Origin of the sequence: Streptacidiphilus carbonis, from assembly GCF_000787775.1 — a bacterium.
Taxonomy (GTDB): domain Bacteria; phylum Actinomycetota; class Actinomycetes; order Streptomycetales; family Streptomycetaceae; genus Streptacidiphilus; species Streptacidiphilus carbonis.
The window spans coordinates 140,060-190,662 of the sequence record NZ_BBPM01000006.1; the positions used below are offsets into that span (position 1 = coordinate 140,060).

At 72.1% G+C, this 50,603-nt stretch carries 49 protein-coding genes and 3 pseudogenes; 35 read left to right on the plus strand and 17 right to left on the minus strand.

Annotation, left to right across the window (positions count from 1 at the left end):
- Window positions 1–32 precede the first annotated feature (32 nt).
- Window positions 33–197: a hypothetical protein gene (locus TR46_RS42105; RefSeq protein WP_161790093.1), complete on the minus strand. Its 165-nt coding sequence runs from the start codon at window positions 195–197 to the stop codon at window positions 33–35.
- A gap of 137 nt (window positions 198–334) precedes the next feature.
- Complete coding sequence (locus tag TR46_RS06835; RefSeq protein ID WP_042395239.1) at window positions 335–1,093, minus strand: DeoR/GlpR family DNA-binding transcription regulator; 759 nt, start codon at window positions 1,091–1,093, stop codon at window positions 335–337.
- Between the two features lie 49 nt (window positions 1,094–1,142).
- On the opposite strand from TR46_RS06835, the gene TR46_RS06840 reads away from it, so the two are divergent.
- The 3 genes from TR46_RS06840 to TR46_RS06850 all read left to right on the plus strand — a co-directional run bounded on the left by TR46_RS06840 (window position 1,143) and on the right by TR46_RS06850 (window position 3,188).
- Window positions 1,143–1,526: a hypothetical protein gene (locus tag TR46_RS06840; RefSeq protein ID WP_042395242.1), complete on the plus strand. Its 384-nt coding sequence runs from the start codon at window positions 1,143–1,145 to the stop codon at window positions 1,524–1,526.
- Window positions 1,523–2,239, plus strand: a complete 717-nt coding sequence (locus TR46_RS06845) for an NUDIX domain-containing protein (protein WP_042395245.1) — start codon at window positions 1,523–1,525, stop codon at window positions 2,237–2,239. Before TR46_RS06840 ends, TR46_RS06845 begins: the two co-directional genes overlap by 4 nt.
- A 67-nt stretch (window positions 2,240–2,306) precedes the next feature.
- Window positions 2,307–3,188: a hypothetical protein gene (locus TR46_RS06850; protein WP_236655232.1), complete on the plus strand. Its 882-nt coding sequence runs from the start codon at window positions 2,307–2,309 to the stop codon at window positions 3,186–3,188.
- A 41-nt stretch (window positions 3,189–3,229) separates the two neighbouring features.
- Here the strand turns inward: TR46_RS06850 and TR46_RS06855 are convergent, their stop codons facing one another.
- Window positions 3,230–4,006 carry an isocitrate lyase/PEP mutase family protein gene (locus TR46_RS06855; protein WP_042395248.1) on the minus strand — a complete coding sequence of 259 codons (777 nt, stop codon included), beginning with the start codon at window positions 4,004–4,006 and terminating at the stop codon, window positions 3,230–3,232.
- A gap of 113 nt (window positions 4,007–4,119) precedes the next feature.
- Between TR46_RS06855 and TR46_RS06860 the strand changes: the two genes are divergently transcribed.
- Together TR46_RS06860 and TR46_RS06865 are read left to right on the plus strand one after the other, a co-directional pair.
- Window positions 4,120–4,473, plus strand: coding sequence for a YciI family protein (locus TR46_RS06860; RefSeq protein ID WP_042395249.1), 354 nt, complete (start codon window positions 4,120–4,122; stop codon window positions 4,471–4,473).
- Window positions 4,473–5,705 carry an RNA polymerase sigma factor gene (locus TR46_RS06865; protein ID WP_042395252.1) on the plus strand — a complete coding sequence of 411 codons (1,233 nt, stop codon included), beginning with the start codon at window positions 4,473–4,475 and terminating at the stop codon, window positions 5,703–5,705. The genes TR46_RS06860 and TR46_RS06865 overlap by 1 nt, the downstream gene beginning before the upstream one ends.
- Before the next feature lie 178 nt (window positions 5,706–5,883).
- Here the strand turns inward: TR46_RS06865 and TR46_RS39170 are convergent.
- Together TR46_RS39170 and TR46_RS44035 are read right to left on the minus strand one after the other, a co-directional pair.
- Window positions 5,884–6,292, minus strand: a pseudogene (locus tag TR46_RS39170) (discoidin domain-containing protein); the annotation flags it as partial.
- A 54-nt stretch (window positions 6,293–6,346) separates the two neighbouring features.
- Window positions 6,347–7,912: pseudogene (locus TR46_RS44035) on the minus strand (ricin-type beta-trefoil lectin domain protein); the annotation flags it as partial.
- A 304-nt stretch (window positions 7,913–8,216) separates the two neighbouring features.
- Here TR46_RS44035 and TR46_RS06875 point away from each other — a divergent pair.
- Both TR46_RS06875 and TR46_RS06880 read left to right on the plus strand, forming a co-directional pair.
- Window positions 8,217–8,471 carry a hypothetical protein gene (locus tag TR46_RS06875; protein WP_042395255.1) on the plus strand — a complete coding sequence of 85 codons (255 nt, stop codon included), beginning with the start codon at window positions 8,217–8,219 and terminating at the stop codon, window positions 8,469–8,471.
- A 77-nt stretch (window positions 8,472–8,548) separates the two neighbouring features.
- Window positions 8,549–9,172: a VOC family protein gene (locus tag TR46_RS06880; RefSeq protein ID WP_042395625.1), complete on the plus strand. Its 624-nt coding sequence runs from the start codon at window positions 8,549–8,551 to the stop codon at window positions 9,170–9,172.
- 39 nt (window positions 9,173–9,211) lie between these two features.
- On the opposite strand, the gene TR46_RS06885 is transcribed toward TR46_RS06880, so the two are convergent.
- Window positions 9,212–9,823: a hypothetical protein gene (locus TR46_RS06885; RefSeq protein WP_042395257.1), complete on the minus strand. Its 612-nt coding sequence runs from the start codon at window positions 9,821–9,823 to the stop codon at window positions 9,212–9,214.
- A gap of 126 nt (window positions 9,824–9,949) precedes the next feature.
- Between TR46_RS06885 and TR46_RS06890 the strand changes: the two genes are divergently transcribed.
- A complete protein-coding gene (locus tag TR46_RS06890) occupies window positions 9,950–10,675 on the plus strand; it encodes a Mut7-C RNAse domain-containing protein (protein ID WP_042395271.1) in 726 nt (241 codons plus the stop codon).
- Window positions 10,676–10,825: 150 nt separating this feature from the next.
- On the opposite strand, the gene TR46_RS06895 is transcribed toward TR46_RS06890, so the two are convergent.
- Entirely contained in the window at window positions 10,826–11,749 is a 924-nt protein-coding gene (locus tag TR46_RS06895) for an SDR family oxidoreductase (RefSeq protein WP_042395273.1), read from the minus strand.
- Window positions 11,750–11,877: 128 nt separating this feature from the next.
- On the opposite strand from TR46_RS06895, the gene TR46_RS06900 reads away from it, so the two are divergent.
- The gene (locus TR46_RS06900) at window positions 11,878–12,444 is read left to right on the plus strand and encodes a TetR family transcriptional regulator (protein WP_042395277.1); all 567 of its coding nucleotides are present in this window, start codon (window positions 11,878–11,880) and stop codon (window positions 12,442–12,444) included.
- A gap of 7 nt (window positions 12,445–12,451) precedes the next feature.
- On the opposite strand, the gene TR46_RS06905 is transcribed toward TR46_RS06900, so the two are convergent.
- A complete protein-coding gene (locus tag TR46_RS06905) occupies window positions 12,452–13,258 on the minus strand; it encodes a helix-turn-helix transcriptional regulator (protein WP_042395279.1) in 807 nt (268 codons plus the stop codon).
- 154 nt (window positions 13,259–13,412) lie between these two features.
- On the opposite strand from TR46_RS06905, the gene folE reads away from it, so the two are divergent.
- The 4 genes from folE (at window position 13,413) to TR46_RS06925 (ending at window position 16,299) form a co-directional block, all read left to right on the plus strand.
- On the plus strand, window positions 13,413–14,066 hold the full coding sequence (folE, locus tag TR46_RS06910) for a GTP cyclohydrolase I FolE (RefSeq protein ID WP_152626330.1): 654 nt from the start codon (window positions 13,413–13,415) through the stop codon (window positions 14,064–14,066).
- Window positions 14,067–14,083: 17 nt separating this feature from the next.
- Window positions 14,084–14,449 (plus strand): arsenate reductase family protein, encoded by a 366-nt coding sequence (locus TR46_RS06915; RefSeq protein ID WP_042395283.1) that lies wholly within the window; start codon window positions 14,084–14,086, stop codon window positions 14,447–14,449.
- Between the two features lie 48 nt (window positions 14,450–14,497).
- On the plus strand, window positions 14,498–15,733 hold the full coding sequence (locus tag TR46_RS06920) for an NAD(P)/FAD-dependent oxidoreductase (protein WP_042395285.1): 1,236 nt from the start codon (window positions 14,498–14,500) through the stop codon (window positions 15,731–15,733).
- Window positions 15,734–15,840: 107 nt separating this feature from the next.
- On the plus strand, window positions 15,841–16,299 hold the full coding sequence (locus TR46_RS06925) for a cupin domain-containing protein (protein WP_042395289.1): 459 nt from the start codon (window positions 15,841–15,843) through the stop codon (window positions 16,297–16,299).
- Between the two features lie 7 nt (window positions 16,300–16,306).
- Here TR46_RS06925 and TR46_RS06930 read toward each other — a convergent pair whose 3' ends face one another.
- Window positions 16,307–18,361: a S53 family peptidase gene (locus TR46_RS06930; RefSeq protein WP_084718031.1), complete on the minus strand. Its 2,055-nt coding sequence runs from the start codon at window positions 18,359–18,361 to the stop codon at window positions 16,307–16,309.
- 261 nt (window positions 18,362–18,622) lie between these two features.
- Here TR46_RS06930 and TR46_RS06935 point away from each other — a divergent pair, with 261 nt between their 5' ends.
- The 5 genes from TR46_RS06935 to TR46_RS06955 all read left to right on the plus strand — a co-directional run bounded on the left by TR46_RS06935 (window position 18,623) and on the right by TR46_RS06955 (window position 26,327).
- A complete protein-coding gene (locus TR46_RS06935; RefSeq protein ID WP_084718033.1) occupies window positions 18,623–19,132 on the plus strand; it encodes a hypothetical protein in 510 nt (169 codons plus the stop codon).
- A complete protein-coding gene (locus TR46_RS06940; protein ID WP_042395297.1) occupies window positions 19,102–20,517 on the plus strand; it encodes a hypothetical protein in 1,416 nt (471 codons plus the stop codon). Before TR46_RS06935 ends, TR46_RS06940 begins: the two co-directional genes overlap by 31 nt.
- A 346-nt stretch (window positions 20,518–20,863) precedes the next feature.
- A complete protein-coding gene (locus tag TR46_RS06945; RefSeq protein WP_042395300.1) occupies window positions 20,864–22,303 on the plus strand; it encodes a vWA domain-containing protein in 1,440 nt (479 codons plus the stop codon).
- Window positions 22,304–22,317: 14 nt separating this feature from the next.
- A complete protein-coding gene (locus TR46_RS06950; RefSeq protein WP_042395304.1) occupies window positions 22,318–23,430 on the plus strand; it encodes an ATP-binding protein in 1,113 nt (370 codons plus the stop codon).
- A gap of 86 nt (window positions 23,431–23,516) precedes the next feature.
- Complete coding sequence (locus TR46_RS06955) at window positions 23,517–26,327, plus strand: DUF5682 family protein (protein ID WP_042395631.1); 2,811 nt, start codon at window positions 23,517–23,519, stop codon at window positions 26,325–26,327.
- On the opposite strand, the gene TR46_RS06960 is transcribed toward TR46_RS06955, so the two are convergent.
- Window positions 26,313–27,557, minus strand: a complete 1,245-nt coding sequence (locus TR46_RS06960; RefSeq protein WP_063770537.1) for an MFS transporter — start codon at window positions 27,555–27,557, stop codon at window positions 26,313–26,315. The genes TR46_RS06955 and TR46_RS06960 overlap by 15 nt on opposite strands.
- A gap of 73 nt (window positions 27,558–27,630) precedes the next feature.
- On the opposite strand from TR46_RS06960, the gene TR46_RS06965 reads away from it, so the two are divergent.
- Both TR46_RS06965 and TR46_RS06970 read left to right on the plus strand, forming a co-directional pair.
- A complete protein-coding gene (locus TR46_RS06965; protein WP_042395306.1) occupies window positions 27,631–28,392 on the plus strand; it encodes a DeoR/GlpR family DNA-binding transcription regulator in 762 nt (253 codons plus the stop codon).
- 31 nt (window positions 28,393–28,423) lie between these two features.
- A complete protein-coding gene (locus tag TR46_RS06970) occupies window positions 28,424–28,804 on the plus strand; it encodes a VOC family protein (RefSeq protein WP_042395311.1) in 381 nt (126 codons plus the stop codon).
- A gap of 43 nt (window positions 28,805–28,847) precedes the next feature.
- Here the strand turns inward: TR46_RS06970 and TR46_RS45525 are convergent.
- A pseudogene (locus TR46_RS45525) lies at window positions 28,848–29,015 on the minus strand (DUF2201 family putative metallopeptidase); the annotation flags it as partial.
- Window positions 29,016–29,204: 189 nt separating this feature from the next.
- Between TR46_RS45525 and TR46_RS06975 the strand changes: the two are divergent.
- A complete protein-coding gene (locus TR46_RS06975) occupies window positions 29,205–29,585 on the plus strand; it encodes a ClpX C4-type zinc finger protein (RefSeq protein ID WP_042395314.1) in 381 nt (126 codons plus the stop codon).
- Window positions 29,586–29,647: 62 nt separating this feature from the next.
- Complete coding sequence (locus TR46_RS06980) at window positions 29,648–30,340, plus strand: PhzF family phenazine biosynthesis protein (protein ID WP_042395316.1); 693 nt, start codon at window positions 29,648–29,650, stop codon at window positions 30,338–30,340.
- On the opposite strand, the gene TR46_RS06985 is transcribed toward TR46_RS06980, so the two are convergent.
- Entirely contained in the window at window positions 30,331–31,029 is a 699-nt protein-coding gene (locus TR46_RS06985) for an IMP cyclohydrolase (RefSeq protein ID WP_236655234.1), read from the minus strand. The genes TR46_RS06980 and TR46_RS06985 overlap by 10 nt on opposite strands.
- 140 nt (window positions 31,030–31,169) lie before the next feature.
- Between TR46_RS06985 and TR46_RS06990 the strand changes: the two genes are divergently transcribed.
- The 5 genes from TR46_RS06990 (at window position 31,170) to TR46_RS07010 (ending at window position 34,805) form a co-directional block, all read left to right on the plus strand.
- The gene (locus TR46_RS06990; RefSeq protein ID WP_042395319.1) at window positions 31,170–31,499 is read left to right on the plus strand and encodes an STAS domain-containing protein; all 330 of its coding nucleotides are present in this window, start codon (window positions 31,170–31,172) and stop codon (window positions 31,497–31,499) included.
- A 168-nt stretch (window positions 31,500–31,667) separates the two neighbouring features.
- Window positions 31,668–33,308 carry an APC family permease gene (locus TR46_RS06995; protein ID WP_042395322.1) on the plus strand — a complete coding sequence of 547 codons (1,641 nt, stop codon included), beginning with the start codon at window positions 31,668–31,670 and terminating at the stop codon, window positions 33,306–33,308.
- A 97-nt stretch (window positions 33,309–33,405) separates the two neighbouring features.
- Complete coding sequence (locus TR46_RS07000) at window positions 33,406–33,879, plus strand: carboxymuconolactone decarboxylase family protein (protein ID WP_042395325.1); 474 nt, start codon at window positions 33,406–33,408, stop codon at window positions 33,877–33,879.
- Window positions 33,880–33,979: 100 nt separating this feature from the next.
- Window positions 33,980–34,327: an ArsR/SmtB family transcription factor gene (locus TR46_RS07005; RefSeq protein WP_042395327.1), complete on the plus strand. Its 348-nt coding sequence runs from the start codon at window positions 33,980–33,982 to the stop codon at window positions 34,325–34,327.
- Window positions 34,328–34,331: 4 nt separating this feature from the next.
- Window positions 34,332–34,805 (plus strand): SRPBCC family protein, encoded by a 474-nt coding sequence (locus tag TR46_RS07010; RefSeq protein WP_042395328.1) that lies wholly within the window; start codon window positions 34,332–34,334, stop codon window positions 34,803–34,805.
- A gap of 155 nt (window positions 34,806–34,960) precedes the next feature.
- Here TR46_RS07010 and TR46_RS07015 read toward each other — a convergent pair whose 3' ends face one another.
- Both TR46_RS07015 and TR46_RS07020 read right to left on the minus strand, forming a co-directional pair.
- A complete protein-coding gene (locus TR46_RS07015) occupies window positions 34,961–35,617 on the minus strand; it encodes an MBL fold metallo-hydrolase (protein WP_042395330.1) in 657 nt (218 codons plus the stop codon).
- Window positions 35,617–36,702, minus strand: a complete 1,086-nt coding sequence (locus TR46_RS07020; protein WP_042395331.1) for an S-(hydroxymethyl)mycothiol dehydrogenase — start codon at window positions 36,700–36,702, stop codon at window positions 35,617–35,619. The genes TR46_RS07015 and TR46_RS07020 overlap by 1 nt, the downstream gene beginning before the upstream one ends.
- Before the next feature lie 202 nt (window positions 36,703–36,904).
- Here TR46_RS07020 and TR46_RS07025 point away from each other — a divergent pair, with 202 nt between their 5' ends.
- The 3 genes from TR46_RS07025 to sigJ all read left to right on the plus strand — a co-directional run bounded on the left by TR46_RS07025 (window position 36,905) and on the right by sigJ (window position 41,525).
- Window positions 36,905–37,924 (plus strand): alpha/beta hydrolase, encoded by a 1,020-nt coding sequence (locus TR46_RS07025; RefSeq protein ID WP_042395333.1) that lies wholly within the window; start codon window positions 36,905–36,907, stop codon window positions 37,922–37,924.
- Between the two features lie 94 nt (window positions 37,925–38,018).
- Window positions 38,019–40,412, plus strand: coding sequence for an ATP-binding cassette domain-containing protein (locus tag TR46_RS07030; protein ID WP_042395336.1), 2,394 nt, complete (start codon window positions 38,019–38,021; stop codon window positions 40,410–40,412).
- 174 nt (window positions 40,413–40,586) lie between these two features.
- Window positions 40,587–41,525 (plus strand): RNA polymerase sigma factor SigJ, encoded by a 939-nt coding sequence (gene sigJ, locus TR46_RS07035; RefSeq protein ID WP_042395638.1) that lies wholly within the window; start codon window positions 40,587–40,589, stop codon window positions 41,523–41,525.
- A gap of 30 nt (window positions 41,526–41,555) precedes the next feature.
- Here the strand turns inward: sigJ and TR46_RS07040 are convergent, their stop codons facing one another.
- The gene (locus tag TR46_RS07040; protein WP_042395338.1) at window positions 41,556–41,909 is read right to left on the minus strand and encodes a VOC family protein; all 354 of its coding nucleotides are present in this window, start codon (window positions 41,907–41,909) and stop codon (window positions 41,556–41,558) included.
- 12 nt (window positions 41,910–41,921) lie between these two features.
- A complete protein-coding gene (locus TR46_RS07045; protein WP_042395340.1) occupies window positions 41,922–42,617 on the minus strand; it encodes a type 1 glutamine amidotransferase domain-containing protein in 696 nt (231 codons plus the stop codon).
- 239 nt (window positions 42,618–42,856) lie between these two features.
- Here TR46_RS07045 and TR46_RS07050 point away from each other — a divergent pair, with 239 nt between their 5' ends.
- Window positions 42,857–44,686, plus strand: a complete 1,830-nt coding sequence (locus TR46_RS07050; RefSeq protein WP_084718035.1) for an ABC transporter ATP-binding protein — start codon at window positions 42,857–42,859, stop codon at window positions 44,684–44,686.
- 55 nt (window positions 44,687–44,741) lie between these two features.
- Here the strand turns inward: TR46_RS07050 and TR46_RS07055 are convergent, their stop codons facing one another.
- Window positions 44,742–45,116: a DUF6355 family natural product biosynthesis protein gene (locus tag TR46_RS07055; protein WP_042395347.1), complete on the minus strand. Its 375-nt coding sequence runs from the start codon at window positions 45,114–45,116 to the stop codon at window positions 44,742–44,744.
- 322 nt (window positions 45,117–45,438) lie between these two features.
- Between TR46_RS07055 and TR46_RS07060 the strand changes: the two genes are divergently transcribed.
- The 4 genes from TR46_RS07060 (at window position 45,439) to TR46_RS07075 (ending at window position 50,529) form a co-directional block, all read left to right on the plus strand.
- Complete coding sequence (locus TR46_RS07060) at window positions 45,439–46,203, plus strand: IclR family transcriptional regulator (protein WP_042395350.1); 765 nt, start codon at window positions 45,439–45,441, stop codon at window positions 46,201–46,203.
- 237 nt (window positions 46,204–46,440) lie between these two features.
- Window positions 46,441–47,151, plus strand: a complete 711-nt coding sequence (locus TR46_RS07065) for an MIP/aquaporin family protein (RefSeq protein WP_042395353.1) — start codon at window positions 46,441–46,443, stop codon at window positions 47,149–47,151.
- Window positions 47,152–47,254: 103 nt separating this feature from the next.
- The gene (gene glpK, locus TR46_RS07070; protein ID WP_042395356.1) at window positions 47,255–48,790 is read left to right on the plus strand and encodes a glycerol kinase GlpK; all 1,536 of its coding nucleotides are present in this window, start codon (window positions 47,255–47,257) and stop codon (window positions 48,788–48,790) included.
- A 137-nt stretch (window positions 48,791–48,927) separates the two neighbouring features.
- Window positions 48,928–50,529, plus strand: a complete 1,602-nt coding sequence (locus TR46_RS07075) for a glycerol-3-phosphate dehydrogenase/oxidase (RefSeq protein ID WP_042395360.1) — start codon at window positions 48,928–48,930, stop codon at window positions 50,527–50,529.
- The last annotated feature ends 74 nt before the right edge of the window (window positions 50,530–50,603 follow it).

A 50,603-nucleotide genomic window follows, 5' to 3' on the forward strand; every position in this document is an offset into this window, starting at 1 on the left:
GGAGCGTACTGCTCCGGCCCCGCCGCCGCAGGTCACTCCGGCCTCCCCCGACCGTTCTCGTTGCCCTCCTCCTGATCGCCGTCGGCCTTCTCGCGGACCTCCGGCGGCGTGGGTGTGGTGATGTTCCGCTCCTCCGCGGAGCGCTCCCATTCCTCCGGGTCGAGCGGCCGGGTGTCCTTGTCGTCGGGGGTGGACATGGCATGGTCCTTTCGCCGGTTTCGGGTTGTTTGTACGCACTCGCCTACCCGGGATCCCCGGCATTCCTCCCTCAACCGCGAACATGATCCGCGACGGCCCCGTCCGTGCCGGGCGGCGACCCGCGGGAAGCGGTCCGTCAGTCGGCCGCCAGGACCTCGACGCCGCGCGCCCTGAGCTGCTCGACCACCGGATCGTGCGGTGCGGCGTCGGTGATCAGGCCGCTGATCCCCTCCCAGGGCAGCACGGTGAACCGCGAGGCGGTGCCGATCTTCTCCGAGGAGGCCAGGACGTACGTGTCGGCGGCCCGCGCGGCCAGGGCGCGCTTCATCGCGGCCTCCTCGGCGTCGCCGGTGGTCAGCCCCGCCTCCGGGTGCACACCCGTGACGCCCAGCAGGAACAGGTCGGCCGAGACCTGCTGCGCCGCCTCGACCGCGGCGGCGCCGCAGGCGACCGCCGAGTGCTTGAAGACGCGGCCGCCGAGCAGGAACACCTCCGCCCCTGGATGGTCCAGCAGCGCGGCGGCGACGGTCGGGCTGTGGGTGACCACGGTGCAGGCCAGCTCCGGCGGGAGCGCGCGCGCGACGGCCAGGGCCGTGGTGCCGCCGTCCAGGATCACCACACCCCCGGGACGCACCAGCCCGGCGGCCACCGCGGCGACCCTGCGCTTGCCGTCCGGCGCCACGGTCTGCCGGGCGCGGTAGTCCACCACGGCCGGCGAGACCGGCAGCGCCCCGCCGTAGACCCGCTGGCACCGCCCCTCGGCCGCGAGCTCGCGCAGGTCCCGCCGCACGCTGTCCTCGGAGATCCCCAGCTCGGCGGCGACATCCTTGGCGACGATCTTGCCCTCCCGGGCCAGCAGATCCAGCAGGTGGTCACGCCGTTCAGCAGCCAGCATCCGCACTCTCTCCTGTTCTTGCACGTTTCTGCATGTATCGTAGCGCCCCATGACCGACAAGCCCATGCTCATCCTCATCGCCGGGCCCTACCGCTCCGGCACAGACGGGGACCCGCGCGCCATGGCCGCCAACCTGGCCCGTCTCGAAGCCGCCGCCTGGCCCGTCTTCGCAACCGGCCACCTCCCCGTGATCGGGGAGTGGATCGCACTGCCCGTGCTTCACTCCGCCGGCGCCGGCCCCACCGACCCGCTCGCCGACGAGGTGCTCTACCCCACCGCCGAGCGCCTGCTGGCCCGCTGCGACGCCGTACTGCGCCTGCCCGGCGACTCCACCGGAGCCGACCAGGACGTCGCCACAGCCCACCGCCGCGGCCTGCCCGTGTACCACGACGTCGCCGAGATCCCGCCGGTCACCTCCCAGGAGAACGCATGACCCCGCGTCCCGGCGTCGACACCCCGGACCACCGCGGGCGCACCGGACTCGACCGCGCCGGCCGCGGACTGGACCGCAACCCCGACGTCGTGGTCCGCGAGGTCGAGCTCACCTCGCAGGGGTGGCACGTACTGCGGCGCTCCACCTTCGACTACCGGCGCAGGGACGGCCGTTGGACCACCGAGCAGCGGGAGACCTACGACCGCGGCAACGGCGCGGTGGTCCTGCCCTACGACGTCACGCGCCGCACGGTCCTGCTGACCCGTCAGTTCCGCTACCCGGCCTATGTCAACGACCACCCCGACGGCATGCTCGTCGAAGCCGCCGCCGGACTGCTGGACGCGGACGACGCTCCCACCGCGGTCCGCCGCGAGAGCTCCGAGGAGCTCGGCGTCACGCTGGGCACTCTCACCCATGTGCTCGACGCCTATATGAGCCCCGGCTCGGTGACCGAGAGGCTGCACTTCTTCGCCGCCCCCTACACGGCGGCCGACCGGACCGGCCCCGGCGGCGGACTGGAGGAGGACGGCGAGGACATCGAGGTCCTCGAACTCCCCTTCGCCGAGGCTCTCGCGATGACCAGGGACGGACGCATCAGCGACGGCAAGACCATCCTGCTGCTGCAATGGGCGGCCCTGGACGGCCCGTTCGCCCCGGCCCGGACGGCGGGAGATCTCGGCGGGTGTTCAACTCCGGTCCACCGGCACGCCTAGGCATGCACATGCCGGATGATAAGAATGGTGCGGCCGTCGGAGCCACCCACCTGAGGGAGCGTCACCCATGCGTGCACCGAACCGGACCAAGGCGACCCGCCGGTCAGCCGTCGTAGCCGCAGCCACCTGCGGTCTGCTGGCCCTCGCGCCCGCGCTCGCCGCCCACGCGGCGGGATCCGGCTGGACCGTGACCGGCAGCACCCAGCACAGCACCCTGACCGCCGGGGAGGGCGTCGCCACGGTGCACTCGGGCTCCAGCGACACGGTGCTGTACCGGGGTGCCGGATCGATCCCGCTGTCCGTGCTGGTCCAGGGCTGGAGCCACATCGGCGACCCGGACTCGGCGAACGGCTATGTCTTCGACGCCTACCAGAGCGGCGCCTCCACCCCCACCAGCAAGATGTTCCGGGTCACCACCCCGTCGGGCGCCGCCTACGAGTACACCCACGCGCTGGTCTCGGGAGAGCTGTACAACAACTCCTTCGACGCGGTCTCCCCCGACACCCAGTGGATGGTCGCCGGCGAGTGGGGCACCATGGACCACCTGCAGATCTACCCGACCCCGGTGCTCAACCCGGCCACCTCGCCCACCGGCGGCACCCTCGCGCTGTCCGGTGAGATCCAGTTGGACCACGCGGTCAACGACATCCAGGCCTGCGACTTCACCAGCGCCACCCAACTGGTCTGCGTCTCCGACGACTCCAGCCGCAGCCTGTTCGCCGACGACAAGCCGCTGCTGCAGGTGGACCTGGCGCACGCCCTGAACGGCGCGACCGTCACCGGCCATGTCACCGACCTCGGCCCGATCCCGCAGAAGAGCATCTGCTCGGGCGGCTTCGAGGCCGAGGGCGACGACTACGACCCCGCCACCGGCATCCTGCGGGTCGAGATGATCCAGCCCAGCATCTGCGGCGCCGCCACCACCGTCTACACCTACACCCGCGGCTGACACGCCCTCAGCACGACGCGACGCGGCCCCGCCGGCCCAGGTCAGTTCCGGCGGGCCGCGTCGTAGTCACTCAGCCGCTTCTGCATGACGGGGTAGGGGGTGGCGGCGGGGACCGGCTGTCCGTCGCGGACGCCGATCGCGACCTGGACGGCCGCGTCGACGGCGGCGCGGTAGGGCAGCGAGCCGGTGCTGACGCGGCGCACGCCCAGGCGGGCGAGTTCGGTCAGCGGCAGGTCGGGGACGGCGAGCACGTTCAGCGGCACCGGGACGGCGGCGGCCAGTGCGGCGATGTCGTCCGGACTGCTCGCCCCGGGGACGAAGATCCCGTCGGCGCCGGCCCGCACGTACTGCCCGGCGCGGGCCAGTGTCGTCGGCAGGTCGGCGTCCTGGCCGAGCCAGTAGGTGTCGACCCTGGCGTTGACGAACACCCCGGGGCTGCGCCGCTTGACGGCGGCGATCTTCGCGGCCTGGGCGGCCGGGTCGATCAGCCGCCCGTCGGTACTGTCCTCGATGTTCACCCCGTCGGCGCCCAGCCCGGCGACATGGGCGGCCACCCGTTCCGGGTCGTCGTCGTATCCGTCCTCGACGTCGGCGCTGACGAAGACCGGCAGCCCGGCGAGGGCGCGTACCAGGGCCGCGGTCGCCTCACGGCTGGCGCGCGATCCGTCCGGGCGCCCGGACGCGGCGGCGACGCCGAAGCTGGTGGTGCCCACCGCGGGGAAGCCGGCGTCCGCGAAGGCCAGGGCCGAGGGCACGTCCCAGGCGTTGGGCAGCAGGAACGGCACCTCCCCGGCACGGTGCAGGTCGGAGAACGTCATCGCAGATCTCTTTCTCGCGGTGTCGATTCGGGGGGCTGCTGTTCGTATAGAAGGTGAGGAAGCCGGCCAGGGCCGGCCCGACCACAACGCGCGACCAGCACAGGAGGACCGCCATGAAGCAGTATCTGCTCAGTGTGATGCAGCCGCAGGGAGAACCGCCCGCCCCCGAGGTCCTGGCCGAGATCGGCCGGAACCTGGACACCTTCCACCAGGAGCTGCGGGCCGCCGGAGCCTGGGTCTTCGCCGGCGGGCTCCACGCCCCGAGCACGGCCACCGTGGTGCGGTCCCAGGACGGTGAGGTGCTCCTCACCGACGGGCCCTACGCCGAGGGCAAGGAGTACCTGGGCGGCCTGTGCATCGTCAAGGCGCCGGATCTGGACGCCGCACTCGACTGGGGCCGCAAGGCCGCCCGGGCGACCACCCTGCCCATCGAGGTCCGCCCGTTCATGGGCGAGGCCGAGAGCTGATGCCCGACACGCCGGCCGTCTCCGACGCGGAGATCGAACGCGTCTTCCGCGCGGAGTACGGCCGCGCGGTGGCCGTCCTGGTCCGCGTCCTCGGCGACATCGACACCGCCGAGGACGCGGTGCAGGACGCCTTCACCGCGGCGGTGCAGCGCTGGACGGCCGACGGGCTGCCGCCGAGCCCGGCGGGCTGGCTGATCACCACGGCCCGCAACCGGGCGATCGACCGGCTGCGGCGCGAGGCGTCCCGCGAGGACCGGCAGGCGCAGTCCGCCCTGCTGCACGAACATGACGAACCGGCCGAGGAGGGCGCGGTGCACGACGACCGGCTCCGTCTGATCTTCACCTGCTGCCACCCGGCCCTGGCCACCGGCGCCCAGGTCGCCCTGACGCTGCGGCTGCTGGGCGGGCTGACCACCGCGGAGATCGCGCACGCCTTCCTGGTGCCCGAGACGACCATGGCCCAGCGCCTGGTCCGGGCCAAGGGCAAGATCCGCGACGCCGGGATCCCATACCGGGTCCCCTGCGAGGCGGACCTCCCGGACCGGCTGCGGTCCGTGCTGGCCGTCGTCTACCTGGTCTTCAACGAGGGCTACACGGCGAGTTCGGGCGACCGGCTGGTCCGCGAGGACCTCTGCGCGGAGGCCGTCCGGCTGGGACGGCTGCTGGTCGCGCTGATGCCCGACGAACCGGAGGCCAGGGGGCTGCTCGCGCTGATGCTGCTGACCGAGTCGCGGCGGGAGGCGCGGACCGGCCGCAGCGGCGAACTCGTACCCCTGGCCGAGCAGGACCGCGGCCGCTGGAACCGTGAACTGGTCGCCGAAGGTCAGGCCCTGGTCCGGCAGTGCCTGCGGCGCAACCGTCCCGGCCAGTACCAGATCCAGGCGGCGGTCAGCGCCGTGCACAGCGATGCGCCGTCCGCCGCCGACACCGACTGGCCGCAGATCGTCCGGCTGTACGACCAGTTGCTGCAGTTCGGCCCGACCCCGGTCGCGGCGCTGAACCGTGCCGTGGCCGTGGCCGAGGTCGAGGGGCCGGCCGCGGCACTCGCCCTGGTCGACGACCTCGACCTCGACGGCTACCACGTGTTCCACGCCGTCCGGGCCGACCTGCTCCGCCGTCTGGGCCGCGACGCCGAGGCCGCACTGGCGTACCGGGCGGCGACGGCCTGCAGCGGCAATACGGCCGAGCGCGCGTTCCTGCAGCGCCGGCTCGAAGCACTCGGCGAGGGCTGACGTGCGTCGGGGCCGGACCGGTCAGCCGGCGGAGGTGCCGATCAGGCGGCCGGTGCCGTAGGTGACCGCTGCCGCGAGGACCCCGAGCAGCAGTTGGCGCGCGCCGCCGAGACCTGCCTCCGCGCGGCGGGGCCGCGAACCGGGTTCGCGGCCCCGCCGGGGTGGTGGTGCGTCAACTGCCGTACGCCTGGAGTTCCCAGAGCGAGTAGCCGTACTGGGTGGCCCGGGCGGTGCCGTTCATCCGCAGGTAGCGGCCGCTGCCGGTGACGTTCAGGGTCTGGCTGCCGCCGGTCCGGTGGTGGTGGAGTAGATGCTGGTCCAGGTGGACCCGTCGTTGAGGTCTGCACCTGGAACGCGGTCGCGTACGCCGTTTCCCAGTCCAGGACCACCTTGCAGATCGACTGCGTCGAGCCCAGGTCCACCTGCAGCCACTGCGGGTCACTGAACGCACTGGACCAACGGGTCCCGGTGGTGTCCCCGTCCACCGCCGCACTCGCCGGGGTACCCGCGTTCTCCGTCGACGAGGCGGTCGCGGTCTTGTTCAGCGCGAGGTCGGTCGTGCCGCATCCGCCTCCGGCGGCGGCCACGGTCCAGTTGAAGGAGGCGGTTCCGGCGGCGCCGGTGCCGTCGGTCGCCTTGACCGTGACGCTGGAGGTCCCGGCCGCGGTCGGGGTGCCGGAGATCAGGCCGGTTCCGGCACTGATCGACAGCCCGGCGGGCAGGCCGGTGGCGCTGTAGGTCAGCGTCTGACCTGACGCCGAGTCACTGGCGTGCGTCTGCAGGCTCACCGCGCTGCCGACCGTGGAGCTCTGGTCGCCGGGACCGGTCACCGTCACCGTGTTGCCGGTACCGCTGCCGGTGGGCAGGGTCCACTGCTGCTGCGCCGAGTCGGTGCAGGTCTCGATGTCGAGGCGGCTGGCCGTGTTGCCGCCCGGATCGGTCAGGCACAGGCCGGAGCTGGGGTTCAGCAGTTCCCCGTTGGCCTGATGGGTCCAGCCCTGGGCGGCGGTGGCGTTGCAGGGGTACCAGTCGACGTTGGTCCCGCTGGTCGTGCCCGCGCTCACCACGTCCAGGCAGCCGCCCTGGCCGCGGAAGGTGCCGTCGGAGTACGGCGACCACTGCTGGCCCGCGCTGCCGTTGCAGGCGCTGACACCGATCGGGTTGCCCTCGGTGTTCAGTGAGTTCTGGTTGGCGAGGCACAGGCCGCCGATGCCCTTGACCGTGCCGGTCGCGGTGGCGGTCCCGGTGGGCGTGGAGTCGCCGCCCTTCTCGTACACCGCCACATAGCCCACGCTCATCGAGGCGCCGGAGGAGGTGGCGGCGGTCGGGGTGGTGGAGCCGTAGATCCCGTCCGGGTAGTTGCCGCCCATCGCCAGGTCCCAGATGATGAAGAAGCCGTGGTCGACGGCCTGCTGCCAGGCGGTCGTGCCGACCGAGGCCTCGGTGATGGTGCTCTCGACCGTGCCGTCCATCAGGTACTGCATGGACTCGGCGGCCGTGTTGCTGCGGTCGATGATCACCGAGTAGGTGTGGTAGCCGGTCTGGCAGCTCGACCCGGCGGCGGGACACGGGATCAGGGCGTGGCCAGGGCTGTTGGCCGAGTCATGGAGCGTCTGCGAAGCCTCGTTCAGCCCGTTGACGTCCTCCATCATGTCCAGCTCGCCCGAGGTGGGCCAGCCGCCGCCGGTTCGCATCGGGGCGCCGAGCGCCCAGAAGGCCGGCCAGTAGCCGAGGCCGTTGGCCGGGTTCGGCTGCTCGATCGAGGCGGTCATCTCCAGCTCGCCGCCGGCCGGGGCCTGGAAGTCGTCCCGGGTGCTCTCCAGCCGCGCGGACGTCCAGGTGCCGCCGCTGTTGATCGCCTTGAGGACCAAGTGGCCGTTGCCGTCCAGGTAGGAGTTGTTGGTGGAGCTCGTGGTCTGCTCGATCTCCCCGGTGCCGTAGCCGCTGCCGATGTCGTAGAACCAGTTCGAGGACGAGGGCGCGGAGCCTGCGGCCCCCGCGAAGTCGTCGCCGAAAACGGTGTTCCAGCCCGCGGGTGCGGCCGGCACGGTGTCGGCCTGCGCGGCGGGTGCGGCGACCAGCGTCGCGGTGACGGCGCCGGTCAGGCAGCCGGCCAGGAGCGCTGCCGTGGCCAGGACCGAACGGCCCCTCAGCCTCGCCGGTCTGCGGTCGACTTGTCGGCCCTTGTGGAGTGCGAAGGACATCATGCCTTCCCTTCAGCGCAGATAGCGCTCTCTCAGATCTGGCCGCGGGCAGCACGGAGCGACGGCATTCGAATGCCGCAACATCTGTGTCCAGCAGGCCGATTGGCCCTTTCCTCGCACAAGAGAGCGCTCTCTAGCAGCTGATTTCTACGGCGTTGTTACACACCTGTCAAGGCTTTGCGCGCCGCCGCACGCACCGACCCGGATCCGGAACCCGCGCGCCTCACGATCCGTGCGGCTCCGACGCCTTCCGGCCGATCGACCGGGACCGCGCGACATCGGCATCCTCATCTGGAACGCTGGCGACATGACCGCCCTCGACTGGATCACCGTGACCGACGTACGCCTCCGCGAAGCCCTCATCCCGGATCCCGACGGAACCGGGACCCTCGACTCGATCGCCCAGGGCCGCGTCGCCACCGACGGTGCGTTCCTGCACATCGCGCCGGGCGACGGCGACGCGGACGCGGAGACACTCGTCACCACGGTCCCGGCCGCCGCAGTGCTGAGCTTCAGCTACGTCCGGACCCCGCGGCCGTCAGCCGCGGGTCGCTTCCTCTGACCTGACAGGCGATCGGACGGCGAACCGGTCAGGAATGGAGAAGCCCCGGCGACCGGGCCACAACTAGCGTGACTGTCATGACTTCCATCGAATCCATCACCCTCGAGGTGGCCGACCTCACGGCCGCCGAACACTTCTACGCCGCCCTCGGTCTGGGCACGCGAGTGCGCCTGCGCGCCTCGGAGGAGCCGACCGACGGCTTCCGCGGGTTCGTGCTGTCGATCACGGTCTCGCAGCCGGGCAATGTGAAGGCCCTGTTCGCCGCCGCCCTCGACGCCGGCGCCACCACGCTGAAGCCGGTGACCAAGTCCTTCTGGGGCTACGGCGGCGTCGTGCGGGCCCCGGACGGGACCATCTGGAAGATCGCGACCTCTGCCAAGAAGGACACCGGCCCGGCCACCCTGGAGTTCGACGACCTCGTACTCCTGCTGGGCTCCACCGACGTGTCCGCGACCAAGCGCTTCTACGTCAGCCAGGGCCTGGAGGTGGGCAAGAGCTTCGGCAGCAAGTACGTCGAGTTCGCCACACCGTCCGGCACCGTCAAGTTCGGACTGTACGGACGCCGCGCGCTGGCCAAGGACGCGGGTGTCCCCGCCGAGGGCAGCGGGTCGCACCGCCTGGCGATCAACGGCAGCACCGGGCCGTTCAGCGACCCGGACGGCTTCGGCTGGGAGGCAGCGGCGCTGACTCCCGCGTCCTGACCCGGCCGCATGCCGCACCCCTGCGAGGGTGGCGCGGCCCTACCGGGGCGGCTGCAGCCCCACCCGCCGCAGGCCGACCCTGGCCAGGTCGTCGATGACCTCCCGGTCACCGCGCCGCCAGGCCGCCGCCAGGCCGCCGTCCGCGGTCCGCAGCCCGGCCAGGTCCTGCAACGGACCGGTCAGCGCGCGCAAAGCGAAGAGGTCGGCGCCGCCGGGTGCGGCCAGCAGCCGCTGCGCCTGCGAGCTGCTCCGCAGCCAGCGGATCCGCGGCGGCAGCCAGAGCAGCAGCACCGTCACCACCGGCACCGCCACCAGCACGAAGGCGATCATGAAAGCCAGCCGGCTGACCGTGTGCTCCGCGGCCTGTCCCGCCGAGGCCAGACCGGTTCCGGCCTCGGCGGCGTCGAGCAGCGGCTGCTTCAGTGCCCCACCCACCAGTGGAACCCTGGACGCCGCGTTCCCCGCGTCGTGGAGACCACCGGCCAGTCGGTTCCCCGCGCTCTGCGCGGCCTGGCCGGGGCCGACCAGCAGCATGATGGTGCGGTGCACCAGCCTGGCGAACCACGCCGCACCGACGATCACCGCGATCGCCAACAGGTCGGCCAGCACTTGCCGGGTACGGCGGGCCGGGGTCTGCGCATAGATTCTCATGCACGATTCTCTGCCCCGTCCGGGCCCGAATTCCCGTGAACACGCGCAGCGGACCCCGAACGCACTACCCCGGCCGCCGACGGAAACGGCTGGAGCCCGACCTCTTCGGACTGCCATGCTGACCTTGTGGACAGTTCCGGGATCACCATCACCTTCGCCCCCGACCTGCAGGTGTTCGTCAGTGCCCGGCACCGGGGCGAGAGGGCTTCGGTGCGCATCGACGGGACGTCGACGATCGGCCATGTCGTCGAATCCCTCGGTCCCCCGCTCACCGAGGTCGGCGGTCTGCTCGTCGACGGGGAGCGAGTGGCCGTCTCGCACATCCCCTCGGACGGGGAGGACGTGGTCGTCCACGCCGTGCCCAGGCCCCAGCAGCTTCCCGGCCCGCCGCGCTTCCTGCTCGACGTCCACCTCGGAACCCTCGCGCGGCGACTGCGGCTGCTGGGCGTCGACACCGCGTACGAGAGCGTCGACATCGGCGACCCGGCCCTGGCCGCGCGCTCGGCCGCCGAGCAGCGGGTGATGCTCTCCCGCGACCGCGGACTGCTCCGGCGCCGGGAGATCTGGGCCGGGGCGTACGTCTACAGCCACCGCCCGGCCGAGCAGCTCACTGACGTACTGTCACGCTTCGCCCCCCGGTTGGCCCCGTGGACCAGGTGCACGGCCTGCAACGGAGTGCTGCACGCGGCCAGCAAGTCCTCACTGCAGGACCGGCTGCCGAGCGGGACCGCGCGTTCGTTCGACGTCTTCGCCCAGTGCGGCGACTGCGGCCAGGCCTACTGGCGCGGCGCCCACCACGCCCGCCTGGACGCCATCGTGGACGAGGCCGTGCGCGCGTTCGGCACCGCGTAGGAGGATCGCGGACACGCCGGAGCCCCGCCGACGGGGGAGGAGACGGCGGGGCCCGCGGGATCAGCGGGTCGGCTGACGCGGTGTCAGGCTAGCCGCCGGGATCGGTCCGCGTCCGGCATATGCCAGGAGTGATGGGCAGCCCGGACCGGGCTACTCGGAACCGGCGGTGAAGTAGTGGCCGGCGTCGATGTCGGCGATGAGGCCGGGGTGGGTCGGCGCCCAGCCGAGCAGCTCGCGGGTGCGGGCGCTGGAGGTCGGGTTGTCGAGTCCGATGAAGGGTGCCATGAACTGGAAGTACCCGGGGACCTCCTCGGCGGGGACGGACTTGGCGGGAAGGTCCAGGTTGCGGGCGATGGCCTCGGCGATTTCGCGCAGCGGGACGCCCTCGTCGGCCGCGGCGTGCAGCCGGGATCCGGCGGGGGCCTGCTCCAGCGCCAGGCGGAACAGGCGGACGACGTCGAGGGTGTGGGCGGCGGGCCAGCTGTTGGCGCCGTCGCCGGGGTAGCCGGCATAGCCCGCGGTCCGGGCGAAGCGGATCAGCGCGCTGGTGAAGCCGTGCTGGTCGAGGTCGCTGTGCACCAGCGGGGGCAGCCGCACGACCGACGAGCGAACCCCGCGCTCGGCCAGTGCGATCACCGCGTTCTCACTGTCGATCCTCGGGCCGGACTCCGCGAAGTCGGCTTCGGTGCCGGCCCGGCCCTGGACGCCGGCGAACGCGAGCAGCAGCGTACCCGAGGCGATGACCAGTGCCTTGCCGGAGCCGGACTCGGCCAGGGCCTCGCCCAGCGCTCCGACGGCGCTCCGGTCGGCCGCCGCGGCGTCGAGCATTGAGCCGGCTTGCATCGCGTCGTGCTTGAAGGCGAGGTGGACGACACCGTCCGCGGCCGAGGCGGCCTGGCGCAGGCCGTCGAGGTCGTCCAGGTCGCCGCGGCGGACCTCGGCACCGAGCGCGGCGACCGCCGCGGCCGAGGAGTCGGAGCGGGCCAGGCCGGTGACGCGGTGGCCCGCGTCGAGCAGTTCCGGTATGAGCGCGGAGCCCAGGTGGCCGGAAGCGCCGGTGACGAAAACGTGCATGGGTGATGACCTCCGAAGAGCTGACCGCCCCGGCGCCACCGCGGGATGCGGGGGCGGGACGAGTCAATGACACTTGGTGTCATCACACTACATCCGATGACACCGGATGTCATCACTAGGATGGGGCCATGGGACGATGGGAACCGAACGCGCGAGGCCGCCTGGGCCGGGCCGCGATGGAGCTGTACGTGGAGCGCGGGTTCGACCAGACCACGGTCGCGGACATCGCCGAACGGGCCGGACTGACGAAGCGGACCTTCTTCCGCCACTACGCGGACAAGCGCGACGTGCTGTTCGTCGGCACGGCCCTGCTGACGGAGGTGGTCGCACGCGCGGTCACCGAGGCGCCCGCGGACCTGTCCCCCGTCGCCGCGACCACCCGGGCGCTGGAGGCGGCGGCCGGGATCGTCCAGGAGCGGCCCGAGGACGTGAGGATGCGTCAGGCCGTCATCGACGCGCACGTCGAACTGCAGGAGCGCGAACTGGTCAAGCTCGCCGCCCTGGCCACCGACCTGGCGGCCGCGCTGCAGGCACGCGGCGTCGACGTCTGGACCGCCCGGCTGCTCGCGGAGACCGGCCTGGCCGCCTTCCGGGTCGCCTTCGCCCGGTGGATCGCCGACAACGCCGAGGGGCCGCTGACCCGGCTGGTCACGGATTCGATGGAGGAGTTGGCAGCAGCGGTCGCCAAGCCCTGAGCCGACGTCAGGTGGTGTCCGTTCCGACGGGCGGCACCACCGGATCCGCGCGGCCGCAGCCGATCGGCGCGGCGCCCGCCCCGGGCCCCTCGGTGCGGGCGGATTCGCGCAGTTCGACGCAGCACAGGCCGGGGCGGGGGGTGAGCACGGCGTCGACGCCGGTGGCCTCCAGGCCGTCGAGGACTCCGCCGAGGAAGGCGTGGTTGATCCCGCAGACCAGTTCCGGCGACCGGGCCGCCAGCTGGTGGAACGGGCAGTTGAGCAGGCGCAGCCTGGTCGGGGCCTGGCGGTCGGGCTCGAATCCGTACTGCTCCAGCAGCGGCTCGCCGGCGCTGATGGAGCGTTCGGGGCCGAGTCGGCCCGGTCGGATCCGGGCCCGTTCGGCGGCTCCGATGTCCTGGCCGCGCCGATAGGCGGTGCGCAGGGCCGCGGTGCGGGCGTCCTCGTCCGGTCGGCCGGTGAGGACGGCGTCGATGAGGATCTCGGCGATCACATCGGGGCGGCGCTCCGGGATGCTGACGTGGATGTCGGCGTCGCCGGGTTCGTAGACCTTGGGCTTGCGGCCGACCTTGCGGATCCCGTCCGGGTTCTCGTAGCGGCTGCGCAGCAGGCCGGCCTCGACGAGTTTGTCGAGGTGGAAGGCGGCGAGCTTGACGGAGACCCCGGCGTCGGCCGCCGCCTCCTCGCGGGTCACCGGCCGCCGGGCGCGGCGGGCGAAGTCGTACATCCGGCGGCGCTGCCCGTCGGCGAGCACGGCGACGGTGCCGACCGGGTCGCCGGCGGAGGGCTCGGAGCGAGCCGGACTGGTAGCCACCCTTCCAGGGTAACGGCTACGACCGTGTTCATAACGGGGCCCGGCACTGCGACGACCGTGGCGGGTTGACCGTCGCCTTGAATAAGTCCAATACTTACTGGTGAAATCAGGCCACAAGCAGAGCCTGCCGTCGCGGGCATCGGAGGCACCCGACATGACCGCCCGACACCAGCCCGCCGCCCGGCCCGCCCGCCTCGACGCGGAGCCCCCGATACCCGCCCCCGCCGCGCTGCGGGTGGTGCACGACACGGACGGTGTCGACCTGGCGGCGGCGGAGGACGCGGCCCGCCAGTTCCTGCACGCCCTCGGGCTCAGCACCGACAGCGAGAGCATGCAGGGCACCCCCGGGCGGATGGCGCGCGCCTACGCCGAGCTCTTCAGCCCCCGCGCCTTCGACCTGACCACCTTCCCCAACGACGAGGGCTACAACGAGCTGGTCCTGGCCAGGTCCATCCCGGTGCGATCGGTGTGCGAGCACCATCTGCTGCCCTTCGTCGGCACCGCCCACGTCGGCTACCTGCCCGGGCAGCGGATCCTGGGGCTGTCCAAACTCGCCCGGGTGGTCGAGCACTTCGCCTGCCGCCCGCAGGTGCAGGAGCGCCTCACCAAGCAGATCGCCGACTGGCTGCAGAACCGGCTCGACCCCAAGGGTGTAGGAGTGGTCATCGAGGCCGAGCACACCTGCATGACCCTGCGCGGTGTCCAGGCCACCGGTTCGACCACGGTGACCTCCACCCTGCAGGGCCTGCTGCGCCACGACCCGCGCTCCCGCAGCGAGTTCCTCGCGCTGACCGGCATCACCCGCTGACCCCGAAAGGACCCGCTTTGGAGATCTGGATCAACCCGGCGTGTTCGAAGTGCCGCTCGGCGCTGTCACTCCTGGACGACGAGGGCACGCAGTACACGGTGCGGCGCTACCTGGACGACCCGCCCACCACCGACGAGCTCGCAGAACTGCTCGAAAGGCTGGTCCTGGAGCCGTGGGACATCACCCGAACCGGTGAACCCCTCGCGGCCGAACTGGGCCTGGCCGACTGGTCCCGGGACCCGGCCGACCGCGACCGCTGGATCAAGGCGCTGGCGCAGCACCCGGCCCTGATCCAGCGTCCGATCATCACCGCCGACGACGGATCGGCGGTCGTCGCCCGCACCGCCGAAGCCGTCCGGTCCGTCCTGCCCGCGCCATCCTGAAGGCCGGGTCATCCTGAAAGAGCAGGAAGCCATCGGAGGAGAGTGACCATGACCGCGAACACCGCCCATGTCATCGTCGGGGCCGGCCTCGGCGGTGCCAAGGCCGCGCAGGCGCTGCGCGAGCAGGGCTTCCAGGGCCCGCTGGTCCTGATCGGGGAGGAGCGCGAGCACCCCTACGAGCGCCCGCCGCTGTCCAAGGGCTACCTGCTGGGCAAGGACCCGCGCGAGAAGGCCTTCGTCCATCCGCGGCAGTGGTACGCCGACCACGACGTCGACCTGCGGCTGGGCGCGACGGCCAGCGCCCTGGACCCCGGCGCGCACCGGCTGACGCTCTCCGACGGCAGCCGGGTCGACTACGCCAAGCTGCTGCTGACCACCGGCGCCTCGCCCCGCCCGCTGCAGGTCCCGGGCGCCGACCTGGACGGCGTGCTGTACCTGCGGACGCTGGCGGACAGCGACCGGCTCAAGACCGTGTTCCGCAGCGGGGCCCGGATCACCGTCGTCGGCGCCGGCTGGATCGGCCTGGAGACAGCGGCGGCGGCTCGCGCGGCCGGGGCCGAGGTGGTGGTGCTGGAGAGCGCGGAACTGCCGCTGCTGCGGGTGCTCGGCCCCGAGGCGGCCCAGGTCTTCGCCGACCTGCACCGCGACCACGGGGTGGACCTGCGCCTGGGCGTGCAGGTGGACTCCATCACCGGGGAGTCCGGGACGGTGACCGGCGTGCTGCTCGCCGACGGTACCCGGATCGAGTCGGACGCGGTCGTGGTCGGCATCGGGGTCGCCCCCAACACCGGCCTGGCCGGAGCCGCGGGGCTCAGCGTCGACAACGGCGTCGTCACCGACGAGCGGTTGCGCACCTCCGCTCCCGACATCTACGCCGCGGGGGACGTCGCCAGCGCCCGCCACCCGCTGCTGGGGCGTCACATCCGGGTCGAGCACTGGGCCAACGCGCTGAACCAGCCGCAGACGGCGGCCCGGGCGATGCTCGGCCAGGACGTCGTCTACGACCGGCTGCCGTACTTCTTCAGCGACCAGTACGACCTGGGCATGGAGTACACCGGCTACGTCGAGCCCGGCGGCTACGACCGGGTCGTCTTCCGCGGCGACACCGCCGCCCGCGAGTTCATCGCGTTCTGGCTGGCCGGCGACCGGGTCCTGGCGGGCATGAACGTCAACGTCTGGGACGTCGTCGAACCCGTCCAGGCGCTGATCCGCTCCGGCGCGGCCGTCGACCCGGCGCGTCTGGCCGACCCGCAGGTCGCCCTGGAGTCGCTGATCCCCGGCTGAGCGCGGCCGGGCTGCCCGGAGCGTGCCCCCAGGACCGGGGACGGCTTGTGGCCGTAAGCGCAAGCCGCCTATAGTCATGAGAGTACGCTCTTACATGGGAGTCGACCATGAACGACGTCTCGATCGTCGCGCCTGACGGCGGCGAGGTCATCGAGCTCGGCCCGGCGCGGATGCGCATCCTGGAGGACGGCGGCACCACCGGCCACCGCCTCGGGATCGGCGAGATCACCCTGGCCCCGCACAGCGAGGGCCCGCCCCAGCACCGCCACGCCGAACACGACGAGGGCTTCTACGTCGTGTCCGGCTGCGCGGTGTTCACCGTCGGCCGGACCAGCCACGAGGCCCCGGCCGGAACCCTGGTGATGGTCCCGCCGGGGGTCCCGCACACCTTCGCCAACCCCGGCGACCAGCCGGTCGTGCTGCTCAACACCTTCACCCCGGACCTCTATGTGCAGTACTTCCGGGACCTGGGCGACACGGTCGCCGAGAACGGACAGCTGTCCGAGCCGGCCACCGTCGAGGCGATGGCCCGCTACGCCACCACACCGGCCACCGACTTCGCCTGACGTACGGTCACCTGCGCCGGTAGGAGGCGAAGTACCGGGCGTCGGGTGTGCCCAGGCCGGTCGCGTTGTCGTAGCCGGGAGTGGCGGTCAGGGTCTGGTCGAGGCCGAGGGTGATCAGGTAGGGCGTGGCCGGTGAGCCCGGTTGCGGTGTGCCTGCCGGGCCGACGGCGTCCGTGTGCGCGGCGGGGCCGGTCGGCGTGCTGGTCACGTCGTGGTACGCCCCGGTGCCGTAGCGGGCGTAGAGGGCCGGGTTCGCGAAGCCGAGCGGGGCGCCGGCGGCCTGTTCGGCGTCGGCCTGCATGCCGGCGATCAGCTGCACGGACACACTGGTGCCCGCCAGGGAGAACTCGTGGTACGCGGCCGGTCGCCCTGGCGCCAGTGCCACCGTGACGCCGACCCGTACGCCGCTGCCCAGGCTGGCGTCGGCGGCGATGTCGGGGAGCACCCGCATCGGCGCGGCCGAACCGTTGGCGTGGCTGAGCGCGTCGGGGACCACGCCGCGCTGGTAGCCGGGCCGGGCGAAGACGCGGCTGGTGCCGCCGCCACCGCCGCCCAGGAACGTGCCGGGCAGAGCGGCCCATCGGGTGCCGTCGCCGGTCAGACCGGCCGTGTAGTCCCCCCAGGGCGCCTCCCACGCGTAGCCGCCGTCAGGTCCGACGGCCAGGGTGGTACCGCCGACTCCGGTCACCCACGGGTCGGCGTCGGGATAACTGACGGTCGGTGCGTGCGTGGGCGACACATCCGAGTCGTCGCCTTCGTCGTCGGAGTCCACGTAGTAGCCGATGCCCTCGGTCGCGCCCTGTTCGAAGACCTGCTCGTAGAGGGCGATCAGGCCGGGCGAGAGGGTCGCCTCGTTGTACCGGACGTTGTACGCGCTGCTGACCACCGTCGCGAGCCGGGTATCGGCGATCTCGGTGTAGGCGTCGAGGATCGGCAGTGCCTGGCCGTCGTCGTCGCACTTCGCGCCCAGGTCCGTCAGGTGCGCCGCGGGGGCCGTCGCGTGCACCTCCTGTACGTCCGCGAAGTCCTCGGAGTACATCGGCCCCTGACTCGCACAGGTCTCGTCGAGGCCCGACGGCAGGATCTGGGAGAACTGGCCCGGGGCCAGCGGCTCGCCGTGACGGGCGCCGAAGGTCGCCAGGTCGTGCGCCATGCTCGGGGTGTGCCCGCCGGCCACCACGGCCTCGCTCACGCCGGCGCCGGTCAGGTCCGACGGCACGCCGTAGGCGCTGCGCAACTGCTGCGGCGTGTAACCGCAGCCCGCGTAGGGCGCTTTGGCGCCGTACGCGGTCGGCAATGTGTCGGCCGACCGCTGGCCGAAATACACCGAGCAGGGTGCGGACGTCGTGCCCGACGACGCGGCGACGGCCGACCCGCCGCTGGTCGAGGTCGCCTCGCCGCGGCCTGCGTAGCCGGGAATGCCGGTCTCCATCGGGACGACCGTGGCCACTGCAGACGCGACCTGCGCGGGCACGGAGGCACTCGCGCCCGGCACCGGTGCCTGCTGCGGCGTGCCGGCCACCTGTCGGCCGTACTGCCGCACCGGATCCGCGCCCACCCGATAGCTGTGCCAGCTCACGCCGAACGCCAGGTCGGCCTGGGCAGCCGTGCCGGTGACCTCGACATAGTGCGCCGAGACCGCGGTCACCCGTAGTCCGGCAGCGCTCAGCCAGGAGCGGACGGCGTCCGTCCGGTCCCGGGTCGGCCCGAACAGCGCCTGCTCCTGACCGGGAGTCAGGTACCGCCGGTACAGCGGACTGCCCGGGGTGGACACCGCTTTCGCGTACCCGGCCAGTCCTGCCGGATTCCTCCCGGTCAGGTAGACCCGCACGGCCACCGGCGCCGAAGCCGCGGCCACGCCCAAGTCCTTTGCTGCGGTGCCGTCTTCGGTGGTCGGCACCGACCACAACGGCACATAGTCGGCCACGGCGGCCCTGCCGGGCGGTGCGGAGGCCCGTCCGCCGCCCGCCGCCGTCGCGGCCGGTACCGTGCCCACGGTCAGCGCCAACACCGCGCCCGCCGCGACGGCTGACCGCCTGCTCCATCCATGGCCCGCCATCATGTCTGCCTCCTGGGATCCGACCGCATCGTCACCCGTTCGACGCTAGGTCGGCCCGGATCCCCGGACATTGGTGCTGCCCCCCAACTCCCGGGTACGGACAACCCCCACCGGACCCGGCAGGGCGGATCCGCGGGCGCGGCGCCGCTGCCCGGCTCGATTGTCAGTGGGCACCGGTAGCTTCGATCATGTCGCGCCGATCCGGCGGACAACCCCCATTCTCCTGCCCGTTCTTCTGCCCATGCCCTAGGAGGCAGTGCGTTGTTGTCCCATCGGGAGGACTCGAGCACGGCCCGCGTGGTGGCTCCCGCGCGGCCCCGCAAGCTCGCCAAAGTGCCGTTCGTGGAACTGGCCGACGGCCGGCTGCAGGGCGTGGTCTCCAGCGGCTCCGACATCGGACGCGTCTATGTGTCGTCCGTCGCGGCCGGTGACTTCGCCTTCGCGTGCAGCACCAACAACAACCGTCCCTGCGGCGGCCTGCGCGGCTCGTTCTGCAACCACATCCTGGCCCTGCTGGTCGAGGCCGAGCTGCAGTACGGCGCCGAACGCGTCGCCCGCTATCTGCGGATCGACACCGACGGCGGGACCAGCGGGTCGGGCCCGTACAGCCTGGCCGCGGCCATGACCGGCACCCGGCCGGTGCAGGCGGGCAAGGAGGCCGCGCCCGCGGTGTTCGCCCGCTTCCTGCGCCAGTTGGCCTACCTGGAGCTGGCGCCGACCACAGTGCCGCTGCCGGAGATGCAGTGGTTCCCGCCGACCAGGAAGGCAGCCTGATGACCGTACAGCTGGACGACCCGGTGGACGGCCTCGACCAGGCCCTGGCCGCGGTCGACGCGTTCGACCGGGTCCTGACCGGTGGCCTGCTCCGGCCCCGACCGGACCAGGAGGAAGGCCTGCGGGGGCTGGCCGACGCCGTCGCCGGGTCGCCGTTGGCAGCCAGCGTCGCGGTGGCCGCCGAGAAGGCGGCGGCCGGAGCCGCTTCGGAGGAGCACCTGGTGGCGCTGGCCGCAGGACGCACCGCACTGCTGGGCGCCGTCCATGACGCGCTGGCCACCCGGGTGTACGCGGTAACCGGCCGCAGCAGCAGCGGAGTTGACGCACCGCCGACCGCCCCGGCAGCGGCGCCTAACCGGCTGGCCGGCGCGCGGGCGTGGCTGTGCGACCTGGCCCGTGCCGGTTGGCAGGGCCTGGACCGGGAGCTGGTCGCCGGGGCCGAACCGGTGGTCGCCGGGATGCTTGCGGACCCGGCCCTGCGCCGGTTGGCGTCGCTGCTGGACGGCTTCGCCGCCGAGTTGGACGCGTTCTGCCCCGGCGCGGGCCAGGACCGCTTCCCGGTGCGCCGCTGGGCGGACCTGTGGACCCGCGGCATGCTGCTGTCCGACCCCGGCTACCCCGCCGCGCCCCCGTCAGGAACCGTCACCGGACGGCTGCTGCCGCTGGGCGTGGACCTGCACGAGCACTCGACCGGCGTCCAGGCGCAGGTCCACGCGGTGTTCGAGCCCGCCGACGGCGGCCCGGCGCGGCTGGTCCGGGCCAGTGTGTCCGCTCCCAAGCCCGACACCGTGGTCGGCGCCGGCGGCTGGCAGCTGCTGCGCCCGCACCTGTCGCTGTTCTCGGCTCTGGCGGAGGGCCTCACGATGGAGCTGACCGACATGCCGGTCACCGACGAGGGCGATCTGCTCTGGAACGACGACCTCGCCCGCACCGGCGGACCCGCCGATCCGTTCGCCACCGCCCGCGTCGCCCTGCCCGCCGCGACCGGCTCCTGGACCGCACCGCTGGACCGGCACCCGGCCCGGCTGGCCGAACCGGTCTTCCTGGAGGGCTACCGGGCCGACGAGCAGGACGGTGCGGTGACCTTCGCCCTGGCCGGATCGGTCTGGGAGGTCGACGTCGACCGCCTCCCGTCCGCGTCCCCGCTCACTCCGCAGGCGGTGGCCGCCTCCCGGGCCTGCATCGGCCTGCTGCGCTGGGACGCCGGCCGGTTCCTGCTGCAACCGCTGGCGGTGGAGGCCGTCAAGGGCCGTCGCACGGTCGCCCTGCACGCCGGGGCATGGGCCGCGGGCACCACCGACAAGGACGGCGCCCGGGCCGAGAAGGCCGCGACCGAGGCCGTCCAGGTGCTGCGCGAACGCGCCGGAAAGCTGCTGCGCTCTTGACCTCTCCCCCAGCTGAAGCAGGGGGATTCTTCCCTAGCGGGTCGAGCTTTCTGCTTCATCGACAGCAGCTGCCCCGAATCAACGGCCAGGGACGTTGGTACGCCCAGCAGTCTTACGCCAGCTCCACAGACCTGACATCCCTCCAGCCCGGAGGTAGACCCGGGCGGCTTGGTTGTCGCCGTCCAGGCGATAGCCACCCTATCCGTCCGCCACTCACGGGGCAGTCCCCCGGGAGGGTGACTCACCGACGGTCCGCCTTGACGGCGAATCGCCGCCCTCTGCCCCGCGCCGCGGGCAGTCCGATTCCTCCCCCGCCTCAAACCGGGGGTATCCACGGAGGCATCCGATGACCGACCGGATCCCGGCCCCTGCCGATCCACGGCCGGACCGCGACGAGACCCGTCGCCAGGTGCTCTACTGGCGCCTGCTGGCGCGGCTGTTCGACGCCCAGGAGCAGCCTGCGCTGGAGTCCGCGAGCCTGGCCGTCGTCCGCGACATCGGACTGCCGGACGCCCTCCAGGACCCGCAGGCCTCCGTCGACGCGATCGTCCAGCGCCACCCCGAACTCGCCTCCGAGCTGGACGGCCTGATGACTCCCCAGCCCGAGTCCGGTGAACGGGACCGGGCCGCCGAGGTGCGGCGGGCCGCCCTGGTGTCCAAGGTCCTGCTGAACGCCTTCGCCACCGGCAGCGGCACGGTCACCGCCGGGCAGCTCTCCCAGTGGCAGTCCGACGCGGGCTGGCTGGAGCGCGCGCTCGGCTGCCGGCCGGGCGCCCTGCGCGGCGGACGCCCCGGGCCGGCCTCCGGCCCGGGCACCGGCCCCGGTGGTCCGGGACCCGCCGGGAGCGGGACCGGGAACGGACCCGGTCGGCAGCCGGACCTGAGCCGGCTGATCCCGGCGATCGGCCCGGATCTGGCCGCGATCGAGGCGGACCTGGTCAAGCGCATGCATCTGCGCGAGGTCCTGGCCGATCCGCAGCTCGCCGCCCGGCTCACCCCCAGCATGTCGCTGATCGAACAGCTGCTGCGGGACAAGAACAACCTGTCCGGCGTCGCGCTGGCCAACGCCAAGGCGCTGATCCGCCGCTTCGTCGACGAGGTCGCCGAAGTCCTGCGCACCCAGGTGGAGAAGGCGAGCACCGGCGCCCTGGACCGGTCGGTGCCGCCCAAGCGGGTGTTCCGCAACCTGGACCTGGACCGCACGATCTGGAAGAACCTCACCAACTGGGACCCGGAGCAGGAGCGGCTCTACGTCGACCGGCTGCACTACCGCCAAACCGCCCGGAAGACCACCCCGCAACGGCTGATCGTGGTGGTGGACCAGTCCGGCTCCATGGTCGACTCGATGGTCAACTGCACCATTCTGGCCTCCATCTTCGCCGGTCTGCCCAATGTCGACGTCCACCTGATCGCCTACGACACCAGGGCCGTCGACCTCAGCCCCTGGGTGCACGACCCGTTCGAGACGCTGCTGCGCACCAACCTCGGCGGCGGCACCGACGGCACCGTCGCGATGGCGCTGGCCCAGCCGCTGATCGCCGAGCCGCGCAACACCGTGGTGGTGTGGATCAGCGACTTCTACGAGTGGAGCTGCGAGCCGCTGTTCCAGTCGATGGCCTCGATCCACCGCTCCGGCGCCAAGTTCATCCCGGTCGGATCGGTCACCAGCGCCGGCCGGGGCAGCGTCAACCCGTGGTTCCGCGAGCGCTTCAAGGACCTCGGCACCCCGGTGATATCCGGCCACATCCGCAAGCTCGTGCACGAGCTCAAGACCCGCCTCGCCTAGAAAGGGCCCCTGACATGTCCGACCTGCTGCGCGCCCCCGCCGAGACCAAGTACGCCGAGGAGCTGGACTACCTGGAGTCGGTCGACACCGGCACCAAGCCGTTCTCCTGGCGGTTGTCCCCGAAGATGATCCGCACCTTCATCCTCGGCTCCCAGCGCTCCGACGAGCTGGACCGGACGATCGATCAGAAGTGGTACGGCGACCCGGGTTTCGTCGAGCGCTCCATCGTCACCCTGGCCTCGGACCGCGGGCTGCTGCTCATCGGGGACCCCGGCACCGGCAAGAGCTGGCTGGCCGAGCTGCTGGCCGCCGCGGTCTGCCGCAACTCCACCCTGGTGGTGCAGGGCACGGCCGGGACCACCGAGGACCACATCAAGTACTCCTGGAACGTGTCCATGGTGATCGCCAAGGGCCAGTCCCGGGAGTCGATGATCCCCTCCCCCATCATGACCGCGATGGAGGGCGGCGCGATCGGCCGCATCGAGGAGCTCACCCGCTCCACCAGCGACGTCCAGGACGCGCTGATCTCCATCCTGTCCGAGAAGTACATCTCGGTGCCCGAGCTCGACAGCGACAACATCGTCTTCGCCAAGCCGGGCTTCTCGGTCATCGCCACCGCCAACAGCCGCGACCGTGGCGTCAACGACCTGTCCTCGGCGCTCAAGCGGCGCTTCAACTTCGTCCGCATCCCGGTGGTCACCGACAAGAAGAGCGAGGCGCAGATCGTCCGCTTCCGGACCGAGGAGCTGCTGAAGCGCCATCAGCTCGAACTGGAGGTCCCGCCGACGCTGCTGGACGTGCTGCTGGACAGCTTCGCCGACCTGCGCGCCTCCGCCGCCGCGGCCGGCAGCGACGACGAGAAACTGGAGTCCGCGCTGTCCACCGCCGAGCAGATCGGCGTGCTGGAGGACGCGATCCTGCACAGCAACTTCTTCGGCGCCGCGCGGCTCACCCCGCACACGCTGGCCTCCTCGATGGTCGGGTCGCTGGCCCGGCGCGCCCCGGAGGACCTGGCGATCCTGAACAAGTACCTGCACGGCGTCGTCGAACCGCGCAGCAACGAGGTCGGCGGCCCGTGGCCGGAGTTCCTGCAGGGCGGCCGCGACGCGATGGCGAGCCTGTCGTGAGCCGAGCCGCTGCCCCCGCCACTGCCCCCGCCACTGCGCCCGCTTCTGCCGCTGCCGCTGCCGCTGCCGAGGGGACGTTCGACGCCCTGCGGCTCCAGCTGAGCGAAGCGGCCGAGCGGTTCGCCGACGGCCCCGGCGCGCTGGAGGGCCTGCTGCGCGGCATCGTCGACGACGTCGACCGCGCGGTCCGCGAGCCGCTGGAGATCTTCCCGGTCTGCCACCACTCCCCCGCCTCCGCGCTGGCCATGGCCCGCCGACTGCGCGAGAAGCAGCCGACGGTGGTCTACCTGGAGCTGTGCGAGGACCTGGCGCCGCTCCTGGCCGAGCTGCGCAACTGCCAGCTCCCGGTCGCCGTCCAGGCGTTCGCCAGCGAGATCGAGGGCTTCCCGGCCGGGTGGGCACCGCTGTCGGTGGTCGCGCCGATCACCGAGGCGTCCGCCGAGTACCAGGCGATCGCCTACGCCCTGGACACCCCCGGGGTGGAGCTGGTGCTGGTCGACCGCTCCAGCGACCACGTCTTCCAGTGGGAGCCCTACGAGGAGCCCGGACGGCCCGATCCCGACGCCGCGCCACCCGGCCCCGACACGGCGCATCCGGAGGACGGCGCGGCGCTGCACGGCGACGCGGTCGGCGTCCAGGTCGGCGAGCTGCGCCCGCGCTTCGCCGACCTGGAGCAGCACCTGCTGCGCCACGGCCGGGTCCGGCACTGGTCGGAGTGGTGGCACCAGTACGTCGAGCTACCGCTCGGCGACGCCGACCACGACACCTACCGGCAGGCGTTGTTCCTGATCGGCTCGCTGTTCCGGCGGCTGGCGCCGGGCGACGAGCGCCGCACCGCGGTCGACGAGGACCGCGAGCGCTACATGTGGACCCGGATCCGGCAGCATCTGACCGCTACCGGGACCGACCCCGCCGATGCCCTGTACGTCTGCGGGGCCGCCCACGCGGCCAGCCGGGTGGACGAGTTCGGCGTGGACGGCAGCGACACCTTCGAGATCAGCCCGCGCACCGGCACCAGCTGGCAGTACGGCCTGATCCCGTCCAGCCACGCCGCCATCGAGGCGCAGTTCGGTCTGGCAGCAGGCTCGGTGTCGATCGCGGCGACCGTATGGACGAAGAACCTCAAGCGTTCCAAGGTCGCCCCGTTCCGCCTGGCCGGCCAGGCCGGCACCAAGAAGCCCGCCCGGGCCGGGAAGGCCAAGACCGGTGCCGCCGTGCCCGCGACTGCGCACGCGACGGCTGCAGCCGTACCGGCGGCGGACCAGCTCTCCGGGTTCCTGCAGCGGCCCCCGGTCCTGGACGGCCTGGACGTGTCCGAGCTGATGGGCTGGTGCGTGGACATCGTCCGGGCCGCCCGCCGGGCCGGCTACCTGGCCTCCACCGCCGACGCGATCGCCGTCTTCGAGACCTCGATCCTGCTGGCCGGGATGCGGGACCGGGCCAAGCCCAACCCGTACGACTTCCTGGACGCGGCGGTCACCTGCATCGAGAAGGACACCGTGCCCGGACGGCGCGACGTGCGCCGTCTGGTGGAGATCATGATGGGCGGCGACCGGATCGGCCGGGTCGGCTACGAGGCGCTCCCACCGCTGGCCCGCGACGTCCACGACCGGCTCGCCGCGCTCGACCTGCCCCTGGAACGGCGCGGGGTGCAGCGGGCGCTGCTGGACATCTCCGGCCGCCCGGAGCTGGAGCGCTGCTCCGACGTGCTGTGGATGCTGCGGTACCTGATGCCCCCCGGCAGCGCCCGGCCCATCATGGGCGAGCGCAAGCTCGGGCAGCGCCCGATCCAGGAGTCCTGGGACCTGGCCCTGGGCACCCACCAGCGCGCACTGATCGAAATCGGCTACGAGGGCGTCAGCATCGAGCAGGTGCTGGAGCAGCGGCTGCGTCGCACCGCCAACGGCCCGCAGGCCACCGCAGCCGGCGTGCTGGAGGCCGTCGAGGACGCCACGCTGTACCTGCGCAGCCGCCGCCTGGCCGACGAGCTCGGCGCCCGCGCCCTGGAGGTGCTGGCCACCGAGCGAACCGTGGACAGCGCCCCCGAGGTACTGCAGCGGGTACGACGGCTGCTCGGGTACTACCGCTCCTCCGAACCGGCCCTCCCCGGCTGGATCGAGTCCTTCACCAAGACCGGCTACGCCCACTACTGCACCCTGCTGCCCACCGCGTTCACCGACGACGAGGCGACGGTGCGTCAGGTCGCGGCGATGCTGGGGTTCCTGTTCAGCATGGAGTCGCTGGCCCTGTCGCTGGGATGCGACCGGGCCCAGTTGGAGCTGTCCCTGGCGCAGTCGCACCCCGAGGAGCCGGCGAAGGTCGCCCTGCTGTGGGCGGCTCAGGTCCAGATCGGCCGGCAGTCCCGCGCCGATCTGCGCCGGCGCTGCGACGACCTGCTGGGCAACCCGCTCACGCTGCCCGTCTACCCCCGGTACCTCAGCGGGCTCATCCACGCTCTGGAGCCCGCGCCCGGGCTGGCCGACTTCGTGGTGGAGGCGCTCTCCAACGCCTTCGGCCGGCTGCCGGACCCGGTGCTGCTGCCGTGGCTGCCGCTGCTGATCACCTCGCTCCGGGGCGGCGGCAGCCACCTCGTCCCCGTGCTGGTGCGCGAGGCCGGACGGATCTTCCCCGGCCGCCTGGACGCGCTGGACGCCTGGACCCCGCCGTGGCTCGCCCCGCCGGCCCGCCCGCGCCCCGCAGCCGCCCCGGGGCGGCCCTCCACCCGCGCCGCCCTGCTGGCCGCACACCCCGCGGCCTGCGACGCCGCCGCGGCCCTGCTCGGCTGCGACGACCCCTGGGCCCCCACCGAGGGCACCGCACCGCTTCCGACCGGTGCGGCCCTGCTCACCCGCCACCCGCAGACGGCAAAGGCCGCCGCCGTCCTAGTCGGCGGTTGAACTCACGCGGGGTGGCAACGCACCGGCGTCCGCGGGTCCGGTCTGCCCCTGCACGTCGGATGCGGTCCCGGTGACCGCCGGCGGGCGGACCAGGCCCGCGGCGAGCGCGGCCGCCGCGCAGCAGGCGATCGGGAGGAAGAAGGCGGCGGTCAGCGGCATCAGATGGGTGAGCCAGCCGATCACCGCCGGACCGGCGAGCATGCCCAGGTACCCCAGGCTGGCCACCCGGGACACGTTCGCGCCGGCCGCCTGCGCGTCGACGTGCCCTGCGGCGCTGAACAGTTGGGGCACGCAGCCCGACAGTCCCGCGCCGAACAGGGCCCAGCCGACCAGGGCGAGCGGGATCCAGCTCGACAGCGCGGCCACGGTCAGTCCGACGGCCGCGATGGCGGCGCCGTAGCGCAGCACCGCGAACGCCCCGAAGCGCGCGGCGGTCCGGTCGGTCAGCAGCCGTCCCACCGTCATCGCGACGGAGAACGCCCCGTAGGCCAGGGCCGCGGTGGCGGGGGCCGCGTCCAGGACCGTGCGCAGGTGCAGGGTGCTCCAGTCGTTGGCGACGCCCTCGCTGAGCATCACCATCAGGGCCAGGGCCGCCAGGCCCCAGATCCGCCGCGAGGTCCGGCGCCCGCGCGGGCCCGTGGTGGGGGCGACCGGATCCGCGGCAGGCGCGGCGGGGCGGCGCAGCAGCAGCGGCGCCGTCGCCAGGCCGATGACGGCGCCGATGACCGCCGCGGTCCCGAGCGTCGTGGCGGGGGTCCAACCGGCACTGATCGCCCGGGCCCCGGCCAGGGCGGCCAGCACGCCGCCGAGGGAGTAGGCGGCGTGGAAGACGGCCAGGATCGGGCGCCGGTAGGCGTGCTCCACCTGGACGGCGTGGGTGTTCATGCTGACGTCCAGCACCCCGTTCCCGAGGCCGAAGACGAACAGCGCCCCGGTCAGTGGGGCCGCGCCGGTCGCCAGGCCGGGCAGGGCCAGGGTCGCGCTGCACAGCGCGGCGCCCGCAGGCACCATCACGCGGGCGCCGAACCGGTCGGCCAGCGGTCCGGCCACCCGCATCCCGACGAAGGCTCCGAACGCGAGCAGCAGCAGGAGTTCGCCGAGCACGGCGTGGCTGATCCCGGTGCGGTGCTCGACGGTGGGGATCTGGACCACCCACATCCCCATGACCGTCCCGTTGAGGATGAAGTAGACGAAGGTGGCCAGTCGTGCGGCCCGCAGTGATCGATCCATGGATCAAACATAACGAACATAATCTCTGTTCGTAAATTGATTTAACGCACAGACATGATGTTCAATAGGTGGCATGGCGAACACGGACCGGCTCAGAAGGATCACGCAGGCGGTGCAGGAGGCCGGCACGCTCGGGGTCGCGGAGTTGGCGGGACTCACCGGTGCCTCGGAGATGACCGTCCGGCGCGACCTCGACCTGCTGATGAGCCAGGGCGTGTTGGAGCGCTACCGCGGCGGCGCGCGCAGCCTGCTGCTGCGCGGCGAGGAGCCGCCTTTCGCCCTCAGGGCGGAGGAGGCAGCCGAGGCCAAGCGGCGCATCGCCGGCCATGTGGCGGGACTGCTCGCGGACGGCGAGTCGGTGGTGCTCGACAGCGGCACGACCTGTGTGGAGGTCGCGCGGGCGCTGCGCGGACGCCGCCTCACGGTCATGCCGCTGTCGCTGCCGGCCGTCAACGTACTCGTCGACGAGCCCGGCTCGACCACGGTGCTGGTCCCCGGCGGCCGCCCGCGCCGGGGCGAGGGCGCGCTCACCGGGCCGCTGACCCGCGCCTCGCTGGCGGCACTGCGTTTCGACACCGCCGTCGTGGGCTGCTGCGGCCTGACCGCCGAACAGGGGCTGACCGCCTACGACCTGGACGACGCCGACATCAAGCGCACCGCCATCGCCTCCGCCCGCCGCGTCATCGCCGTCGCCGACGGCGGCAAACTGACCCGCGCCGCCCTCGCGTTCGCCGTCCCCGCCACCGCGCTGACCGCCCTGGTCACCGACGACACCGCCCCCGAGGAGGAACTCCAGGCACTCGCCGCCGCCGGAGTGACCGTCAGCACCGTATGACCACACCGGACTGATCGCTATGGTCTGTCGCATGCATCGAACCCGTGTCTACGCCGTCCTCATCGACACCCCCGAGGCGCAGGCGGCGGAGGCCGCCTCGTTCTGGTCCGCCGCACTGGGCGCGGCCGCCCGGGTGGACAAGAGGGAGCCGCAGTTCACCGTCCTGCCCGATGCCCTGCCCGGACTGGTCACCGTCGTGCAGTCGGTGGACGACGCCCCCCGCTTCCACATCGACATCGAGACCGACGACGTCCGCGCCGAGACAGCCCGACTCCTGGCGCTCGGCGCCACCGAGGTGTCCGACTGGCTGGAATGCCGCACCCTCCGCGCCCCCGGCGGCCACCTCCTGTGCGTCGTCCCCGTACACAGCGACCCCGACTACTTCGCCGCCCACGCCCACACCTGGCCGTAGCCCGCAACACCGAACATCCGAAGGGCCGCTGCGCCGGCGGCTGGCCGATGTCGACCACGCGGGCCCAGGCGGGCGGGTGGTCCGGGGCGTAGTCGGGGTTGTCCTCGTTCCGGGAGCGGGTCGGCTCATGGCGGGCGAAGAGGCCGATGACCGTGCGGCACGGAGGGCGGGTGGCGGGCCAGGGGGCCTGACCGTCGGTCAGGGCGACTATCTGCTGACCACCAGTGCCTGGAGTACCGCAGAGCGCGCCTGGCTGCACCGCGCTCCGCGCCGGGACGCCGCACCGGCGGCTCGGAACGACCCTGCCGCACCAGTCTTGTCAGGCGGGGCCTGACACTCTAAGGTTGCCGACAGGCCGTCAGGCAACGCCTGACGGCAGGCCGATCGAGGAGACGAAGCCATGCCGACAACCGCACCCTCCCCCACCGAGGTCCACTGCTCCTTCTGCGTCAAGCCGGCGCCCGCGGTCGCGAAGATCATCGCCGGCCCCGGCGTCTACATCTGCAATGAGTGCGTGAGCCTGTGCAACGACATCCTGGGCCAGGAGGCCGCCGCCGGGCCGGCCTCCTCCGAGGTTCCCGACTGGGAGGACATGACGGACGAGCAGATCCTGGAGCGGCTGCCGCGCATCGCCGCCGTCGGCGCACAGGTGGACGGCAGCCTGCGGCTCCTGGTGGACCGGCTGCGGGAGCGCGGCGTCTCCTGGGCCAGGATCGGCACCGCCCTCAGCATGACCCGCCAGTCGGCCTGGGAGCGCTACGCCCCCCAGCGCGAGCAGTGACCGGCACGGCAGGGGGCACCAGCGGGGCCGGGGCCCGCGAGGGCCTGTGATTGGATCTCGGCATGGCTGATGTCGAGGTTGTGCAGGTCTTCCTGGGTGCCGACGGGACCGGGGGCAGTCCGCTGGGCGTGGTCCGCGACGGGGCCTCGGTACGGGGTGTGGCGGATCGCCAGGAGGTCGCCCGGCGGCTCGGCTTCTCCGAGACGGTGTTCGTGGACCACACCGCGCGGGGCGAGGTGGACATCTACACGCCCAGCGTGCGGCTGCCCTTCGCCGGCTATCCGCTGATCGGCACCGCCTGGCTGCTGCGCCACCACGGCGAAGCGGTCGACCTGCTCCGGACCGAGGCCGGCGAGGTCGCGACCTGGGCCGACGGGGACTTCACCTGGATCCGCGGCCGGGCCGAGTGGGTGTCGGGCAAGCGCACCCAGCAGTTCGGTTCCGCCGCGGAGGTCGACGCGCTGCCGGCCCCGCCCCCGGGCGAGGGCTGGCTCTACGCCTGGGCCTGGGCGGACGAGGCCGCGGGCACGGTCAGGGCCCGCGGCTTCCCCCGCCGCGGCGACGCCATCACCGAGGACGAGGCGACCGGCGCCGCCGCGATGCTGCTCGCCGGCGAGTTGGGCCGGGACCTGCGGATCCGCCAGGGCGCGGGCTCGGAGATCCTGGCCCGTGTCTCCGACCAGGGCTGGATCGAGGTCGGTGGCCGCGTCGCAGCAGTCGGCTCCGCCGGGACCGGTGGGGCCGGTCAGGACTGAGCGGGTACCGCCTGGCGGATCTCGGCCTGACCGAGGGCGCCGGGGGTGAAGACCGCGGCGGCGATGCGCAGGTCCTCCGGCAGCGCCGCCCACAGCTCCCGGGAGAGATCGTGGGAGCTGTGGGCCCTGGTCCGGAACTCGATGAACGGACGCCCCGTGGCGATGTCGCGCCCGTCCGACTGATAGGTCGTCATCAGCACGCCCTCGCCCGGGGCCAGGCCACCGGCCTGGAGCGTCAGCCGATTGGTGGCGGTGCGTTCCCCGCCGCTGTGCCGCGCGGCGCCGAACCAGGCCCTGGCCGTGTCGCCGAGGTCCAGGACCACGGTCAGCCGGGGCGTGAAGATCGGCGGGTCCGGCTCGTAGTCCAGCCCGTCCAGGGCCGGCGCCGGGGGCTGCCCGGCGGCGAGCCGGTCGGCGACCGCAGCCACCTGCTCCCCATTGCCGAAGACCAGCCACTCACCGCTCCGGCGGCCGGCGACATAGTGCCGCAGCCGGTCGTGCCCGCCCGTCCCGGTCGGAGCCACGACGAGATCGCCCTCCGCTGTGCAACTCAAGGTCCGGGCACGGGACTCGGGGCTGCGCCCGGTCAGGAAGTAGCCGCCGAGCACCGACCCGTCAGCGGTTCTGCACCACAGCACACCACGGCCGGGATAGCGGTTGACCGCCAGCACCTCATTCAGCCACTCCACGAGTACGGCGTCCTTCCGCTCCGGGCGGCCCCTGTATACCAGACGGTAGGGAGCAGCGGGGGAACCGCAAAGAATCGTGCACACCCCGTCATCTGCCGAACTACGTTGCTGATGTCCCGGTCAACGTAACAGGAGATCATATGAGCAGCCGTTCAGACGTTGCGGTATACCTTGCGGACGGCTCGACGATCGCGGAGATCATGCTGGTCGGACGGGTCGACCGGCAGGCCGACGCGCTGCTCGGTGCGGTGCTCGACGAACTGCTGGTCGTTCCACGGGTGCTGCGCATCGAGATCGACACCGCCATGGTGCAGTTCTGCGACCGCGGCGGACTGACCGTCTTTCTCCGCGCCCAGAAGCAGGCCGCCGACTTCGGCGTCGTGCTGCACATCGTCCGCGCGGCCCCAGCGCTGCTGCGCGTCCTGGAGGCCACCGGCCTCTCCCAACTGCTCACCCCGGCGGGGAGTTGAACCAGCCGGGGGACCAGCCCGGCCACCGCGCCAACGGCGGCGCCAACCAGTCGCGGTCGCCGGCTCCGCCCGCGTGACCACCCGCTATGGCTGTCTTCGACTGCTATCGTGCGAAATGCCTCATGCCTCGGCGACCGGCCGGGCTGGGCGTGACAGGACGAGGGGCGCATGTCGGACGGTCAGGAGCCTTCGACGGCCGCTGATTCCACAGCCGGGACCGAGGTCGCGGCCGAGGAGCGCCGGCTCCGGCGTGACCTGGGGTTCTGGGGGCTCACCGCGATCGGGTTCTCCAACATCGTCGGATCAGGCTGGCTGTTCGCGGCGATGTACGCGGCGCAGACGGCCGGCCCGGCGTCACTGCTGGCATGGGTCGGCGCCGGGGTGCTGTGCGCGCTGGTCGCCCTGGTGATGGTGGAGCTCGGCGTCTCCCGCCCCGAGGGCGGCGGGACGGTGCGCTGGCCGCTGTTCGCCAGCGGCCGGCTGGTGGGGACGCTGATCGGCTGGTCCACCCTGCTGTCGGTGGGCGGGACCGCCGCCGAGATCAGCGCGATCATGCGCTACGCCGACCACTACCTGCCCTGGCTCTACAGCGCCGGCGGCGGCCTCACCGGTTCCGGCCTGGCGGTGGCGCTGGCGCTGAGCGTGGTCCTCACCGCGCTGAACTGGTTCGCCGTCAAGCTCTTCGCCCGGCTCAACAACCTGGTGTCACTGTTCAAGATCGCCGTGCCGGTGCTCACCGTGGCCGCGCTCTTCGCCTCCGGCTACCACTCCGGCCGGCTCACCTCCTCCGCGCACGGCGGCTTCGCCCCCTACGGCTACCCGGCCGTGCTCAGCGCGCTGGCGGCCGGCGGCATCGTCTACTCGCTCAACGGCTTCCAGGCCCCGCTGGACTTCTCCGGCGAGGCCCGGCACCCGCGCCGCACCATGCCCGGCTCGGTGCTCGCAGGCATCGGGCTGGCACTGCTGCTCTACCTGGCCCTGCAGTTGGCCTTCCTCTACACCGTCCCCGAGCGCCTGCTCGGCCACGGCTGGTCCGGCGTCAACTTCGACTCGCCGTTCGGCCAGCTCGCCCTGATCCTCAATCTGCAGTGGCTGTCCAGCCTGCTCTACGTGGACGCCGTGGTCTCCCCCGGCGGCTCGGCCTACGTCGGAGTCGCCATCGATGCCCGGCACACCTACGCGCTGGCCAAGAACGGCACCCTGCCGCGGTTCTTCATGCGGGTCGACGGACGCCGCGGCGTGCCACAGCGGGCGCTGCTGCTCAACCTGGCCGTGATCGCCGTCTTCCTGCTGCCGTTCAACGGCTGGCAGCAGATCGTCAGCGTGATGGGCGACATGTATCTGCTCATCTACGCCGCATCGGCGGTGGCCGTCGCCGTCTTCCGGGGCCGCCCCGACGGCGGGCTGGTCGGCTGGATCCCCGGGCTGAACTGGATCGCGCCGCTCAGCTTCGTGGTGGCCAGCGAGTTCGTCTACTGGTCCGGCTGGCACGACCTGCGCTACGCGCTGCCGCTGGTGCTGATCGGCCTGCCGCTCTTCCTGCTGCTGCGGCCCGAGCACCGCGAGGAGGCCTCGCTGGCGGCGGAGCTGCTGCGCGGCGCCTGGCTGGTGGTGTACCTGCTGGCGCTCACACTGCTGTCCTGGCTGGGGTCCTTCAAGGGCACGGACCATCTCCGCGCGCCGTACGACTCGATCACGGTCGCCGTGGTGGCCTCGGCCCTGTTCGTCTGGGCCGTCCGCGCGGGCCGGGGACTTCCGGTGGCGGTACCCCCGGCGCCCTCGGTACCCCCGGCGCCTCCGGTGCTCTGATCCCCGGGAGACCCAGGTCACACCGGTCCATGTCACATTCGGCCGCGCCCTCCTGTCCTAGGAATGTACCGACCAACCAGGCACACGGGAGTTCGTCATGGAAGCTCGTCTCAACGTCTTCGGCAACGCGGTGGCCGGCCAGGCCCTGAAGTACTTCAACTCCGCCAACAAGGCAGTGGCAGGCTCCACCCTGCCGGCCGCGACGCAGGAGCTGGTGAAGATCCGCGCCAGCCAGATCAACGGCTGCGGATTCTGCCTCGACATGCACACCAAGGACGCGGCGGAGGCCGGGGAGACCGCGATCCGCCTCAGCATGGTGGCCGCCTGGCGCGAGGCCAAGGTCTTCACCGAGGCCGAGCGCGCCGCCCTGGAGCTGGCGGAGCAGGGCACCCGCATCGCCGACGCCGCCGGCGGCGTCCCGGACGACGTCTGGGCCAACGCCGCCAAGCACTACGACGAGGACCAGCTCGCCGCCCTGGTGTCGCTGATCGCGCTGATCAACGCCTACAACCGGATGAACGTCATCCTCCAGCAGCCTGCCGGGGACTACCGCCCCGGCATGTTCGGCTGAACGAGGAACATCCGCCCCCCGGGCCCGCACCAGGGCCCGGGGGCGCCAATGCTTAAGTATCTACTTGACTATTGCCCTCCGCGGCTCAATACTTAAGTACATGCTTAACCATGAGGTCCCGCTCGACCGGGTCTTCCAGGCGCTGGCCGACCCCACCCGTCGGGCCCTGGTCGAACGGCTGATCCGCAGGCCGGCCTCGGTGAGCGAGCTGGCCAAGCCGCTGCCGATGTCGCTGGCCGCCGTGGTCCAGCACCTGCAGGTGCTGGAGGCGGCCGGTCTGGTGCGGTCGGAGAAGGTCGGCCGCGTGCGCACCTGCCACGTCGTACCGGCGGGACTGCGGGCCGCCGAGGCGTGGTTCGCCGCACAGCGGACCAGTTGGGAGGTCCGACTGGACCGGCTCGGCGACTTCCTGGCTGAGGAACCCAAGCAGAACGAGCAGAAGGAGTGACACCATGTCCGATCGATCCGTCACCCACGCGACCTTCGTCATCGTGCACGTGTACGACGCTCCGCCCGCCCGGGTGTTCGCCGCATGGGCCGACCAGACGGCCAAGAACCGCTGGTTCGCCGGTGTGGACAGCCCCGACCCGGACGCCGCCACGCTGGAGCTGGACTTCCGGGTCGGGGGCACCGAGCGGAACACCTTCCAGGACGGGAAGGGCGGCCCCGTGTTCAGCTACGAGGGCTGCTTCCGCGACATCGTGCCGGACGAGCGCATCGTCCTGACCAACCACATGCACCGGGACGAGACCCGCCTCGCGGTCAACCTGGTCCACGTCCAGTTCGACCCGGAGGGGGCCGGGACCCGGCTGACCGTAACGGACCAGGGCGCGTACCTGGACGGACAGGACCGGCCGGAGTGGCGCGAGGCGGGGACGCGGTCGCAGCTGGAGCGGCTCGCCGTGGAACTGAAGACCGTGGTGTAGCAGTGCTTTCGACTGCGGGCCGTCATTGGCTGGTCGCGCAGTTCCCCGCGCCCCTGGGTGGGTGCAACTTCCCCGCAGAGGGTCAGTTGCAGCACCGTTGGGGGCGCGGGGAACTGCGCGCTCAGCCCGCTACGGTCCGCAGTATGACACCCCCGTCAGTGCCCCCGCTCGATCCAGACCGGCAGGTCCGCGGCCTCGGCCCCGATCGTCGTGGAGTCGCCGTGGCCGGTGCGCACCACCGTCTCCGGCGGCAGCGTGAGCAGCCGGTCCCTGATCGAGTCGATGATGGTCGGGAAGTGCGAGAAGGACCGCCCGGTGGCCCCCGGCCCGCCGTGGAACAGGGTGTCGCCCGAGAACAGCACGCCCAGCTGGGCCGAGTACAGGCAGACGGCCCCGGGGCTGTGCCCCGGGGTGTGCAGGACGACCAGCTCGGTCCCGGCCACCGTGATCCGCTGACCGTCGGTCAGTTCGCCGTCGGGCAACCGCCCCGGGTGGGTCTGCTTCCACAGCGGCAGGTCGTCCGGGTGCAGCAGGACCGGCGCCCCGGTCCGCGCCGCCAGCGCCGGGGCCGCGTCGATGTGGTCGTTGTGTGCGTGCGTGGACACGATCGCCACCAGCCGTCGCGGGCCCACCGCCGCGGCGATGACCTCGGCGTCATGGGCGGCGTCGACGACCAGCACCTCGCTGTCGTCGCCGACGATCCAGACGTTGTTGTCCACCTCCCAGCTGCCGCCGTCGAGGTCGAAGGTGCCGGAGGTGACCAGGTGCTCGACCCTGGCCGAGCCGGCGGACCCGGCGGGGCCGCCCGTCATCAGAAGACCACCACCGAGCGCAGCACCTCGCCCTTGTGCATCCGCACGAAGGCCTCCTCCACACCGTCCAGCGGGATCGTCTCGGAGACGAAGGCGTCCAGGTCCAGCCGGCCCTGCAGATAGAGGTCGATCAGCATCGGGAAGTCCCGGCTGGGCAGGCAGTCCCCGTACCAGGAGGACTTCAGCGCTCCGCCGCGTCCGAAGACGTCCAGCAGCGGCAGCTCCAGCTTCATCTCCGGGGTGGGCACCCCGACCAGGACCACGGTGCCGGCCAGGTCGCGGGCGTAGAACGCCTGCTTGTAGGTCTCGGGGCGGCCCACCGCCTCGATCACCACGTCCGCGCCGTTGCCGCCGGTCAGCTCCTGGATCGCCGCCACCGGGTCGCCGGCCCGTGAGTTGACGGAGTGGGTGGCGCCCAGCCGCAGCGCGGTGGCGAGCTTGTTGTCGTCGATGTCCACCGCGATGATCCGCGCCGCACCGGCCAGCCGCGCGCCCATCACCGCCGCGCTGCCGACCCCGCCGCAGCCGATCACCGCGACGGTGTCGCCGCGCGACACCGCGCCGGTGTTCACCGCCGCGCCGAGGCCCGCCATCACCCCGCAGCCGAGCAGTCCGGCCGCGGCCGGCGAGGCAGCCGGATCGACCTTGGTGCACTGGCCCGCCGCGACCAGGGTCTTGTCGGCGAAGGCGCCGATGCCCAGCGCCGCGGACAGCTCGGTGCCGTCCTCCAACGTCATCTTCTGCTCGGCGTTGTGGGTGTTGAAGCAGTACTGGGGCCGCCCGCGCCGACAGGCCCGGCACTGGCCGCAGACCGCGCGCCAGTTGAGGATCACGAAGTCGCCGGGCGCCACCTCGGTGACGCCGTCGCCCACGCTCTCCACGATCCCGGCCGCCTCATGGCCGAGCAGGAACGGGAACTCGTCGTTGATCCCGCCCTCGCGGTAGTGCAGATCGGTGTGGCACACCCCGCACGCCTGCACCTTGACGACGGCCTCACCGGGCCCGGGGTCCGGCACCACGATCGTCTCGATCCGCACCGGTGCGCCCTTGCCCGGGGCGATCACTCCACGTACACGCTGGGGCATGGTGGTTGCCCCTCCTCTCCTCAGGTGATCCGACCGTACCCCGGCAGCTGTCCGCCGTACCCCAGCGGCTCGAAGCCGCCGTCGCGCCCGACCGTGCCGCCCCTCGCCCACCGGCGTCGGCGCATGGTGCAGAGTGTCCCCGGGGACGCATCCCCTCAGCGACCGCGCAGGCCACCGCAGGCCCCCGACCCGGAGGTCACCCATGCCCGACACCGACTGGCAGCAGGACATCCTCGGCCCCGGCTACCACCGGCACGACTTCGACCTGGGTACCGACCCGGACCGGGAGGGGACGGTCGCCGCCGTACTCGTGCGGCGCGACCCCAAGCCCGAGGAGGCCGTCCGCGGCGCCGTGCTGTATCTGCACGGTTTCTCCGACTACTTCTTCCAGACCGGCCTCGCCGACGCCCTGGCCCGTCAGGGACTCCCGTTCTACGCCTTGGACCTGCGCAAATGCGGTCGGGCCCGGAAGCCGGGGCAGACCGCGCACCACATCTCCGACCTGGCCCGCTACGACGAGGAGCTGGAGCGCGCGCTGGCCGTCGTCGCCGCGGACCACCCCGGTCTGCCGGTGTACGTCATCGGCCACTCCACCGGTGGGCTGGTCACCGCCCTGTGGCTGGACCGGCGCCGGGCGGCCGGACAGGTCGCGCCGGTCGCCGGGGCGGTGTTCAACAGCCCCTGGTTCGACCTGCAGGGCAAGCCGGTGGAGCGCGGCCTGCTGACCCAGCTGATCCGCGTCCTGGCCAAGCCGTTTCCGCTGCGGCACCTCAAGGCTCCGATCGGCGTGTACACCAACACCCTGCACACCAGCGGCACCGGCGAATGGGACTTCGACCTCGCGCTGAAGCCGATGGAGGGCTTCCCGGTGACGATCGGCTGGCTCAACGCGATCCGGCGCGCGCAGGCCCGGCTGCACCGCGGCCTGGACATCGGCGTCCCCTCGCTGGTGCTGCGCTCCGACCGCTCCGACTTCTCGCCGCGGTACTCACCGCTCAGCGACCGCGCGGACACCGTGGTCGACGTCGAGCACATCGCCCGCTGGGCCGGCTCCCTCGGCGGCGAGACCACCGTGGTGCCGGTCCCGGACGCGCGCCACGACGTCTTCCTGTCCCTGGCCGAACCGCGCGAGCAGGCCTACGCGGTCATGGAGGCCTGGCTCGGTCAGCAGCTCGCGCGACCGGTCAGGAACGAAGAAGCGGATCCCACCGCCCGCCCGTAGCGTGACAGGCAGCAACACCGGGCCCGAAACAGCGGAGCCTGAAGCACCGCAGCCTGAAACACCGCAGCCTGACGAAGATGGGGACACGATAGGCATGGCCGAGAAGACGGGGACGCAGTCGCCCGAGCCGCACGCTGCCGACAGCCACGATCTGATCCGCGTACTGGGGGCGCGGGTGAACAACCTCAAGGACGTCAGCATCGAGATCCCGAAGCGCCGGCTGACGGTGTTCACCGGGGTCTCCGGCTCGGGCAAGAGCTCGCTGGTCTTCAGCACCATCGCGGCGGAGTCGCAGCGGCTGATCAACGAGACCTACAGCGCGTTCGTCCAGGGCTTCATGCCGACCCTGGCGCGGCCGGAGGTCGACGTCCTCGACGGGCTTACCACCGCGATCAGCGTCGACCAGCAGCGGATGGGCGGCGACCCGCGTTCCACGGTCGGCACCGCCACCGACGCCAACGCGATGCTGCGGATCCTCTTCAGCCGCCTCGGCGAGCCGCACATCGGCCCCCCGAGCGCCTACGCCTTCAACGTCCCCTCGGTCAGGGCGAGCGGCGCCATCACGGTGGAGCGCGGCGACCAGAAGACGGTGAAGGCCACCTTCAACCGCACCGGCGGCATGTGCACCCGCTGCGAGGGCCGCGGCACGGTCTCCGACGTCGACCTGACCCAGTTCTACGACGAGTCCAAGTCGCTCAACGAGGACGCGATCACCGTCCCCGGCTACAAGGGCGGCGGCTGGAACTACCGGCTCTACACCGAGTCCGGCCTCGTGGACCCGGACAAGCCGATCCGGAAGTACACCAAGAAGGAGCTGCACGCCTTCCTCTACCACGAGCCCGTGCGGATGAAGATCGCGGGCATCAACATGACCTACGAGGGCCTGATCCCGCGGATCCAGAAGTCGATGCTGTCCAAGGACCCGGAGGCGATGCAGCCGCACATCCGGGAGTTCGTGGACCGCGCGGTCGCCTTCACCACCTGCCCCGACTGCGACGGCACCCGGCTCAGCGAGGGCGCCCGCTCCTCGAAGATCAAGAAGATCAGCATCGCCGACGCCTGCGCCATGCAGATCAGCGACCTGGCCGACTGGGTCCGCGGACTCGACGAACCATCAGTGGCGCCGCTGCTGACCGCGCTGGGGCAGACCCTGGACTCGTTCGTGGAGATCGGCCTCGGCTACCTCTCGCTGAACCGGCCCGCCGGCACCCTCTCCGGCGGCGAGGCGCAGCGCACCAAGATGATCCGGCACCTGGGCTCCTCGCTCACCGATGTCACCTACATCTTCGACGAGCCCACCATCGGCCTGCACCCGCACGACATCCAGCGGATGAACCGGCTGCTGCTGCGGCTGCGCGACAAGGGCAACACGGTCCTGGTGGTGGAGCACAAGCCGGAGACGATCGCCATCGCCGACCATGTCGTGGACCTGGGCCCCGGCGCGGGCACGTCCGGTGGCACGGTCTGCTTCGAGGGCACGCTCGCGGACCTGCGCTCCGCCGGGACGCTCACCGGCCGGCATCTGGACGACCGGGCCTCGGTGAAGCCGGAGGTGCGCAAGCCGTCGGGTGCGCTGGAGGTGCGCGGCGCGGGCACCAACAACCTGCAGGACGTGGACGTCGACATCCCGCTGGGCGTGCTCACGGTGCTCACCGGCGTGGCCGGGTCGGGCAAGAGCTCGCTGATCCAGGGCTCGGTGTCCGGCCGGGAGGGCGTGGTGACGGTGGATCAGGCCCCGATCCGCGGCTCGCGGCGCAGCAACCCGGCGACGTACACCGGACTGCTGGAGCCGATCCGCAAGGCGTTCGCCAAGGCCAACGACGTCAAGCCGGCCCTGTTCAGCGCCAACTCCGAGGGCGCCTGCCCGAACTGCAACGGCGCCGGCGTGGTCTACACGGACCTGGCGATGATGGCCGGGGTGGCGCAGACCTGCGAGGAGTGCGAGGGCAAGCGGTTCGACGCCTCGGTGCTGGAGTACCGCCTCGGCGGCCGGGACATCAGCGAGGTGCTGGCGATGTCGGTGGACCGGGCCGGGGAGTTCTTCGCCGAGGGCGAGGCGGCCATCCCCGCCGCCCAGCGCGTTCTGGCCCGGCTCGCGGACGTCGGGCTCGGCTACCTGACCCTCGGTCAGCCGCTCACCACCCTGTCCGGCGGCGAGCGGCAGCGGCTCAAGCTGGCCACCCACATGGGCGAGAAGGGCGGCGTCTACATCCTGGACGAGCCGACCACCGGCCTGCACCTCGCCGATGTCGAGCAACTGCTGGCCCTGCTGGACCGGTTGGTCGACTCCGGCAAGTCGGTCATCGTCATCGAGCACCACCAGGCGGTGATGGCGCACGCGGACTGGATCATCGACCTGGGCCCCGGAGCCGGCCACGACGGCGGCCGCGTCGTCTTCGAGGGCACGCCGGCGGACCTGGTCGCCGCCCGCTCCACCCTCACCGGCGAGCACCTCGCGGAGTACGTCGCGGACCACGTCGCCGGCTGACCCCCGGAGCCGGTGGCAGTTGCGAGCAGTCCCGCGCGACGCCGGCTGGACGTGGCCCCGCGTCCGGCCGTGCGCCGACGGGTCCGTACGAGCAGGCGGACCTCACACTCCGCCGCGCTGTTCCGTCCACCTCATGAACCGCACACCGATCCGACCGTGGGGGTCCGCGACACCATGAGCAACCGATCCGAGCAGACGGCCCGACGGCCCGATCCGGGCCTGGACGCGATCATGAGCGAACGGCACAGGCTGATCAACCTCGCCTACCGCCTGCTCGGCTCGGTCGCCGACGCCGAGGACGTCGTCCAGGAGACCTATGCCCGCTGGTACGCGATGCCGCCGGAGCGGCAGCAGGCGGTCGAGTCCCCCGGCGGCTGGCTGACCACGGTCGCCGGCCGCATCTGCCTGGACCTGCTGGGCTCGGCCCGGGCCCGGCGGGAGAAGTACGTGGGCCAGTGGCTGCCGGAGCCGGTGCCGGACGCCGCCGAATGGATCCACGGCTGGTCCGGCGGCACCACCGCCGACCCCGCCGACCGGGTCACCCTGGACGAGTCGATCAGCATGGCCTTCCTGGTGGTGCTGGAGTCGATGACCCCGGCCGAGCGCGTCGCCTTCGTGCTGCACGACGTCTTCCGCTACCCCTTCGCCGAGATCGCCAGGATCGTCGGCCGCACCCCGGCGGCCTGCCGCCAACTGGCCACCTCGGCCCGCCGCCGGGTCCGGGCCGCGCAGAGCAGCCCGGTACCGGACACCTCCAGGCGCGCCGACATCGTCAGGGACTTCAAGCAGGCCTGGGCGGCCAAGGACCTGCGCGCCCTGGTCGACCTGCTCGACCCGCAGGCCACAGCGACCGGCGACGGCGGCGGCCTGGTCACCGCCCGGCTCCACCCGGTCCGGGGCAGCGAGTCGATCGCCCGCGACCTGATCCGACTCGTCACCCTGGCACCGGACCTGACGCTCCACGAACGTACGGTCAACGGCCAGCCGGGCCTGCTGCTCCGGTTCCACGGAGAGATCGCGGCGGTGATGGCCCTCGACATCTCGGGCGGCCGGATCAGGAACATCTGGGCCATGCGCAACCCGGAGAAGCTCCGCCCCTGGACGGCCGACTGACGAGCGGCGGGACCGGGGCCCCGGGCCGCGTCAGCCGGCCTGCCACAGCTCGACCCGGTTGCCCTCGGGATCGGTGACCCAGCCGAACCGGCCGACACCCTCCATCTCCTGGATCTCCTCGGCCACCTCCGCTCCCTTGCCGCGCAATTGGGCGAGCATCGCGTCCAGGTCGCGGACCCGGAAGTTGAGCATCGTCTGCTGGCCGCGCGAGCCGAAGTAGTCGGTCCCGGACTCGAAGGTCGCGAAGACCGTCACCCCCGCCTCCTGGCGCCACAGGCCGTTCTCGTCGGCCTCCAGGCCCAGGCAGTCCCGGTACCAGGCGCCCAGGGCCGCCGGGTCGCCGGCCCGCAGGAAGTAGCCGCCGATGCCGAGCACGCGTTCCATGTCGCCGTCCTCTCAGCCCAACTGCTTCAGCAGTTCCTCGGCGAGCGGGCCGGCGGAGGCCGGGTTCTGGCCGGTGACCAGGGTGCGGTCCACCTCGACGTGCGGGGCCCAGGGCGTGCTTTCCCGGAAGTCCGCGCCGAGGGCGACCAGACGGTCCTGGAGCAGCCACCTGGCCTTGTCGGCCAGGCCGCCCTGGATCTCCTCCGCATTGGTGAACCCGGTGAGCCGGTAGCCGGCGAACGGCGAGGTGCCGTCCTCGTTCGCGGCCGCCAGCAGCGCGGCAGGGGCGTGGCAGACCACGCCGAGCGGGGTGCCGGACTTCAGCGCCAGCGTGAGCAGCGCGCCGGAGTCGGCGTTGACGGCCAGGTCCTCCATCGGGCCGTGGCCGCCGGGGTAGAACACGGCGTAGTAGTCCTGCAGCCGCACGTCCTCCAGCGGGACCGGGCGCCGCAGTTCGGCCATCGAGGCGAGGGTGTCGGCCATCTGCTTCGCGCCCTCCTCACCGCCGTTGAACTGCGGTGCGAGGCTGGCCGCGTCCACCGGCGGGACCACGCCGCCCGGGGTGGCGACCACGATCTCGTGCCCGGCGGCCCGGAACACCTGGTAGGGGGCCGCGGCCTCGTCGGCCCAGAAGCCGGTCGGGTGCTTGGTGCCGTCCGCCAGGGTCCAGTGGTCGGCGCCGGTCATCACGAAAAGGATCTTTGCCATGGTGCGTGCGCTCCGGGGGTAGTGGTCCGCGTTGGTTCGCTCCACTCAAAGGTAGACCTGTTCAAGTATCTGCCGCCAACGCACACGCCGATCGCCGGACCATCCGGAAAACGCTTGGACTGCGCGGTCGCGGTCGCGGGACACTGCGGGTTCCCGGCCCCCGCGCCCGCGCCGAAGCACCGCCTTGAGCCGCGACCAGCTGTGTGGGGGCTTGATCGGCATGCCCTTTTGGGGGTGGTATGAGTTTTTCCGGAGCACCTGACAGCTCGCCGCGCAGAGGCTCGACGCTGCTCGCACTTCGTTACTACGCAAGGGAGTTGATTCGACTCAAACGGGTGACGGCACCGGCGATGCTGCTGCCGGCGCTGGGCAATATCGGCACCAACTACGTCGCGCCGCTGGTCGTCGCCGCACTCGTCGGCCGCATCGCGAAGGACGGCCGCGTCTCGATCGGCTCCACGCTGCCCTACATCCTGGAGTTCGGCGGCGTACTGCTGCTGGCGGAGGTGCTGTGGCGGATCGGCCTGCACTGCCTGAACCGTCTCGACGCCCGCGGCATCGAGCACCTCTATGTGATCGGGATGGACGAGCTGTTCGCCAAGGACGCCGCGTTCTTCCACGAGAACTTCGCCGGGTCGCTCACCAAGCGGGTGCTGAGCTTCGCCTCCCGCTTCGAGGAGTTCATCGACACGCTGACGTTCGACGTGGTGGGCAGCCTGGTGCCGCTGCTGTTCGGGTCGGTGGTGCTGTGGCACTATCAGCCGCTGCTGGTGGTCGGCCTGTTGACGATGATCGTGCTGACGTCGGTGTGTGTGGCCCCGCTGATCCGTCGCCGTCAGGCGCTGGTCGACCAGCGCGAGGAGGCGATCGCCCGGGTGTCCGGCCATGTCGCGGACAGCCTGATGAACATGGACACCGTCCGGGCCTTCGCCGCGGAGGAGCGCGAGGCGGCCGAGCACCGGTCCCGCGTCGCGCAGTCCCGGCGGCTCTCGCTGCGCTCCTGGGACTACGGCAATCTGCGTATCGACACCCTGGTCGCGCCGCTGTCCGTGCTGACCAACGCCCTGGGGCTGCTGCTGGCGGTCGCGCTGGGCGGCGGCAACCACGGCGTGGAGGCGGTCGTGGTCGCCTTCACCTACTACAGCAACGCCACCAGGATCATGTTCCAGTTCAACCAGATCTACCGGCGCCTGGAGAGCTCGATGACCGAGGCCGCGCAGTTCACCGAGCTGCTGCTGACCCCGCCGACCGTGATCGACCCGGAGTCGCCGCTGCCGCTGCCCTCCCTGTCCGGCGGCAGGCGCGCCGCCGACATCCGCTTCGAGCGGGTGACCTTCTCCCACGGCGGCGCGCAGCCGCTGTTCGAGGAGCTGGACCTGGCCGTGCCGAACGGCGCGCGGATCGGTCTGGTCGGGCGCTCCGGCGGCGGCAAGACCACGCTCACCCGGCTGCTGCTGCGGATGACGGACATCGACACCGGCCGGATCCTGATCGGGGGTCAGGACATCAGCCGGCTGCGCCAGGCCGACCTGCGCAGCCTGATCGCCTACGTCCCGCAGGACCCGGCGATGTTCCACCGCACCCTGCGGCAGAACATCGCCTTCGCCCGGCCGGACGCCACCGAGGCCGAGATCCGCCGCGCGGCCGAGGCGGCGCACGTCACCGGCTTCGCGGACACGCTGCCGGACGGATTCGACACCATGGTGGGCGAACGCGGCGTCAAACTGTCCGGCGGTCAGCGCCAGCGGGTCGCCCTGGCCAGGGCGATCCTGCGGGACGCGCCGATCCTGCTGCTGGACGAGGCGACCAGCGCGCTGGACTCGGAGAGCGAGCTGCTGGTCCAGGAGGCGCTGTGGCGGCTGATGGAGGGGCGCACAGCGCTGGTGGTGGCCCACCGGTTGAGCACGGTCGCCACCATGGACCGGCTGGTGGTGCTGGACCGCGGCCGGATCGTCGAGCAGGGCACCCACCAGGAGCTGCTCGCGTCGGAGGGCGCCTACGCGAAGCTGTGGCAGCACCAGTCGGGAGGCTTTCTCGACGATGCCGCGGCCGGGGCCGACCTGCACTGAGGTCGGCCCCGGCGGGGTGCCGCCGGCCCAGGCCGTAGCGGGGGTCGGGCGGGGGTCAGGGCCCGGTGTCCCCGGGGTGGCTGCAAAGGCCGCCCTGGTAGTTGCTGTCGTACCAGGCGCCGGTCGCGTCGAAGTCCAGGACCGTCTTCCCCGGGCCGACGCAGCGGTGGTAGTCGCCGCGGAACGCCCGGGTGACCTGGATCCAGACGTTGGTGTTGGTCGCGCAGTGCTCGTAGAAGGGGTGGTCGCTGACGGTCCCCGGGTTCCAGCCGCAGGCGTCCCTGCGCTGTGCGGTGGCGGCGTCGGCCGGGGCCGCCACCGAGAAGGCGAGGGCGGCCGCCAGTGCGCAGCCGACCAGGGACAGCATCCGGGTCCGCCCGGTCTGCCTGGTTTGGCCGGGGCTCGACGGGGAGGCTTCACGTGCTTGCATGTTCGGTTCCTCTCGACAGCGGGGACGTCCCGGTGACCCGGGAGCCGCAGCGCGTCGGACGCGTACGGCACTCCGTACACGTCCGACGCACGTCGCCCGTATGACACTCCGCCGGGAAATCCACCGCGTGATCTTCGCTACCCCTCGGCACGGCTGGTTTGCGGCCTCTTGGCACCGCTTGTCCCGGTCCTCGGCGGCCCGGTCCGCCAGGTCGAGATGGAGTCGCGGCGGCCGGACTGGCACACTCTGGGAAGAAGAGTTGGCGGTCGACATAATCATTAGCTGTTCTGCATTGTCGACCGCACCCCAGCGGAGGTGTGCGATGCCCGGCCCGATCCAGTCGCTCGAGCGCGCGGCGGCCATTCTGCGGCTGCTCGCCGGAGGCGAGCGCCGCCTCGGCCTGTCCGAGGTGTCCGCCTCGCTCGGCCTGGCCAAGGGCACCGCGCACGGGATCCTGCGCACGCTCCAGCAGGAGGGCTTCGTCGAGCAGGACCTGGAGAGCGGGAAGTACCAGCTCGGCGCCGAACTGCTGCGGCTCGGGCAGAGCTACCTGGATGTGCACGAACTGCGGGCGCGGGCCCTGGTCTGGGCCGACGACCTGGCCCGGGCCGGCGGCGAGACCGTGTACCTCGGGGTGCTGCACCAGCACGGGGTGCTGATCGTCCATCACGTCTTCCGGCCCGACGACAGCCGGCAGGTGCTGGAGGTCGGCAGCATGCAGCCGCTGCACAGCACCGCGCTCGGCAAGGTGCTGCTGGCGCACGACCCGGTCGCCCGCGGTGAGCTGGACGAGTTCCCCCCGGAGACCTTCACCTCCCGGACCCTGACCGACCTCGCCGCCATCGACGAGGAGTGCGCGCTGACCCGCGAACGCGGCTGGAGCGCGGCCGTCGAGGAGACCTGGCCGGGCGTGGCCTCGATCGGCGCGCTGATCCAGGACCGGCGCCGCAATCCTGTGGGTGCGGTGTGTATCAGCGGCGCCGTCGAGCGGGTGTGCGAAGCCGGCGTGGTGCGGCCGGATCTGGTCGTGGCGGTGCGCGAGGCGGCCCGGGCGATCTCCCGGGACCTGGGCGCAGCGCGGTTCTGAAGCGGCTCAGGCCGGGGCCGACGCGATTCGGTCCCGCTTCCGCGCTGTCGTGACTACGGGCAATTTGTCCGTATTTATTGGTGTCTACGACGTTTTTTCGCCTATGGGTGGTGGTCTTGACGTAATGCCACCCAGAGGGAAAACTGCCGCATGGCGGTCGACAATGTCGAACATTGTTCACGGCAGCCGCATCACCAGCCCTCTCCCACCCACAGGGGCACGGACAAAGGAGTCGTTGTGTCCAACGGCCACATCTTCGTAGGCGAGCTCATCGGCACCGCCCTGCTGATCCTGCTCGGCGGCGGCGTCTGCGCCGCCGTGACGCTCAAGAGATCCAAGGCGTTCGGAGCCGGCTGGGTCGCCATCGCCTTCGGCTGGGGCTTCGCCGTGATGGTCGCGGCGTACGTCTCCAGCCACCTCTCCGGGGCCCACCTCAACCCCGCGGTCACCCTGGCCATAGCCATCAAGAGCGGCGAGTGGAGCCACGTCCCGGTCTACCTGGCCGGACAGATGCTCGGCGCCATGCTCGGTGCCTTCCTGGTGTGGGTCACCTACCTCGGCCAGTTCCAGCAGAACGACGAGCCCACCCTGGGCATCTTCTCCACCGGCCCGGAGATCCGTAACCCGGTCCAGAACCTGATGACCGAGGCCATCGGCACCCTGGTGCTGTGCATCCTGATCCTCACCCAGGGCCTGACTCCCGGGCTCACCCTGTCCGGCACGGGCGTCCTCATCACCTCCCTGACCGTGGTCGGCATCGGCTTCTCGCTCGGCGGCCCGACCGGCTACGCGATCAACCCGGTCCGCGACCTCGGCCCGCGCATCGTCCACTCGCTGCTGCCGATCCCCAAGAAGGGCGGCTCCGACTGGGGCTACGCCTGGATACCCGTGGTCGGCCCGCTCGTCGGCGGTGCCCTCGCGGGCCTGCTGTACAACGCCGCCTACTGACCCGGCCACCGGCCCCGCTGCCGACCCGCGCCAGCACCCCCGCAGCACCTGTCCCCACCCCAGCCGTTCCCCTGTCCGCTCCCCGACCCAGAGGACTCACGCCGTGACCACCACACTGTCCAATGGCGGCCAGTACATCGCCGCGATCGACCAGGGCACCACCTCCAGCCGCTGCATCATCTTCGGCGCCGACGGCCGCATCGTCGCCGTCGACCAGCAGGAACACAGCCAGATCTTCCCCCAGCCCGGCTGGGTGGAGCACGACGGCGCCGAGATCTGGACCCGGGTCCAGTCGGTGGTGGCCGGCGCGCTGGAGAAGGCCGACCTGACCAGGTCCGACATCCGCGCCATCGGGATCACCAACCAGCGCGAGACCACCATCCTGTGGGACAGGCACACCGGCGAGCCCGTCCACAACGCGCTGGTGTGGCAGGACACCCGCACCGAGGCGCTCTGCAAGGAGCTGGGCCGCAACGTCGGCCAGGACCGCTTCCGCCGGGAGACCGGGCTACCGCTGGCCAGCTACTTCGCCGGCCCGAAGATCCGCTGGCTGCTGGACAACGTCGAGGGCCTGCGCGAGCGCGCCGAGGCCGGCGACATCCTCTTCGGCACCATGGACAGCTGGGTCATCTGGAACCTGACCGGCGGCCCCGACGGCGGCGTGCACGTCACCGACGTCACCAACGCCTCGCGCACCCTGCTGATGAACCTGCACACGCTGGAGTGGGACGCCAAGATCCTGGAGTCCATGGACGTCCCGGCCGCGCTGCTGCCGGAGATCCGCTCCTCCGCCGAGGTGTACGGCAACGCGGTCGGCGTGCTGGAGGGCGTGCCGGTGGCCTCGGCCCTGGGCGACCAGCAGGCGGCGCTGTTCGGGCAGACCTGCTTCGACGAGGGCGAGGCCAAGAGCACCTACGGCACCGGCACCTTCCTGCTGCTCAACACCGGCGAGAAGGCCGTCAACTCCTACCACGGCCTGCTGACCACGGTCGGCTACCGGATCGGCGACCAGAAGCCGGTCTACGCCCTGGAGGGCTCGATCGCGGTCACCGGCTCGCTGGTGCAGTGGCTGCGGGACCAGCTGGGCATCATCTCCACCGCGGCCGAGATCGAGACCCTGGCCTCCACCGTCCAGGACAACGGCGGCGCCTACATCGTCCCGGCCTTCTCCGGACTGTTCGCCCCGTACTGGCGCTCCGACGCCCGCGGCGTGATCACCGGCCTGACCCGCTACGTCACCAAGGGCCACCTGGCCCGCGCCGTCCTGGAGGCCACCGCCTGGCAGACCCGCGAGGTCGTCGACGCGATGGCCAAGGACTCCGGCGTCACGCTGACCGCGCTCAAGGTCGACGGCGGCATGACCAGCAACAACCTGCTGATGCAGAACATCGCCGACGTCCTGGACGCCCCGGTCGAGCGGCCCTTCGTGGCCGAGACCACCGCCCTCGGCGCGGCCTACGCGGCCGGCCTCGCGGTCGGCTTCTGGCCGGACCTGGACACCCTGCGGGCCAACTGGCACCGCGCCGCCGAGTGGACCCCGCGCATGGACCAGGCCACCCGCGACCGCGAGTACAAGAACTGGCTCAAGGCCGTCGAACGCACCATGGGCTGGATCGAAGAGGACGAGCCCACGGCGTAGCAGCACCGGTACGGGTTGGGACGGGGTCCGGCACCCGGGCCCCCGTCCCAACCCGTACCGACAGCACCACTTCTGAGACACCTTCTGAGAGGAGCACGGCGGGACCGCGCACCCCGCGGCCCGCCGGACACCAGCTGATGAACACCATCCCGACCCTGGGCGCCAACCACTCCGCCAGCCGCGCGCAGTCGCGGCACCTGCTCAGCAGCGCCACCTACGACCTGCTGGTCATCGGCGGCGGCATTCTCGGTACGGCGGTCGCCTGGACCGCCGCCCAGTCCGGGCTGAAGGTCGCCATGGTCGACGCCGGCGACTTCGCCGGGGCCACCTCCAGCGCCTCGTCCAAGCTGGTCCACGGCGGGCTCCGCTACCTGCAGACCGGCGCGGTGAAGCTGGTCGCGGAGAACCACAAGGAGCGCCGGGCCCTGGCCACCGACGTCGCCCCGCACCTGGTCAACCCGCTCACCTTCTTCGTCCCGGTCTACAAGGGCGGCCCGCACAGCGCCCCCAAGCTCGGCGCAGGCGTCTTCCTGTACTCGGCGCTGTCCGCGTTCCGCGACGGCATGGGCCGGGTGTCCACACCCGCGCACGCGCTGCAGCAGGTCCCTGCGCTGAAGTCGGAGGGACTGCGCTCGGTCGCGGTCTACGGCGACCACCAGATGAACGACTCCCGGGTCGCCGTGATGACGGTGCGCGCGGCGGTCGACTCGGGCGCCGTGGTGCTCAACCACGCCGAGGTGACCGGGCTGCGATTTTCTGGAGGCAAGGGGGGCACGGGCGGCCGGGTGACCGGCGCCGAACTGCGGGACCGGCTGGACGGCACCGAGTTCGGCGTGAACGCGCGGCTGGTGCTCAACGCGACCGGGCCGTGGGTGGACCACCTGCGCACCATGGAGGACGCGGGTTCCGCGCCCAGCATCCGGCTGTCCAAGGGCGCGCACGTGGTGGTCAAGCGCCGCGCGCCCTGGCACGCGGCGCTGACCATACCCATCGACAAGTACCGGGTCTCCTTCGCCATCCCGTGGGAGGACCACGTGCTGCTGGGCACCACGGACGAGGAGTACACCGGCGACCCCGCCGACGTCCGGGCGACCGACGCGGACATCGACCAGATCATGGGCGAGGCCGGACACGCCATCAAGGACGAGCACCTGGACCGCGACCTGGTCACCTACTCCTTCGCCGGCCTGCGCGTCCTGCCCGGCGGCCCCGGCGAGACCGCCGCGGCCAAGCGGGAGACCGTGGTCACCGAGGGCCGCGGCGGGATGCTGTCGGTGGCCGGCGGCAAGTGGACGACGTACCGTCACATCGGCCGGGTGGTCCTGGACAAGCTGGCGCACGTCGCCGGCACCGGGCTCGCCGAGGACATCTCGGCGATCCCGCGCACCGTGCCGCTGCCCGGCGTCGCCAGCCCCAACGCGGTCGCGCACCGGCTGCTGGTGGACCGCGAGCCCGGCACCCGGATCGACCCGCTGGTGGCCCGCAACCTGGCCACCCACTACGGCACCCTGTCCTTCGAGATCGCCCAGCTGATCGCGGAGAACCCCGAGCTGGGCCGGCCCATCCACCCGGACGGCCCGGACGTCTGGGCCCAGGTCGCCTACGCGGCCGCGCACGAGTGGGCGCACACCCCGGACGACGTTCTGCGGCGCCGCACCACCATGGTCGTCCGCGGCCTGGACACCCCGGAGGTCCGCGCCGAGGTCGCGGCGTTCCTGGCGGCCCACCCGGTGGGCTGACCGCCTTCGGCGGAACGCAGGCGCAGCTGAAGGTGCAGGCGCAGGAGGGGAACGGGCGGGGCGGGCGACCACGG

Excerpts from the sequence above, each read along its gene's own strand:
- TR46_RS42105 (WP_161790093.1), bottom strand. The coding sequence starts at position 197 with ATGTCCACCCCCGACGACAAGGACACCCGGCCGCTCGACCCGGAGGAA.
- TR46_RS06835 (WP_042395239.1), bottom strand. The coding sequence starts at position 1,093 with ATGCTGGCTGCTGAACGGCGTGACCACCTGCTGGATCTGCTGGCCCGG.
- TR46_RS06840 (WP_042395242.1), top strand. The coding sequence starts at position 1,143 with ATGACCGACAAGCCCATGCTCATCCTCATCGCCGGGCCCTACCGCTCC.
- TR46_RS06845 (WP_042395245.1), top strand. The coding sequence starts at position 1,523 with ATGACCCCGCGTCCCGGCGTCGACACCCCGGACCACCGCGGGCGCACC.
- TR46_RS06850 (WP_236655232.1), top strand. The coding sequence starts at position 2,307 with ATGCGTGCACCGAACCGGACCAAGGCGACCCGCCGGTCAGCCGTCGTA.
- TR46_RS06855 (WP_042395248.1), bottom strand. The coding sequence starts at position 4,006 with ATGACGTTCTCCGACCTGCACCGTGCCGGGGAGGTGCCGTTCCTGCTG.
- TR46_RS06860 (WP_042395249.1), top strand. The coding sequence starts at position 4,120 with ATGAAGCAGTATCTGCTCAGTGTGATGCAGCCGCAGGGAGAACCGCCC.
- TR46_RS06865 (WP_042395252.1), top strand. The coding sequence starts at position 4,473 with ATGCCCGACACGCCGGCCGTCTCCGACGCGGAGATCGAACGCGTCTTC.
- TR46_RS06875 (WP_042395255.1), top strand. The coding sequence starts at position 8,217 with ATGACCGCCCTCGACTGGATCACCGTGACCGACGTACGCCTCCGCGAA.
- TR46_RS06880 (WP_042395625.1), top strand. The coding sequence starts at position 8,549 with ATGACTTCCATCGAATCCATCACCCTCGAGGTGGCCGACCTCACGGCC.
- TR46_RS06885 (WP_042395257.1), bottom strand. The coding sequence starts at position 9,823 with ATGAGAATCTATGCGCAGACCCCGGCCCGCCGTACCCGGCAAGTGCTG.
- TR46_RS06895 (WP_042395273.1), bottom strand. The coding sequence starts at position 11,749 with ATGCACGTTTTCGTCACCGGCGCTTCCGGCCACCTGGGCTCCGCGCTC.
- TR46_RS06900 (WP_042395277.1), top strand. The coding sequence starts at position 11,878 with ATGGGACGATGGGAACCGAACGCGCGAGGCCGCCTGGGCCGGGCCGCG.
- folE (WP_152626330.1), top strand. The coding sequence starts at position 13,413 with ATGACCGCCCGACACCAGCCCGCCGCCCGGCCCGCCCGCCTCGACGCG.
- TR46_RS06920 (WP_042395285.1), top strand. The coding sequence starts at position 14,498 with ATGACCGCGAACACCGCCCATGTCATCGTCGGGGCCGGCCTCGGCGGT.
- TR46_RS06925 (WP_042395289.1), top strand. The coding sequence starts at position 15,841 with ATGAACGACGTCTCGATCGTCGCGCCTGACGGCGGCGAGGTCATCGAG.
- TR46_RS06930 (WP_084718031.1), bottom strand. The coding sequence starts at position 18,361 with ATGATGGCGGGCCATGGATGGAGCAGGCGGTCAGCCGTCGCGGCGGGC.
- TR46_RS06945 (WP_042395300.1), top strand. The coding sequence starts at position 20,864 with ATGACCGACCGGATCCCGGCCCCTGCCGATCCACGGCCGGACCGCGAC.
- TR46_RS06950 (WP_042395304.1), top strand. The coding sequence starts at position 22,318 with ATGTCCGACCTGCTGCGCGCCCCCGCCGAGACCAAGTACGCCGAGGAG.
- TR46_RS06960 (WP_063770537.1), bottom strand. The coding sequence starts at position 27,557 with ATGGATCGATCACTGCGGGCCGCACGACTGGCCACCTTCGTCTACTTC.
- TR46_RS06965 (WP_042395306.1), top strand. The coding sequence starts at position 27,631 with ATGGCGAACACGGACCGGCTCAGAAGGATCACGCAGGCGGTGCAGGAG.
- TR46_RS06970 (WP_042395311.1), top strand. The coding sequence starts at position 28,424 with ATGCATCGAACCCGTGTCTACGCCGTCCTCATCGACACCCCCGAGGCG.
- TR46_RS06975 (WP_042395314.1), top strand. The coding sequence starts at position 29,205 with ATGCCGACAACCGCACCCTCCCCCACCGAGGTCCACTGCTCCTTCTGC.
- TR46_RS06980 (WP_042395316.1), top strand. The coding sequence starts at position 29,648 with ATGGCTGATGTCGAGGTTGTGCAGGTCTTCCTGGGTGCCGACGGGACC.
- TR46_RS06990 (WP_042395319.1), top strand. The coding sequence starts at position 31,170 with ATGAGCAGCCGTTCAGACGTTGCGGTATACCTTGCGGACGGCTCGACG.
- TR46_RS06995 (WP_042395322.1), top strand. The coding sequence starts at position 31,668 with ATGTCGGACGGTCAGGAGCCTTCGACGGCCGCTGATTCCACAGCCGGG.
- TR46_RS07000 (WP_042395325.1), top strand. The coding sequence starts at position 33,406 with ATGGAAGCTCGTCTCAACGTCTTCGGCAACGCGGTGGCCGGCCAGGCC.
- TR46_RS07005 (WP_042395327.1), top strand. The coding sequence starts at position 33,980 with ATGCTTAACCATGAGGTCCCGCTCGACCGGGTCTTCCAGGCGCTGGCC.
- TR46_RS07010 (WP_042395328.1), top strand. The coding sequence starts at position 34,332 with ATGTCCGATCGATCCGTCACCCACGCGACCTTCGTCATCGTGCACGTG.
- TR46_RS07015 (WP_042395330.1), bottom strand. The coding sequence starts at position 35,617 with ATGACGGGCGGCCCCGCCGGGTCCGCCGGCTCGGCCAGGGTCGAGCAC.
- TR46_RS07020 (WP_042395331.1), bottom strand. The coding sequence starts at position 36,702 with ATGCCCCAGCGTGTACGTGGAGTGATCGCCCCGGGCAAGGGCGCACCG.
- TR46_RS07025 (WP_042395333.1), top strand. The coding sequence starts at position 36,905 with ATGCCCGACACCGACTGGCAGCAGGACATCCTCGGCCCCGGCTACCAC.
- TR46_RS07030 (WP_042395336.1), top strand. The coding sequence starts at position 38,019 with ATGGCCGAGAAGACGGGGACGCAGTCGCCCGAGCCGCACGCTGCCGAC.
- sigJ (WP_042395638.1), top strand. The coding sequence starts at position 40,587 with ATGAGCAACCGATCCGAGCAGACGGCCCGACGGCCCGATCCGGGCCTG.
- TR46_RS07040 (WP_042395338.1), bottom strand. The coding sequence starts at position 41,909 with ATGGAACGCGTGCTCGGCATCGGCGGCTACTTCCTGCGGGCCGGCGAC.
- TR46_RS07045 (WP_042395340.1), bottom strand. The coding sequence starts at position 42,617 with ATGGCAAAGATCCTTTTCGTGATGACCGGCGCCGACCACTGGACCCTG.
- TR46_RS07050 (WP_084718035.1), top strand. The coding sequence starts at position 42,857 with ATGAGTTTTTCCGGAGCACCTGACAGCTCGCCGCGCAGAGGCTCGACG.
- TR46_RS07055 (WP_042395347.1), bottom strand. The coding sequence starts at position 45,116 with ATGCAAGCACGTGAAGCCTCCCCGTCGAGCCCCGGCCAAACCAGGCAG.
- TR46_RS07060 (WP_042395350.1), top strand. The coding sequence starts at position 45,439 with ATGCCCGGCCCGATCCAGTCGCTCGAGCGCGCGGCGGCCATTCTGCGG.
- TR46_RS07075 (WP_042395360.1), top strand. The coding sequence starts at position 48,928 with ATGAACACCATCCCGACCCTGGGCGCCAACCACTCCGCCAGCCGCGCG.